The organism is uncultured Mucilaginibacter sp. (genome assembly GCF_913773635.1).
In the GTDB taxonomy this organism is placed as follows: domain Bacteria; phylum Bacteroidota; class Bacteroidia; order Sphingobacteriales; family Sphingobacteriaceae; genus Mucilaginibacter.
The window spans coordinates 1-56,592 of the sequence record NZ_CAJYGQ010000004.1 but is presented as its reverse complement, the minus strand read 5'-3'; the positions used below and the strand labels follow the sequence as shown (position 1 = coordinate 56,592).

Below are 56,592 nucleotides of genomic sequence, written 5' to 3'. Positions count from 1 at the left end.
AGAGGATGTGCGCGAGTGGTGGGGCGCTGCCTTTACTGCTTTAACCGAACCTGGAGTTGAAGGGTTTTGGAACGATATGAACGAGCCCGCAGTGTGGAACCAGAACATGCCGTGGATAGTAAAATTTGGAGACAAATTTATGCCTGAGGTACGTAACGTATATGGCATGCAAATGGCACGTGCCACTTATGATGGTACCCGTAAAATATTAGGAAACAAAAGGCCATTTGTATTAACACGCGCTGCTTACTCAGGCACGCAGCGCTATTCGGCCGTGTGGACGGGCGATAATACGGCTACCGATGAGCACTTACTATTGGGAGCCCGGCTGGTAAATAGTTTAGGCGTAAGCGGAATGGCTTTTGTTGGTGTTGATATTGGCGGTTTCAGCGGTAACCCCACCCCCGAGATGATGGTACGTTGGAACAACTTAGGTATGTATACCCCTATGTATCGCAATCATTCTATCAAAGATTCTGACTTTAGGGAACCATGGCAATATGGTGAGGAGAACCTCAACCTCATACGCAAGTTTATTGAAGATCGTTATCGTTTGCTACCGTACCTTTATTCGGCATTTTACCAAACTACACAAAGTGGCTTACCTGTGTGCCGTACACTGGCCATTGACTACACGCATGATAAGGCCGTTTATTACGAGGATTATCAAAATCAGTTTTTATTTGGCGACGGTTTATTGGTTGCACCTGTTATAAGCACGGAATTGACAGCAACGGTATATTTACCTTGCGGCGATTGGTACAGGCTTGGCACTGATGAAAAATACACAGGCGGACGCGAGTATACAGTTGATGCACCATTAAGCGATATGCCGGTGTTTGCAAAAGCAGGTGCAATTGTGCCTATGCAAAATGTAACGCAAAGCACACAGCATTCAGTTGATGGCACGCTAATTTTGCATGTTTGGAATAGCGCAGAGGATAATTACTTTGTGTATTACGAAGATGATGGTAATACCTATGATTACGAAGCCGGAAATTATCATAAACGTTCGATAACCTTTAACCCGAATGAAAAAACTATAAAGATTTCGGCTGCTGAGGGCAATTACGAGTCGAAATATAATCTTCTTGAATTAGTGTTACATGGCTTTGATGATGCCATACACTTAAACAAGCTCGACTTTAGTAACGAAGAAATAGTTATCGAATACTAATAAAAGTCAAAAGGTGGGCAGCTCTTCTGATTCTCAGATTTAGCTGCCCACCTTTTTTATATTTATAATAATTTCTTTTATTCAAACGTTTTTATCTGAGGATCGGTAAAATGATTTTTGAACCATTCATCAAATAATTCATGCACTTCCAGTTCCGGGTGCTTGCTTCCATACTCGGCAAATGCTGTAGCAATATATTTTACATCAGCGGTGAGCAACTGGCTAAGCGTATCGGCATTTTGCTCGTCAACATTATCCTTTAATTGGCCGGTTATTTTTTCCTTAATTCTTTCTTGTAATGTCATTGTAGATGTTTTATCAATTTCGTTGCAAAACAAAAGCCAAAACTAAGGAACGTTCTAAATTATCGATGATTGGACCACCTTAACTCCACACAGCTTTTTAAGATTTAACGTGGCTTTGCTCGATGTAAGAAGTAATGTAATTTTTCACTTCTGTTTTTTTTGCCTCATCATCAATCAGGTCATATAATGGTATTAAACCCTTTGGCAAAATTTCAACAAAAACTGCTTTGTCATTAGTACAGGTTTTAACCCAATCATGAAACCATACAACTGTTCCCTTTGCCGTTTCTTTATTGACTATTGCTGCTGCATCGCCACCAATGGCCTCATAAATAAGATTTGGCTCAGAAATAGCATTCACATCAGCGGCTTTAAGATCATCCAAATAACCTGACAGGGTGGAAAACACATTATTTAAAGCATAGGTAAAGCCCACCATAGCTGAATGCAGCTTACGGCTATCAGAAGTTTTAGCCTGATAAAACACGTTGAATTTTGCTCCCAAACTTAATTGTGATAAAACATGAGTACCGTATTTTTTGACTAAATTTTTGGCAGCTAGGCCCTTTACATCATTCCGAAATTCAGCTGATAAATACCGCTTTGCAGTTTCGTCTATTAAGTAAGCTTTAATTGTTTTCGATATAACGGTGTAGTCATACTGCGCATATATATATTTATTTGCAAGGACATCATCGCCGGGATACACATTAGTAAGCGTTTTAACAAAAAGTCTGCTGGTTTGCCCTTTATCAAATCGCTGTGTCATTTGAGTAAGGAAATCATCAGCATTTTCAGCATAAAGCGTTCTGAATCCGCCTGAAGTGCTACGGCCAACATCAATGCGTTGTGGATATGCAGCTGCAAAGGCAGGCACGTTAAATACAGGTTCCATAACTGAATTAACATCAGCATACTTACCGGTTATGTCGTATCCGTAACCGACATAGTTATAATCGCCATTTCCTTGTTTAACGGGGCTGAACGCAAGTTTACTCAGGCTAAATTTGACGTCTTTTATATTTTCAGGATTGGCATTTTCAGCGTTTGATACGTTTGTTTTTTTGCAGGCAGTAAACAATGCCATTGCACCAAGGAGGAATAATGTTTTATTCATGGCTTAAGTTAAACTCGTGAACGAAACTACATAAAATCACTAATATTAACCATTGGTTTAAAAGTAAACTTTTAATTACACAGGTAGGTTACAGCTAAAAAACACAATTATATCGTCTTATAATCACCAAGCAAACATTTGATTATTGTCTATGCTTTTTCAATAAAATGGAAATTCATAACAGAACTTATTTTAAAACCCAAATGCTTATAAACATTTACAGCGCGTTCATTATCATCTCTTACATGTAAAAACGGCAGGTTACCAGCGGCAAGCATGCGGCTGACCTGGCTTAATAACAGCTTGCGTGCGTAGCTCTTGCCCAAATATTGTGGATGCGTACAAACGGCGCTTATTTCGGTGAACATGCCCGGGTTAAGGCGTTGACCAGCCATAGCAACCAATTTTTCATCCTCAAATATTCCTTCATAGTAACCAAATTCAATAGTGCGGGTTGAAAAAGGACCGGGAACAGTAAGTTGAGTAAGCTCGAGCATTTGAGGTACATGCTCATGTGTTAACGAATGTATGATGTCATCATCCAATGCTGTGTTAGCCGGCTTTTCCCAAACCATTTGATAGCCGGTCATATACCTCAGTAATTTCCAGGATGGTGGTATAACAATGTCTTCCGGAGTAAATACAACACGCGGCGTATTATCCGGAATTTGATTATACAAATCATTTAAAAGCAATTCGTTAAAATTGGCTAAACCAATAATGGGCGACACCTCTGCATCAAAGTACCTAACGTCACCATGGCCTTTAGCTAAAGCCGCATTTCCGGTGACTAAAGCGTTCCAGCCCGGATTATATAAAACATCACTCATTTGAAGCGCAAAGCTAAAACAATAAGTTTTTAACCAAAAACTACATTCAATTAAATAGGTAACTAGTTACCTACATCTTCATCATTAAATAACCACTTGCTTGATGCATTTTATTTCCCGCTTCATAATCTAACGCTACGTATAAAACGAAAAGAACCGGTGCTTACGCATCGGCTCTTCAATAATAGTTCTGTAAATATTTATTCTCCGGCAGTTTCGCTGTCGTACTTAATTTTATTAACGTGTTTGTCAATTTCCCAGCGTCCGGTACCTTCTTCACCAATAACTTCAAATAACTCCAGTGCACGGCGGGCTTTGTACTCTTCCTCGCGTTGCTCTTTCATAAACCAGTTCAAAAATTCGAACGTAACAAAGTCTTGTTCTTTCATACAAGCAGCTGCAATGTTTTTGAATGATTGGGTAATAGCAACCTCTGCGTCTAAAGCATCTTCAAATACCTCACGGAAGGTAGTGTACTCCTGCTTAATACCGTTAACATCTGGAGATACCGCGCGACCCCCCATGTCCAATACGTATTTAAAAAGTTTAAGCTGATGCTCCCGCTCCTCGCCCGACTGTTTAAAAAAGTAGTCAGATGAATAATCAAAGCCATTTTGATTACACCATGAAGCCATCGCCAGGTACATAGCTGATGAATGTGCTTCTTTCTTTATTTGTTGGTTTAAAAGCATTTCGATGTCGGCAGACAGCAAACACTTAATACGCATTATATCTTTCATGTTATATTATAGTTAGGGATTGTTGTATCCGATTGAATACATACAAAAATAGTGCTATAACAACATGTTGTACAATATAAAGGCAATATGAAATAAGTCTAAATTAGTGAAGCTCAGAGACGAGAGCCAAGAAACAGGAGCCAAGATTTTTAAAAGTTCCGGGAAAACAACTTGTTTCCTGGCTCTTGTCTCTTACTTCTTTCTTTAAATCACCATCCTGCTCAGCCTGTCGTGCAATATCTGGTTAAGTTCGAGCATGGCAAAGGTGCCTTCAAGAAGCTCTTTAAGGGCGATAATTTGCAGGATGCTGAGGAAATAGCAATGGTTGCAGGCGCAAATAAACACCATTTCTATTTCAGGCGATTTACCACTGTCTAATATCAGCTGCTCAATATCAACGCGGTAAATAGATTTTTTGAGGAGTAATAATGTGCGGTAATCAAACTTTACTAACTTACCCGCAAAGTCAATATACCAACAGCCTTCACGGTCACTTTGGTATACAGTTCCGGCTTTAGTGCCGAACACTTCGGTAAATCTATCAGTAGTTTTAGTTTTAACCCCGGTCATCATCTTACTGAGGCAAATTTAGCATTATTTAGAAGCAGTCCAAATACTATTAAGAAAAATTTTTAAATGAATCCATTGGCAAAATCAGTAAGATAACATTGCAAGGTATGTAGCAATCTGTGTTTATAAGTCAATCACGAACTTCAAAAGGGAACCGTCTTTAAGACAATTCCCTTTTATCATATAATAGATCCGCCTCAGGCGGAAGACGAGACCTTACTCGTTTAAGAACACGAACTGGTTATCAAACATGTCCAGCTTTATCTTGCTATCCTTATCAACCTTACCGGCCAGTATTTGCTTGCTCAACTCATTGAGTATTTTCTTTTGGATAACCCTTTTTAGCGGACGTGCGCCGTACTGCGGATCGTAGCCCAGCTGTGCCAGCCAGTCGAGGGCCTCGGGGGTTGCTTCAATTTGAATACCCATTTCGTTGAGGGTTTGTTGCAGCCCTTTGAATTGGAGTTTCACGATCTCCCCTATCTCATCTCTACCTAGTGGGGTAAACATGATGATCTCGTCGATACGATTTAAAAACTCCGGGCGGATGGTTTTTTGCAGCACTTCAAACAATTGGTTCTTGGTACGAGCCATTACCTCTTCCTTATCGCTATCCTCAAAATTTACAAAGTTCTCCTGTATAATGTGCGAACCAATGTTGGAGGTCATGATTACGATGGTATTCTTGAAGTTTACCACGCGGCCTTTATTATCAGTTAAGCGACCATCATCCAGCACCTGCAACAATATGTTAAATATATCGGGGTGGGCTTTTTCAATCTCATCTAACAGGATAACGCTGTATGGTTTACGGCGCACGGCTTCGGTTAACTGTCCGCCTTCATCGTAACCCACATAGCCCGGAGGCGCACCAATTAAACGGCTAACGGCGTGGCGTTCCTGGTACTCCGACATATCAATACGCACCATCGAATGCTCATCATTAAACAGGAACTCTGCCAAAGCTTTGGCCAGCTCGGTTTTACCCACGCCGGTTGTTCCTAAAAAGATAAACGAACCAATTGGCTTACGCTTATCCTGTAAACCGGCACGGCTACGGCGAATGGCATCGCTTATGGCCTCTATGGCTTCTTCCTGACCAGCCACACGTTTGTGCAGTTCCTCTTCCAAATGCAGCAGTTTTTCACGCTCGCTCTGAATCATTTTTGATACCGGGATACCTGTCCAGCGCGATACCACACCGGCGATATCATCGGCCGTAACTTCTTCCTTCAGCATACGGTGATCTTCCTGATCCTGGCGCAGAGCCTCTTTCAACTTTTCTACTTCGGCTTCGGTTTCGCGAATGCGGCCATACCGTAGCTCGGCAACCTTGCCATAGTCACCCGCACGTTCGGCCTGGTCGGCTTCCAACTTGTAAGCTTCAATAGCTTCAATTTTGGTGTTGATGCCATCAACCAAATCCTTTTCACCCTGCCATTTGGCACGTAACGAATCGCGCTGTGATGATAAATTGGCAATTTCCTCGCTCAGGTCTTTCACCTTGCGGTCGTCGCCCTCCCGTTTGATAGCCTCGCGCTCAATTTCAAGCTGCATAATACGGCGTTCCAGTTCGTCAACTGCTTCGGGCACCGAGTTCATCTCAAGGCGAAGTTTTGAAGCGGCCTCGTCCATTAAGTCAATAGCCTTATCGGGCAAAAAGCGGTCGGCAATGTATCGTTGCGACATTTCAACCGAAGCAATTATGGCTTCGTCTTTAATGCGCACTTTATGGTGTGCTTCGTAACGCTCTTTTAATCCACGTAAAATTGAAATAGCGTCGGCTGCATCAGGCTCATCAACCAGCACACGCTGAAAACGACGTTCGAGGGCCTTATCTTTTTCAATATATTTTTGATACTCATTGAGTGTAGTGGCACCTATGGCACGTAACTCGCCGCGGGCCAAGGCCGGTTTAAGAATATTTGCCGCATCCATAGCACCTTCGCCACCACCGGCACCAACCAGGGTATGTATCTCATCAATAAAGAGAATAATCTCCCCATCGCTTTTAATTACCTCGTTCACTACGGCTTTCAGGCGTTCTTCAAACTCACCTTTGTATTTTGCACCGGCAACCAACGCACCCATATCAAGCGAGAAAACCGTTTTGGTTTTCAGGTTATCTGGCGCATCGCCTTTGATAATGCGAAAAGCTATACCCTCGGCAATGGCAGTTTTACCTACGCCCGGCTCGCCTACCAGTACCGGGTTATTTTTGGTACGGCGGCTTAATATCTGTATTACGCGGCGTATCTCTTCATCGCGGCCAATAACAGGGTCCAATTTGCCTGATTCGGCATACTCGTTCAGGTTACGGGCATATTTGTTCAGGGCATTATAAGTAGCTTCGGCGTTTTGGTCTGTTACTTTGCTATCGCCACGCAAACTTATAATAGCGGTTTTGAGATCTTTTTCGTTTACGCCATAATCTTTAAGGGCGCTGCTAACCTTATCGTTTACCGATAGTATACCCAGCAGAATATGCTCCACTGATACAAACTCGTCTTTAAATTCCTTTAAGTAGCTCTGCGCTTTTTGCAGCGCTGTATTGGTGTTTGAAGACAAGTATATATTACTGCCGCTTACCTTTGGAAACGCTTCAATTTGCGTATCAAGTGTTTGGTTTAAACGGCTTATATTTACATTCAGCTTCTTTAAAAGATAGCTGATTACATTTTCGTCAACCAGTAACAAACCTTTCAGCAGGTGGGCATTCTCAATGGCCTGTTGCTGATTACCGGTTGCTATTTCGGATGCCTTTTGTACAGCCTCCTGTGCTTTGATGGTAAAGTTGTTAAAATTCATGGTAACAACTACCATTCAAACTGTTTGCCAGTATTACTTTCCTGAAAAAAAGTCAGCCTTAGTTAAATATTAAACGTCAATTTGTCTTTTAAACATAAATAAACACGTTAAAGCTAAGTTCATAACATCTGCCAATATCACTTGCAGTTTCCATAAGGTTAAAAACCAAAACACTTGGGTTAAAAATCACCCATTAGAGCTGAGCTCTTTTATCCAATTTTGATTAAAACCTTTAGTTTTGACTCAAACACTTATCAAAATTGGAAACCTACTACTTTAAAAGCATTCCAAAGCTTTACCGTGTTGGCTATCAAAAGTTTTATACGCTTCAAAACTTAAGCACGGCACAAGTTGCTGCCATAATATTCTTTGTACTTAGCGTTGCCATACGGCTGTTTATAACGCTGCTTCCACCTTCGCTAACACGCATCCATAACTTTCCAGAATTTAGCGCAGCAAACTGGGCAACTATAATTATTACGCCGTTATTTTACCTTTCTGGCGCCTTTTTAATTAAAAAAATTAAAACGTACAGAAACGGGCTGCAATTGTCACTCGCTCATATTCTATTGTTCAGTACGTATCTACTTGCCTGCGGAATTGTGTTTACGTTTATGGCCACTTCTGATCCAAGCCGCAACATCATAATTTATATGGTAGCATTAATTGCAGTTGGTGGTGTTTATACTTTTGAGTATCAGGAAAGTATTTTGCTTACGCTTGTAAACATACTGTTGTTCAGCCTTATCTTGCTTTATACCCATGCCGACCCTACTGAGATTTTATATAACGAACTGTTACTCATAGTGCTGGCCGGAATTTTCTTTTTTGTATCAAGGCATATTTACTCGTACCGGGCCAGCCAGTATATACAGTTTAAGATGATAAAGGAAAAAAACGTGGAAATTGAAAAGGCAAGTGCCTTTAAAAACGACGTTTTAGGAATGGTTGCACATGACCTCCGCAATCCTATAGGTGCAGTTGAATCAATTGCCCAACTTATTGAAATGGACGAGCTGGATGATGACATGCAGGAGAACATGAATATGATCAAGGCATCATGCCGAAAAGCATTGTCCATTATAAATGATTTACTTGAGGTTGCCCGCAATGACAACAGCAACCAAATGACCGAAGCCCTTGTTGATATGAATAGCTTTTTGCAAGGTATAGTGCAGGTTTGGCAACATGTAAGCAGCTTTACCAATGAGTTGGTACTTACCTACCCGCAACAGCCTGTACATGCACTTATTGACCAGGAGAAGTTTCATCGCGTTATAGATAACCTAATTAGTAACGCAGCTAAGTTTTCAAAAGATAAAGAGAGAATTGAAATACTATTAAGTGAAAAAGACACTTATGTGCAAATTGATGTGAGAGATTATGGAATGGGTATCCCCGAACCGCTTTTGCCAAATATATTTGATAGGTTTTCAAAGGCGGGCAGGCGCGGATTGAAAGGTGAAAAATCAACCGGCTTAGGCCTAAGCATCTCAAAACAAATAGTTGAGAAGCATCATGGGCGTATAGATGTGCAAAGTATTGAAGGCAAGGGAACCACTTTTAGTATAAGATTGCCACGGCTGAAAAATTAAAGGTTATTAACTTTAAATTAGCGCACAAGCTAGCAGGAATTATATTGTTTAAAGCCTATTAAAGAGGCTAAACGCCCTACTATATTAGTTAAAAACCTACAGGGTGTATTTTTTTTGAAACAATATAAAAATTGCTACAATTAGTCCTTTTTCAATGGTTTAGCTACTTCTTTACACATTACATTAACGATACAATCGCCTGTTGCAATTATATCAAAAGTTGAATTGTGGCTATTAAATTGTATCACCAAAGTGTACCCAAGCGTACTGATTAATTATTTACCTAATCATGTGAGAGTTATGAAAAAGGCGTTTACTTTATTTTCGGCGGTATTTACGCTGATGTGTTTACTGGTAATTATCTTATTTAAGATTAAAGAGCCGCATTATTAACCTCGTTTTTTAAACCTAACCTTTCGGGCATCTGTATAAACCTTATTTACATCGTTTATGCAGATGCTTTTTTATTATATCTCCGGTGCCGGATCACGGTAAAATTTAGAACTGAAGTTCACCAGGAATAGTTCCTTTGTTGCCCGCGTACATGCTGTGTAAAACCATCTCAAAAAATCGGTATTAAGCATTTCATCTGTCAAATACCCCTGATCTATAAAAACAGATTCCCATTGCCCACCCTGAGCCTTATGGCAGGTAACCGCATAAGCAAACTTAATTTGCAAGGCGTTGTAGTACGGGTTTTTCTTAAGCTCGTTGAGTCTGTCGCGCCGGGCGGGTATATGCTCATAATCTTTCATGGCCTCTACAAAAAATGTTCGTTGATCTTCCTGCGGTAAGGCAGGGGCATCAGTATATAACGTATTCAGCAATACTTTGCAATCAATTACAGGGTCTTCGGCGTAATCAATAAACTCAATTTGTACATCAGCAAATCTGAAACCGTACATATCCTCAATACGCCGCACCTTTTTTATACGGGCAATATCACCATTGGCTATAAAGCCGGTACTCCCCTCCTCGCGTTCCGGCAGCCAGAAATAATTATTACGAACCACCATTACCTGATCGCCGCCTGTAAGTTCTTCTTCGCGGTAAAGTATGCGGTTGCGTATTTGTTGATTATACAGGTTGGCATTTTTGTTCGACCGGCAAATTACCAGGGTACCATCATGCCCATATTTACTGTAAGCATAATTCAACCCTTCCTCAAGCCGCTCACCCGTCATACGGTAAACATCTTTAAACCCTTTAGTAATAATCTGCGGAAATACTTCCTGCTCCTGCCTAATAAGTTCGCGTACGGCGGTAACATTGCTTAAAATCCCCGAATCTTTTTGCTGCCTAAGTACATCAGTAAGTTCAAAGCCAAAAACCTGCAACGCAAATTCCTCTTTCAGTATGCGCGCATCAAGCGCCGGGCTAAAATCGGCTCCAACAGGTGGAAGCTGTGCAGTATCTCCTACCAGCATCAGTTTACAATTTTTCATGTTGTAAACGTAATTGACCAAATCATGCAGTAAGGTACTGTAACTACCGCCACTAACCTCATCAGATATCATTGACGCTTCGTCAACAATAAAAAGGGTATCTTCAGAAAGATTTGGGGCAAGCATAAACGCCTCATCCATGTTCATGGCCGACTTTTTACGGTATATACGTTTGTGAATGGTATATGCTTTGCGCCCCGAATAACTTGTGATAACCTTTGCCGCCCTGCCCGTTGGCGCCAATAAGGCCGACTTTAAACCATAGGCTTTAAGAGCTTTCACTAAAGCGCTTACAACGGTTGTTTTACCTGTACCAGCATAACCTTTAAGTAAAAAACACTCGTGGCCGTTATTGCTTAATAAAAACTCATGCAGCCGTTTAAACAGCTCCTGTTGCTGCGGAGCTGGCTGATGCGGAAATGATTTACTTAATTGCTCTGATGCTGGCATGATTCAAAAAAGGCCCTAAACCTTAACAAAGCAATGAAAAAATAGTTACTTTTGAGCGTTGCTATGAACGATTCGCTGTATCATTATATCGACCCGCAGTTTAATTATACCCAGGTTGGAAATTACACACTATTGCTGCAACTAAGCGAAACAAACTTTTCGCTGGCGGTAACGCACGGTGATAAGTTAATGGTTTGGCGGCATGATGCGCCTTTAACTGAGCTTACACAACCAGGCGAGGTGCAGGAAGTACTCAACTTTCACTATGCTAACGTAGTTACCGGCATCAAATCATCTGCTTTTACACTTGTACCGCAAGGTTTGCTTGATCAGGAAACCACCATTGATACTGCACGGCTATTAGACGTTAAGCCCGAAGACACTGTATTTTCACAGCCGCTTGATGACAGCAATGATGTTATATTTAAGGCTACACCAGCCGTAACACAAGCCATACAGCGCTTTGGCAACGAACGAGTAATATTTGGCGCAAGCGGTTGGTTACAAGCTATTGCAAGCAGCCAGCCATCGGGTTATCATTTATATATCAATATTTACCATCAGCAATTTGATGTTGCCTATTTTAGGCAGGGCAAGCTACAACTGTTTAACACCTTTGATTTTACCCACGAAGATGAATTGGCTTACTATACCGCTTTTGTTTGTCAGCAACTAAAGCTTGATATGAGTACAGTATCGGTTGTATTAAGTGGCAGTATTGCGCACAACGACATGCGATATCACAATATTCTTACCGATATTTTTAAAACGGTAGAATTAAACAACACATCGGTGGTACAACAATCGGGAACTTTGCCTGCTCATCAGTTTTTGTCTCTTACTGCACTATCGTTATGCGCATCATTGGCGGACGCTTAAAAGGATTACGCCTTAATCCGCCTAAAAACTTACCTGTAAGGCCCACAACCGACCTGGCAAAAGAAGCCCTTTTCAATATTCTGCAAAATCAAATTGAGCTGGAAGGCATTAAGGTACTTGATCTGTTCAGCGGCACGGGGAATCTTGCACTTGAATTTGCATCGCGCTACGCGCAAAACGTAGTTGCCGTTGATCGTAGTATTCATTGTGTTAACTACCTTAAGGAGGCAGCGCGACAACACGGACTTGATCAAATAAAAACCTTTAAGGCCGATGTATTTAAATACCTTGATATTGAAACTGAAGGTTACAACCTGATTTTTGCCGATCCGCCGTATGACCTTAGCCGCATACCCGAGATACCTAAAATTGTATTTGACCGGAACCTGTTACTACCAGGTGGTTTGCTTATTGTAGAACATCAATCGATGCAAAACCTGAGCAATCATTCCAATTTTGCCGAACAGCGCCGTTACGGGCATTCGTCTTTTTCATTCTTTTGGATGAAAGAGCATGAAGAGGCAACTGGCGAGGAACAGTAATTTAAGCGCTATTCATGCGTAGATAAAAAAGTATAACGCGTGCCTCATATCAACTTTGATAATATTGATTATTTAGCTAATGGCACCAGCCGGCAGCAGAGTGCCTACCGCACCTTAATTAGTCTTAATATTTTATCAATACTGCAACCATTTGAAGCCGTACTGGCCGGAACAATTCCTCTTAATATTGATATACAAGGAAGTGATTTAGACATCTTATGTCATTATACGGATAAAGATTTCTTCATGAATACGCTACTCAAAGAGTTTTCGTTTCTTGACAGATTTAAGATTTACGAAACGTCAATAGCCGGAACAGATGCAGTTGTTGCCAACTTTTTTGCTGATGATTGGGAAGTTGAGGTATTTGGCCAAAGCATACCGGTTAAACAGCAGTTTGGCTACCGTCACATGATTATTGAACATCAGTTGCTTGAATATAAAGGGGAATCTTTCAGGCAACAAATTATACAGCTTAAGCAGCAAGGCTATAAAACTGAGCCTGCTTTTGCCAAAGTTTTAAATTTAGAAGGCAACCCATATATTGCCTTGCTTGATGTAGATCCAAGCAAACATTAAATAACTTTTATTTGATGGCGCCTTAACAAGCCAATAAGGCTATCAGCAGTGAAGCTTGCCTTTTTAATAGTATTTACTTCGGGATCGATATCAAAATTTGCAGCTGTTGTAAAGTCAACCGAACTAAGATCGGTGCGGTGAAATATTGCACGGTCAAGGTCACAATGCTGAAATTTGGAACCTGTAAGATTAGTTTGTGAAAAGTTTACCTCTTTAATTGAAGATTTACTGAAGTTTGTTTTAAGCATCTTTTTCCCGCTGAAAGATGCATAGTCGAGCACACAGCTCTCAAACTCAACGCTAAACATAAAGTCGCTGCATTCGTGAAAGTTTATTCCAAGCAGTTTGCAATTCTTAAAAACAGTGCTGCTTAAAGTTGCCTGTGAAAGCTTTAACATAGATAAGTTACAACCATCAAATACACAATCAATAAACTTATTATTGCCAAAGTTGCCGTTACTCAGGTCGCATTGCTTAAACACACAGTCCTGAAATTCTTTACCGTTAATAATCTCGCCTGCGTAACTTAACTTTTCAAATGTTACGCCATCGTTGTATTGTTGTTGCATAGCTAATGTCATAGAGTAGCCAAAACAACATATTTTAATTAACAAAAGCTATATAAACCATAACCTGATACATGCGTTGTTTTAGTTATGAAAAGGAAACACCTGTTTATGATTGTACTTGTGGCACTAATTGTAAGTGCTTATGTATATACATTGGTGTATTTTTCCTCAACACCTGCCTCACTGGCTGGTGCCAGCCAAAAAAATGTTTTCTACCAGCATAAAACTATTCCAGTAGTACTTAAAACAGAAATTCTTGCCGCTTTGAAGTATTATCCCGAATTAAAAGATACGCCTATTGATTTCATATTCGATCCCAATACCAGCAAGTCGATAATGCTGTCGCAACCTGTGGTTGGCACATTTTTCAGGGGGCAAAAAAAACGAAGTTACGTGATCAAAATTAATCCTATGTTTCACATGGTTCACCGGTCAATGCCAATTGAGGACGCGCCAAATGATGTGTTGATAGGTTGGATAGGACATGAGCTGGGGCACGTTATGGACTATCACAATCGCAACAACTGGCAACTGATTGGTTTTGGCATAAGCTATTTAAGTTCCGAAAAATCATTAATGCAGGCCGAGCGTAATGCTGATAAATATGCGGTGCAGCACGGGCTTGGCAATTACATCATCAAAACCAAAAACTTTATACTCAACAATCATGATTTACCGCCCGAGTATATTGCACGCATTAAACGCTTGTACCTTTCGCCCCAGCAAATACTTGACTTAATTAAGGAGTTAAAAAAGCCAATTACCGAAAACTAGTTACGTGCCTTACTTACAAATTCTTCCCACTCCAAAAACTGATCTTCTTTCATAACGCGCGGAATTTTTACCTGCCCGCCCAGTTTTTTGTTGGTTTCGGCCCAACGGTGAAAAATCTCAACAGGTATGGTTACCACCTCAACATCCTTGAGGGCACGCGTTCGGGCAACTGCGTAGTTTTTATTGTTATTACGTAACGTTTCGTCAAGCTCTTTTGCCAAACGTGCATCATCAACTTCACTATCGGCACTTATATACCACCGGTCAATTAAATCATCGCCCCTGTGTACAGTAGCAACTATAAACTCCTCCATCGAACAGTTGTACTTGTGGCACATCTCCTGTATGGCTTTGTTCATTTGCAGAACTGATAACTGTGAACCTGCTACGTTTAAGAACTGCTTGGTACGGCCGGTTATCTTAATCTCATGGCGGCTTACATCGGTAAAGGTAACCGTATCGCCTATGGTGTAACGCCACGCACCCGATACTGTTGATATGAGCAATATGTACTCTTTGCCCTCCTCTATCTGAGCAAGCGTAAGCACTTCGGCGCCAATAGCTACGCTGCCATCTTCGGTAACGTTACCCTCCTCAAAAGGTACAAATTCAAAGTATATGCCGTTGTCTACAACCAAAGCCATTGAAGAAGTTTCGGGGCGCTTTTGCATAGCCATAAACCCTTCCGATGCCAAATAAGTATCAATGTAAATAAGCGGATGAGCCATCAGCTTTTCAAGGCTTTTACGGTAAGGTTCAAAGTCAACCCCTCCTGTTGTATACACCGCCAGATTAGGCCATATTTCGTGAATGTTATTTAGGTTATGCTCTTTAATGATGGTTTTTAGCATCAGTTCAATCCAAGCCGGAATGCCTGACAGGCTGCCTATATCCCAGTTTGGTGCCTGCCGGGCAATCTCTTTAATTTTCGCATCAAAATCACTTATTGATGCAATGTCTTTTCCAGGCTTGTAATATCCTCTAAACCAAAATGGAATATTGCTTGCACTTATACCGCTAATTTCGCCGGCCTTGTGTCCGTTGATATCTTTTAAATCGGTACTGCTGCCAAGCATTAATATTTGCTTTTCAAAAAAATCGGCGGGTAAATCAAAATTAGCAAGCGCAGCAACCTGCTGCATACCCGAGCGTTTGATAGCTGCAAGCATATCATCGGTTACGGGTATAGTTTTACTGTGACTTGTGGTACCACTGCTTAAGGCCAAATAATGTACAGCGCCAGGCCAGGTAACGTCAGTTTCATTATTAACCACCCTGTGCCACCATTCCTTTTCCATACGGTCATAATCAAAAACCGGAACTGCCCTGGCAAAGGCTTGTGCTACATCGTTGTTTTCTAATATTTCTTTAAAATGGTAATGTCTTCCAAACGCAGTGTTGGCTGCTTTCTCAAGCATTTCTTTTAAAACTTCGTTTTGTGCCTCTATGGGGTCGGGGTCCTTTATTACTTTGTCAGTAAAGTCAATTGCCGCTTTAATAAGTTCGCCTATGATTGCCATTGAGTGTATGTTGATGAAAACTGATACTCATAACAGTTGTAGGTAAGAAATGATTGTACAAACAACAAGTATTTGCCGAAAAGCTATTCACATTATCCGGTCAAAAAATTTAACTTTGCCATACTCCAAAAAGTAACTATGAAAATTGCCCTTTTCCCCGGCTCGTTTGATCCTGTTACCAAAGCACATGTTGATATTGTAAAACGCTCGGTAGGTTTATTTGATAAACTTTACATAGGCATTGGTGTAAACAGTTCAAAACAAAGCTTTTTAAGTATAGAGCAAAGGCAGGAAATGCTACGGGCAGTTTTTGAAATGGAGCCAAAAATCCACATCATTGCTTACGAAGGGCTTACTGTTGATTTTTGTAAAAGCATTAATGCAAATTACATGATACGCGGCATACGTACTGTATCAGATTTTGAGTATGAAAAGGCCATAGCGCAAATGAATCACGCTCTGGCCCCTGATATTGAGAGTATTTTTATAGTGAGCAAACCGGGTTACTCATCTATCAGTTCAACAATTGTACGCGAGGTTTTAAAGCACAATGGCGATGTAAGCCAATTTATTCCGAAAGAGGCGCTGGAACATCTGAAAGCAAATCGCGCTTAAGCAAAACATCCATAATTGAAGGGAAGGTATTATTTACTACCATATTAATGTCGCTGCGGTTCATCCAACGCACTTCGGTTATACCCTCTTCAACCTGCGGTTTTAGTTTGGCCTTGCCAAAATACTTCATTTTATACCAGTAGGTTTTCTTTAAAACTACTTCGCCGCGGCTAGTGTAAGCGTGGTAAGTGTTCACAATTTTCTTTCCACATTTATCAATGCTGATGCCGCATTCTTCTTCAACTTCACGCACGGCACCTTCTTTAGGCTTCTCACCTTTCTCAAGTTTACCTTTAGGAATATCCCATTTACCATTCCTGAAAATGAAAAGATAATCGCCTTTATCATTCTTAACTAAGCCACCTGCAGCTTCAATAAGTGTAACACTTTTCATTACTTTTTTAAGGTATGCTTTGGCGTTATTACAAAGTATGTAGTAATACAACCTGGTGTTGTCGGCAACAATTTTATGATACAAAGTTTTCATATCAAATGATTGCTGATCAAGCTGTTCGTACTGCTCAGGCTGAGCAGGTACCGTTTCTGTAATTAAAACAACCTTCTGGTTGATATAAATTCTGTATTTTTGCGCCATGTTTAATAAAAATGAGATTGAACAGCAAGTGGCCGAATTCCTGCTGCAAATTAAAGCAATTAAATTGCAACCCGATAATCCTTTTACATGGGCATCGGGATGGAAATCTCCAATTTACTGTGATAATCGCGTAACCTTGTCTTATCCGGCTATACGTACGTATATACGTCAAAAATTGAGCCTTGTAATTCAGGAAGAATTTGGCTCGGTACAGTGCATTGCCGGTGTAGCTACTGCAGGCATCCCACAGGGAGCGCTTGTAGCACAAGAATTAGGGTTACCATTTATATATGTACGCTCAAAACCCAAAGAGCACGGTACCGGATCAATGATTGAGGGCGAAATTATGCCGGGTAAACGTGTTGTGGTCATTGAAGACTTAATTTCCACAGGCAAAAGCAGCCTTCAGGCGGTTGAAGCACTACGTGAGGCAGGATGCGAAGTGGCAGGCCTGGCTGCAATTTTTAGCTATGGCTTTGATGTTGCCGAAGATAATTTCAAAAAAGCTAAATGCAGATATGTAACCCTTTCTAATTACAATGCCATGCTTAAGTTTGCCGAGGAGCAGCAGTACATTAATAAAGATAGTGTTGCGCTGCTGCAAAAATGGAGGGAAACCCCTTCTGAGTGGGGCAAATAAAAACATAAAAAAACAGGCTGCATTTAACAATGACAGCCTGTTTGCAATTTATAAGTTGATGCTATGCGGCTAATGAGCCGCAGGCTTGTAATTATAATTAAAAAGCCTTTTTGCTTTGTGAGTTATATAATGCAACTATTACATTTACAACTACCAATCCTGCGATTACTATTAACATAATATTGATTTTATTTGTTACTAATTTAACGCAATCATACATCCATAAGTTACTTTTTGGCATGTTTTTAAGCACTTTTCCGAATATTTTAGCAATCGCTGTATAGCCTTTAATAAATTAACAAAATATTTATTCTTAAGTTAAGAATATCAAATTGTTAAAACATTCTCATGGGGCGTAAAATCGCATCATAAACTCTTGTAATTGTTGAATTTGATGCCCAAAACGCGTAAGTGTGGCATTTTTACCGTATTTTTGCTCAAATTCTTTTTAAAAGAACGGCATGATTACAGTATCTAATTTATCGTTGCGCTACGGTAAGCGCACCCTGTTTGAGGATGTTAATTTAAAATTTACCCAAGGTAACTGCTACGGCATCATTGGTGCCAATGGTGCGGGTAAATCTACTTTCCTTAAAATATTATCGGGCGAAATTGATCCATCAACAGGTTCGGTAAGCTTTACACCAGGCGAGCGTATGGCGGTTTTAAAACAAAACCACTATGAGTTTGACGAGTTTCCGGTAATTGATACTGTACTTATGGGGCACAAAGAACTTTATGCCACCATGAAAGAAAAGGATGCCATTTACCTTAAAGAAGATTTTACAGATGCTGATGGTGAACGTGCCGGTGAGTTAGAAAACATTTTTGCTGAAATGGACGGCTGGAATGCTGAAAGTAACGCCGCTACCCTGTTAAGCAATCTTGGTATCAAGGAAGACCTGCACTATAAGTTGGTAAACGAGCTTGATGGCACGCAAAAAGTACGCGTGCTGTTAGCGCAGGCACTATTTGGCAAACCAGATATTTTACTGCTGGATGAGCCTACCAACGATTTGGACATCCATACCATTAACTGGCTTGAAGACTTTTTGGCCGGCTATGAGGCTATTGTTTTGGTAGTATCTCACGATCGCCACTTTTTAGATACTGTTTGTACCCACGTAGTTGATATTGATTTCGGCAAAATGACCATATTTACCGGTAACTACACCTTCTGGTATCAATCAAGCCAGCTTGCCCTTAAGCAGCGTGCCGATCAGAACAAGAAACTGGAAGATAAGGTTAAAGAGTTACAGGAATTCATTAGCCGTTTCAGCGCTAACGCATCTAAATCAAAACAAGCTACCAGCCGTAAAAAAGCACTTGATAAGATCAATCTTGATGAAATAAAGCCATCAAACCGTAAATACCCGGCTATCATGTTCAACCAGCAAAGCCGCGAGGCCGGTGACCAGATATTGCAGATTGAGAACCTGAGCAAAACGGTGAACGGAGAAGTGATGTTTGCCAACGTTAACCTTATGGTAAACAAGGGCGATAAAATTGCTATATTATCACAAAACAGCCTTGCAACATCTGCCTTTTATGATGTTTTAACCGGCCGCGACGAAGATTATACAGGCAGCTTTAAATGGGGGGTTACCATTAACCCAGCTGATATTCCTATTGATAACGCCGATTACTTCACGGGCAAAGACCTTAATTTGGTTGATTGGTTACGTGAGTATTCTACCGGTGATAAAGACGAGCAGTTCATCCGTAGTTTCCTTGGCCGTATGCTATTCTCAGGTGAGGAAGTTTTGAAAAATTGCACTGTACTTTCGGGTGGCGAAAAAATGCGTTGTATGTTTAGCCGCATGATGCTGCAACAACCTAACCTGCTTATTTTTGATGAACCAACCAATCACCTTGACTTGGAATCAATTACTGCCCTGAACAACGGCATGAAAGATTTTAAAGGCACCATATTGTTTACCTCACGAGATCATGAGCTTACCCAAACAGTTGCAACACGTGTTATTGAAATTACTCCTAACGGCGTAATTGATAAAATGATGAGCTACGATGATTATATAAGCAACGATGCGGTACAAAAACAGCGTGAAGAAATGTACGCTTAAGCTATCTAAGTTATAAATAAAAGAGGGTTTGTAAAATGCTTCACAAACCCTCTTTTATTTACTTTCAATTATAACTTGTCAAAATCTATATCCAAGATTTACATAAACAAACTTTCCTTCTTTTGAATGGCCAAGCGTTGCCTGTATCAAAAACAATTCGGCAGGCACTAAAAACAAGCCTCCTCCGTAACCATCGTGCCATTTAGATGATTTTTCGCCCGGAGTCCATACCCGGCCAATGTCATTAAAACCAATTAAACCCAAAGTTCCGGGAAATAAGAAAGAGTTGAAGTTGAGCACTCGTACACGGGCTTCAATGTTGTTGTATACCATGCTTTTACCGGTAAACCTCCAGGTGCGAAATCCTCTTAAATTATCAGATCCACCTAGCTTTAATTGCTGAAAGTACTCAGCATGACCAATTGTTGTACCACCGCCAAAACGTGTAGCCAGTACGAAGGTTGAATCGTGCCCTAAGTCGTTATAAAAGCTAATTTCTGATAGCAGCTGACCATAACGGCTATTATCCTGGTTTAACTGCTGTAAACCACGCAAAGTGGTATTCATGTAAATACCTTTGGTTGGTAATATAGCACTGTTACGGGTATCAATTTCGGCACCGGCTATTAAACCCGCATAGGTTTTGTTGCTGAAGACATTGTCGCCCGGGTTTTGAATATTGAATTGCTGTAAAAACTTATTGTTATTATCGCCTCCGTCAGCATGGTAATATTGCCCGGTTACACCTGCACTCAGTTTAACCTTACCGTAGGTATGCGCTAATCTTACATCGCCATACAAGTGATCGTACCGGTTACGGAAGTAATTAATCCACTCGCTGTCTTTCTCAAAGAATGTTTCGTTACCTACGCCAAAAAAGTTACTGATGTTATGCGGCCCCCTGGAGGTAATATGCACCATCAAATCATTTTTACCAATAAGCTGTTTAAAATCGGCATTATAACGTATAAGGAAAGATTTACGACCGAATGCATAATTAACCAGGAACTCTTGTCGCCAATCATAAGGCACTTTACGGAAACCTTGTTTGGTAAAAGCATATCCCAGCGAAAGGATTACACCGTAATCATTATTATAACGTGCATATACAATGGGTTCAGGTCGGTTATATTCAAAGTTCTTTCTTTCGTAGTAAGTAACACCCGTATCTGTTGAGGTACGTATTTTGGCAAGGCCCTTATCGGGCAGTATGTTTTGCTCGTCTTTGCGGTCGTACACATACAAGCGACCACGATTGTCAACTTCTTTATTAACGGTAAAGGTATCAACGCTGCCCTTGGCGCCAATCATACGTATTTTAATCGGAGACTTTCCGGTGCCTTTTACTTCAAATTTATCACCGCCTCCAAAGCCGTAAATACGCACTTCTTTAGTAACATCAGGCTTAAAGGTACGCTTGTAAACCTCGCGCCCCAGCGAATTGTCTTTTTTGATATTACGTATAGTCAACTTAACGTCGCCGCTGTCTTTAAGATCAATTTCAATATGCTCATTTTTTTCGCTTGCCGGTACATCAACCTGGCCCGATATAAACCGGTAATACTCCAGCCCCATCTTCATAAGGTTATCACGCCGTGCCTTTACAGTTTGGGTGATTTTTTGTCCTGATAGCTTATAAACACCCGGAGGCATGCGGTGCATAGCCTCATCAATAACTTTGTCAGTTAAGTGCGTTTGCACATAGGCTATCTGTTCTTTCCAATCCTTTTCGTTAAGTTCTCTTAAAAAGTACCTGTCGAAAAATCTGCCATTGAAATTCCAGGCGCCTATATCCCTTATCTCGTTATTGAACGGCTGGAATTTTGCCTTCAAAAACTGGTGAGCTACTATCCAGGGTAAAACGCCCGATGTTTTGTAATAAACCTGATCACGATCGCGCGGAATGGGAGTATACATGGTTTTATCTCCATCTTTCTTCTTATCCCAACGCCACTGATCGTCGTGGCGGTCCCAATCGCCAATTACCTGGTCAAATAAACGGGCTCTTAAAGTAAGCTTAGCATCAAACTCTACATCGTTATCTTCTGCCAGTTTTCGCTGTACTTTCTTTGTGTTATCTGTTTTCTCTGATTCAAGCGGCTCTCGCTCTTCAAATAAAAACACACTGTTTTTATAGTCCTTGCTGTATTTACCTAAAACCGGGTCATCACCAACATAAACTATCTCAGGGTTTGAGTGTGGTATTTTCAGGGCATCAGCCATTACAGGCACCGTTAAAGCTGCAAATGGGTTTGCGGTACTGGTTTGATCTTGTATAATGGCTTTAGTTAAACCTGATCGTAATGATGGAGGTAAAACACGCTCAGGATATTTTTGCACAGAACGCAGTACCCATTCCTGTCCCGTTTTGTCTTTTAACCGCAAAGATTTGGTTTGCATACCACCGCCCTTTTGTTCAATCTCCAGGCCGCCTTTTTCTTTACTTAGGTCAATTATGCGAACTTTTACCGGCAAGCCCCACTCTTTTCGGTAATTTTCGCCAAGTAAAATACGATGTACACCACTTACATCGTTGTAATCGGGTGCAACAGCAACAGTAATACTATCGGCCTTGCGTTGGGCCAGTACGTTAATTGCAGGAGTTATTAAACCTGCGGTTAATAGGTATGATAAGTAATGTTTTTTCAAAGGCATTTTAATAGAACGGCCGGTTGTATTTATAATAAATTAGTAATCAATAACATTAAAAGATGTTTTTTGTGACGGCCGGTTTACTCAACTACAAAATATTTATTAAAAAGTTGTTAAAGCAGGTTATTTAGTTTAAAGCGAGTGCCCTGTAAAGCTTTATAAAAGTTTATAAGCTGATTGTTTATTGTAAAAATTATATTTACCGATTGTTAAAAGCTGCCTGTAAGCTATTTTTAACTCCACCTATAAGTTCAGTATTAATGCACAATAAAAAACGAACCCTATTTTACCTGGTTGATGGCGCTCATGCCGAAATAATGCCGGAACTTATAAATCAGGGCCTTTTACCAAATATAAAACGCATCATTGACGAGGGTACCTACCGTAAAGCAACCACATGTTTTCCGTCAACCACAGGGCCTGCATACCTGCCATTTTTGACCGGGCACTTTCCGGGCACTATGGGCATTACCGGTATACGTTGGTTTGATAAAAAAGAATTTAAACGTACCCGTTGGAATAAAATGGCCATGCGCTCTTACTGCGGGCCTGAAGCGGCGTGGTTTAATACCGACATGCCAGCTGATAAGCCTACGCTTTTTGAGTTAATGGGCGAGTCATACAACCTTTATAACATGATTACCCGCAACGTACCGGATGAGTATGATTTGGGTAAGAAAGGTAAAGGGTTGTTATATACACGTGCACATTTTTGGAAACGTCACCACCCGGTTGACCTTCAGGGGCATCAGCGCATTATGGATATGCTGCAGTCGGGCAAAGATTTTGATTTTTTGTTTGCTGTGTTTCCGAGTGTTGACTGGGACTCTCATTATCACCATGTGCGTGACGCACGTACCATTGAGGCTTACAAAATAGTTGACAACAGCCTTGGTGAGGTACGCGCCCTGTTAGAGCAAAAAGGCTGGTGGGATGATACCTTATTTGTAATGACATCAGATCATGGACTTACTCCTACCGAGAAGCACCTTGACTTGGGTGATTGGATGACTAACAACGACTTAAAATCTGTTTACTACCCAACAATTTGGAAATCAAATCCAAAATCGGCAGTAATGATATCCGGTAACTCATTTGGCAGTATACACCTGCTTAATCATGATGGCGATCATCCGCTGAGCGAGAGTGAAATTAACACGGCTATGGGAACCAGTCGCTTAAACAGCCTGATTGCCGAGCAAGCGGTTGATTTTGGAATTTACCGCGGCAATACCGAGCAAACCTATGTTGTGCATAGTGCTGAGGGTAAAGCAACAGTACAGGTAAATGGCGATAAATTTATATACCGCCCCGAAAGTGCCGACCCGCTTAAACAAGGCAGAGATATTGAGGTGAACGGACATCGTGCTGCATTGGAAGCTACTTTTGAAACCGATTACCCTGACTCATTATTCCAGATACACCAATTGTTTAGAAGCCGCCGTGCGGGCGATATCGTGATTAGCGCCCGGGTAGGACATGACCTTCGTGATTTTTGGGAATACCCTGAACATTTAGGCTCACATGGATCGCTTCATAAATCGCACATACACGTGCCGCTTATTTACAACCAAAAAAACTGGCATACGCAGCCCGCACGTACAGCCGATCTTTTTAACTCCATACTTAAATGGAAAGGTATTACGCCTAAAGCATCTGAAGGCGAATCACTTTTTTAGTATCTCCAAACATCAACCCAAACGCCATCACCAACCATGTCTGATTCAGCAGAAAATTCAAGCTTAAACGTTACACCAACCCAGGAAAAGCAAATTGAAAATGAGGGTAAGCAAGAGGTAAAATCGGTATTTGATAAAAGTATTATTATTAAAGGCTCGCTTTGGTTTGCGCTGATAACCGTTTTAACCATAGCGGGTATTTTCTTTTATAATAATACTGGTCAAACGGTTGAAGCACTACAACATATTTCGTACAAATACATTGCTATTTGTTTGCTGATGCTTTTTGTTGATTTGATGCTGGGTAGCTGGCGTAATCATATTTACATACGTAAGCTTAACCCTGAGGTGTCTCACTGGGTTAGCTTCAGGGCTAATGTGGCTAATATGTTTATGGGAGCTGTTACCCCGGCGCACGGCGGCGCCGGTCCGGCTCAAATATATGTTTATACCAGTGCAGGTGTTACCTTTATAGACGCCTTTGCGGTAAGCCTGATTAACATGGGCGCAACGCTTATTTTTATGCCTTTGGCCGGCTTTGTTGCCATTATGCTAATGGATACCAGTTATGTAAGCGGCATTGTACCAGCCATGCTTAAATATGGCTTTAGCTTTTTCCTGCTGTTTTTAATTGCCTTTTTACTGGCATTTTGGAAGCCGGTTTGGGTAGGCGTAATTATAAAAAAAATAGCATCAGGTTTATCTGCAATTTTCCCGAAGCGCAAAGAAAAACTTGCAGCATGGGCCGAAAAATCATTCGTTAATATATCAAAATATCAGCAAACCTGCAGCGTAATTATCAAGCAGCATCCATTTCTGTTTCCGCTGAGTTTAGTAATAACTACGTTGCTTTACATGAATAAGTATTGCATGCAGTACGTTATTTTGCTCGGCCTGGGTGTTAATGCAAGCCTGGTACAAGTAATTTCAATACAAATATTGATACAATTTATGATTTATTTTGCGCCAAGCCCGGGCGGTAGCGGCTTTGCCGAAGTGAGCATCTCTGTACTTTTTGGTAAAATTGTGCCTGCTGCGTTATTATCTATTTTTACCCTCTTACAGCGCTCTTTCTTGTTATTTTTTCCAGCCATTATAGGAGCATATTCAGTAATTAATTTATTAAGGAAACAAACGCAACGTCAACACCGTAAACAAGTCATAAACTAGGAATTAATTTATAAGCAGCAATACAATTTATTAACCAATTTGTCGTTTGTAACTTTCAAGCAGCATAAAAATAATTTGGAACTTGCGTATTATTTATTAATTTTATAAAACAACGTCCCGATAATAGCCAAAATTTAGGACATTCTTAATTTCAGTTATCATAACCAACCTTTCATTATTTAGTAATTAGTTATAGAGAAAAGACATACTTAATAACCCCTTACTTATAAATGAAATTTAAACTGATTGTATTGGTGCTTTGTATTCAAGCATCATTTGTAAAAGCTCAAAACTGGGACGTCAATCTTTTAAACAAATTTAATCCAAACCGCGGCGATGAAAGCTCGAGTTGGAAATTTGTATCCAATCATGCCATTTACATGTCGGCGGCTACCCCGCTTACTTTAATGGCCATTGGTATTGCCAAGCATGATCAAAAGCTTAAGCAAACAGCCATGAATACCGGTATAGCCCTTTTAGGCAATACTGCTATTACCATGATGATGAAGAATACTATTCAGCGTCAGCGTCCGTTTGTTACCTGGGCCGATAAGATTGTTTTACAAGGCAATACATCCCCTACTGATTATTCTTTTCCATCAGGACATACATCCACTGCATTTTCGGTGGCAACGTCAATAAGCCTTGCTTATCCTAAATGGTATGTTATTGCGCCAAGCTTTGCTTTTGCAGGTGCAACGGCCTATTCAAGAATGTACCGCGGAGCGCACTATCCAAGCGACGTACTGGCAGGAGTGCTTGTAGGTACTGGTTCGGCTTACCTAACACATAAGCTGCAAAAAATGATGTTTAACAAAAGAATGGACCGCCGGCAAAAAGCTCTTGCCCTTGCCATGGAGCAAGAAGGTCAATACGGTATGAAATAATTTCTTATTCAAGAAGAAGTTAAAAAAGCCGCCTGGGTTACTCCAGGCGGCTTTTTTTTGCTATTCTCATAACTAATAATCATATATACATGGCTATTTAAATGGAAAAGCCCCCATAAAGTATATGGAGGCTTTTTACTGGTGACCCCGGAGAGGCTCGAACTCTCGACCCACTGATTAAGAGTCAGTTGCTCTACCAACTGAGCTACGGAGTCATATTAGCGTCGCTAATATAATATTTTGCTGCATGCCAGCTATAGTATTTACAAGCTTGATTAAAGAAACTAGTTTAAACTAAGACATTGATTAACGGTGTTTATCAGCTCAGTTAAATCAAACGGCTTTGCAATAACCGCATCACAGCCGAAACTGTAAAAATCAACGTTATTAGTGGTGTAAGCAGAAAAGATAATAACTGGCGTTTTATGTAATATCTTATGAGATTTCATACTACGACATATATCACCACCATTAGTATCCATCAATTTAAAATCAAGGATGATCAAATCAGGATTATAGTTCTCTGCTATGGTTATAATACCACTGCTGTCTGATGTTGATTTTACTTCAAATTGCTCATAAGTAAGCACTTCATGAACAATGTCAAGAATGTCCATGTTGTCGTCAAGTACCAGTATACGTTTGAGCATAATTTGCAATAGTTGTTATAAAAAACTGTAAGGGAAGTAGCAAATGCATTACAGAACTTTATCCTGAAAACGCTCGAAAGTAAAAGCTTTTGAAGTCAGATTTTTTAATTAGTACAAAAGTAATAAAAATATTTGTGAAATTTTATCAGTATTACAGCTAAGCCTGCCGTGCATCTTATTGGGTCGATATCATATTCCCTTATCAAAGGTCCAAAACAAAGCGTTATGTTTTAAAACAGCGAGTATTGTGCTTGCATTGCAGATGGCTGACTAATGTAAGTTGATACCGTAATAACGGCTTCCTGCTTAATTTGATACACCGGCGTTTCCTGGTAACGTGATGCCAAAATGATTTGAGTATCCTGGGCATGCGGCAAAAACATGTTTCTCGCAACATCAGGGCAGTTGTTATCTTTCGATAAGTGAGCTAGCAACAGGTGACTCATAAATTGCGGCCGGTGTAACTTAAAAAGCTCTAACGCCTGATGATTTGACAAATGCCCACGCCCCCCGCTAATGCGCTTTTTCAGATGATACGGATAGCTGCCACTTGCAAGCATGGCCTCATCGTAATTTGCCTCTAGAAACGCAGCATGGCATTGTTTAAAATGATTTATCAGATGCTGACAGGTAACTCCAATGTCGGTAAATACGCCAACGTTAACGTTACAGCAACTAACTAAAAAGCTGTGCGGCTCGGCTGCATCATGATATTTTGGGAAAGCGTTTACTTTTAGCCCGCCAATTAAAACCGGTTCATAAGCTTTAAAAGGAATAACCAAGTGCGGCTCTAAAAACAGCCGGCCATAAGTCATAGTTGCTGTGGTAATGTAAACAGGAATCTGATACTTCTTTGATAGTACAGTTAAGCCCCTTATATGATCTGAATGCTCGTGGGATATAAAAATAGCTTTAACTTTTTGTATGTTGAGTCCAAGTCTCAGCATTCTGCGCTCAACTTCGCGGCATGATATGCCGACATCAATTAATACAGCTTCCTGCTTATTACCAACATAATAACAATTACCGTTGCTGCCTGAATTAAGTGATGTTATATAAAGCGCCATTCAGTTACAAAGTAACGGTTTTGGCGATAAAAACTTAACAATTATTCAATATTTCCCCTTAATTATTTAGCAACGCAATTTGGGCAGGACACCCATAGCTAACGTAGTTAGTACAATCTTTGTAGTAACACTACTCGTACTTTTTACTGCATCATTAATAATCAAGCTTCAAAATTTACGCTTAACCTTAGGGCTTTTAAGCCTACTACTCCTTGCAGCTCCTCCAGTTGCAGGTGTTCAACCTCTGGCTTGACTAAGTTTTTGCCTTGCAGTTCTTTTATATACTCTAATTGTTCTTTAGCTTCTTCTTCGGTAAAGTAAACAATGGCAATTTTACCTGGTTGAGTCAGCCTTTCTGATCCATCGGCAAGCATTACTTTATCTATGCGCTTTTTGATTACTTCATACCTTATGTTATAGGCACCCTCCACGTCAAAGCGGCGTTCATCGTTCCTGAAGCATATGTCAATGGCCATGCTGTGTATGAAAATGAGCTGGGTAGTTTGCAAAACGGCCGGTAAGCGCTCAAGCAACTGGTGGGTTTGGCGGGCAACCTCCACCATTGATGTTAGTTGCCACATACGCATTTGCTTTAAGCAATCATGTGAAAATGACTGTTGCGGGGATATGGTTTGGCCAACGTAAATGTCATACTCAACACCATCGGTACGAAACTTCTCAAAATAACACGGATATATACTTTGCAAACGATGCTGAGCCTGCTCAAAATACTTATTAATGCAATGATTAATGGTTTGCATGGCATTCTCGAGGCGGTTGCGTTGCGTAAACGCCGGGCCATCATTCTCCTGCGATATCATTTCCAGGTAACGGTCAAGCAACTCGGCACTCTCCGCGTTTCCATTTTTAAACTCGCTCAATACCTTACCTGCTTCATCTTCAAGAAAAGCATTCAGAGTAACCTCTTCGCCGGCGTTGATGGGATTTTGCAGTACCTGCAACCAATTGTTGGCCTTATCTATTAAAGGTTGCCAGCGGTCGTTAGGGTATTGCTCATCAAGCGTTAGCAAAATTTTAAGTAGTAGCTTGGTAACACGGCGCATATCCTGCTGCAGGGCAATGTTGCGCTCAATGGTTGAGTTACGTATATCTATAGCACCATATAACGGAAAAACATTTTTAAAGGTGATGTCATTTTGCTCTTTCTTTTTTCTGCGCCGGTTAGGGTTCTTGATGTAATCCCACGCAACTTCGTTAAACTTCCACTGTACAGCGGGCTGAATAGAGGTGAATTTTTCCTTGATTACATCAGTGATACAATCGTTAAAGTACTCTATAGTATTTTGAAGTAATTGAGCAACCAGAGGCAAAGCAAACTCTAGACGCGACAACAGATTTTCATAAAACACAAGCTCTTTCTCTGAGTAAACTTCCATAATACCTGCTATGTGCTTATTATGGAAAACCGGGATGACGGCGTATGATTTAATACCCGACTCGCGCAATACTTTTAAAAAGAAGTACTTGTTTTCGAGTGCTTCAGTTATTGAACTAAAAAATTTTGCTTTCGGTTCTTTTTCGTAACGCGTAACCAAGGCGTGATAGGCAGCTTCGGCAACGCCATACTTTGAGGCAGATTGTATTAATATACTTTCTGAACAGGATGACTGATCAAACAAGGGCTGCCCGTTTAATTTCAAAAACGGAAGTAAACCAAATTTAACCTCTGTGTTTTCGGTTAATACTTTAAGCGAATCAATTACCTTTTGATATAATGCTTTCTGGTCTTCGGTAGACTCATTGATTGCATCACGAATATCATCAATAGCTCTACGGGCGGTAACATCCTCCAGAGTAATAACTGAAAACCCTTCTAGCTTAAATAAGCTCAAGGGAAGTATTTCGGCCAGTATGCTTACTCCCCCATTATCATCCTGAAGGTAATTTTCAATAGTTTCAAATTCCAGATCAGGAAGCGGGCCTTTTACCTGTATGTCAATAAAGCTGGTGTTAACATGTATATGATAATGCCTGCACAAGCCCGTTACAGGATGATGGTAAGTGTAATATACATTACTGCTCAATACCGACGAAAAATGATAAAGGCGCTTCAAAATGAGCCGGTATACGTACTCCAGTTGCTGACGACGCAGTTCATCGTCATTGGTGATTATTGATGATGATGCCTCCTCAATGCCCTTGCTGGTAATGAGTTTATGAAAGGCATCAGTACTATACAGTATCTCGTTGGGTACCGGCGTACTTAACGCCCAAAAGCAGTTGTCTTCACTTTGCAACACGGGAGATAATGCGCTATAAATTAGTTCAAGCGCATAGGTATCATAGCCGTTGGTTAACGCGCTGGCATCACCGTTTGCTGTACCTTTGAAGTGGTCAAGCGCAAAAGCATAAAACCTGGCCTTGATAGAATCTGCCGACTGGATATGGTGTTCAAGATGATTTACAAAAGGAGTAAATGACAAAGTAGCCTCAATAGGATTTTTACCCGCCAAATGCTCATTGATGTAATATGATACTTTTTGCATATACCCTTTGGTAATTAACTTATACAACCAATTCAACTATAAAATTGATTGCATTATTAATTACGTAATTACTTTTTACTTGGCTCCCGAATAATTAAATTTTAATACGCTACCTCTGCTAAATTCGTCGCCTTCGTTTGATATATACATGTTGCCTTTTGAATCAAAGGCCAGGCCTTCGGGTTGCAAAAAGTTTTTGTGTTCAAGTGGATAAGCAGCCGTTACTTTAAAAGATGCATCGGCAACTACAAGTAAGCCATTAACCGCCGAAACAATGTACCAGTTTTTATCAATCGGGTTGCGTGCCATTGCCGATGGACGGAATTTGATCTTATTATCTTTAATAAGCTTTGTAATTTGCTTTACTTCAATTTTAAAATTACCTGCAGGCTCAATTACGCCGCTTGGCTGTACATTAAACACATATCCAGTACTGCTTTTTGTGGTACGCTCATCATCACAGTTTTTGCATAGCACATAAAGCTTTTTTGCACTTTCATCTGCATACATACTCTCGTATTCGCCGCCCGGCAGTAAATCAACCAGTTCCTGTACATGAGTAAGCTCCTGCTCATCAATTTCGGCCATAGGGAACGTATATAACTTACCGTTACTTTTAAGCACTATCACCTTATCGCCCATTATAGCTACGTCTTCATAATCGCCATGCTTGCCAAACTTCGTGTGGCTTACGCGGGTATCGCCAAGTTTGCCGTAAAACAGCTTACCATCTTCATCTTGAATGGCATAAAACCTGTCAGCATTTCCTTTGCTAAAAGTAATTCCCGAAATTTCAAGCAAATCGTCGGGCATTTTATATTTCACGGGCTTATTTAGGTCATAACCCTTCGGACTGTTATATTTTGTTTGCTGACTTTGTGCGCACGAAAAATTCATTAATATAAATAGGGCCAGCAAGCCAATGGCTGTATAATTCTTCATTTCAAAAACTGCTTTTAGTTGCTTCACTTGGTTTATTGGTGCAGCAGATTGTAAATCATTTGCTGCGAGCTTACAGCTTCTTCTCCGTTTTGTTTAACAGGTATGTTGTTTAATTGTGTGCCTAAATGAACTGCCTGCATGTTATCCTTTAGTTGAAAATTGATCATGTCAATAACCTGATTCTTCATCTCCTCATTTTTAATAGGAAAGCAAACCTCAATACGATGATAAATATTGCGGTTCATCCAATCTGCCGATCCCATGTAAACGCTGGTAATGCCGTTATTACAAAAAATAAATATGCGGCCATGTTCAAGGTAACGGTCAACAATACGGGTTATGGTTATGTTTTCACTTTGCCCGTTAATACCCGGAATAAGCCTGCAAATGCTTCGCACTATAAGCTGCACTTTAACACCTGCATTTGAGGCTTCGTACAATTTACTAATAAGCACTTCTTCTTCAAGGTTATTCATCTTAATGGTAATGAACGCCTCTTTCCCCTGCCGCTTGTTCTCAATTTCGGCATCTATCAATTCCAAAAAACGTTCCTGCAGGTTAAACTGGGCAACTAGTAAATGCTCGAAGGGCATTACATCTGTATCGGTCGGTTTTTGCTTTTTTGCAAGGAAGATGAATACAAGTTCCATTTCGCGCAGCAAATCATGGTTACCCGTAAACAAAATATGATCGGTATAGAAACGGGCAGTATTTTCGTTAAAATTACCTGTAGCCAGCAATCCTCTGTATTGCATACGCTCGCCTGCACGCAGTTTAACCAAAGCTATTTTGGCGTGCACTTTAAGCGCCGTTACACTATATATTATTTTTGCACCGGCTGCTTTAAGTTTTTTAGCCCATTTGATGTTATTGGCCTCATCAAAGCGCGCTTTTAGTTCAACCAGTACGTTTACCTTTTTCCCGTTTTTGGCTGCGCTGATGAGTGCATTTACTATTTTAGAATCACTAGCTACACGGTACAACGAAACATAAATTTCTTCTACTTCTGCACGTATGGCAGCTTCATTGAAAAAACGCAACACCATATCATAACTTTGGTACGGCGTATTAAGCAAAAAGTCCTTGTTGCCAATGGTGTTTAAAAGCGACGGCGCGTTCGACATTTCATTCATGCGCAATGCCGGCCAGCGCTTTATTTTTAATTCCGCCCCTTCAGCAGGTAACGATGCAAGATCTTTAAGATTATGATATCGTCCGCCTTGCATTAAACTGCCTTCACGTATGCCCAGCAGTCTGCTTATTTGATGCAAGGTGCGTAACGGCAGTCCAGGCTCATGCAAAAAACGTGTAGCCAAACCATAATCACGTTTTTTAAGCTGCTTCTCCAACGCATCTGCCATATCCTCGTTGTACTCGTCTTTAAGGTCGTACTCCGCATCGCGTGTCACCTTAAAACTGTAGCAACCGTTTACTTGTTGAGTAAATACTTTATCAAGATTATACCTTATTACATCATCTAAAAATATAATGTATTGCCTGCCGTTGTACTCTACCTTATAAAAACGAGGCAAATCATCCGACGGAATATTCAATACCACCAACTCATCATCCTGGCCCAAACTTATTAAAAAATACAGCTTATTATTTTCAGGAAAGAAGGTAGTAGTTTCGGTAATGGTAAGCGGCTGCAAAAATGCCATTACCTGGCTTAAAAAGTAATCGGTAACGGGCTGCTTTATAAAATCGGGTAAATCGCAGTTGTATATAACATCAACACCTTCGTTTTTCAACTGCGGAAGTATGTCCTGAGTTAAGATTTTTCCGTAAAGTTCCTGCTGCTGCTGTATCTGCTCGCGAGCTTGCAAATATTCTTCATTTTCAATCTCAGCATCAATTTCGGTACCCTTGCGCTTACTTATTTTATGCAACGCCGCCAGTACAGGCATGCGCACCCGGTAAAATTCATCGAGGTTTGACGAATAAATTGATAAAAAATTTACCCGTTCAAGCAAAGGCAAACTTTCTCTACCGGCTTCCTGCAAAACACGCTCGTTAAAAGAAAGCCAGCTAAGATCACGATTGAAATAGCTATACATATTATTTAGTGCTTACCGTTACCGTTTATAGCTGATGCAATAATGAATGCTAAAACCGATGCAATAAGCCCGAACATGAAAATGTTATAAGAGATGCGCAGCAAACGATATTTACGACCTAAAACCACACCTTGCGAATACACATCAATAATTAAGCTGCCGTATAAAAACTCCCTGTCGGCCATTACATTGCGCATGCCTGCAATATATTCCTGCAAATTCATACGGTAAAAGTTGCCAAAAAACAGCAGGTTTACCTTTTTGTCATCAACATCCTGTGCCGTAAAGCGGCCTTCAGGAATGGACGGACGCGTAGCTAAAATGGCGAATATCATAGTGGTTAAACTTACCATCAATATGATAAACGTTGGAATAATAAGATAGCTATAATCTTCAAGCCGGCGAAGCAGCAAACTGATGATTGCAGAAAGGATGATGGAATTAACGGTAATCATGATGTGTGCCTTATTATCGGCCATATCACTCAACCTTTGATGATTGCTGGAACTTACCCTGAACATGGTTTCAATACCTTTTTCGGGCTTGTCTTTCTTTTTTACATTTTTTTCGGTGTATACCTCAGTTGGCTTGGCCGATTCGCTTGGCGTAAAAAACAGTTGTGAGTGTTCTGTTTCGGTTACTGTTGTTGTCTCGGTTACCTTGGTTACAGGTGGCTGTAGCTTATTTTTTTGATCCCAGGCCTCAACCTTTGCCTTAAGCTCCTGCAGGTTTTTAGCTTTTTGATCATCAAGCAGCAATTTTGCATAATCAGTATGGTAGTGATGCATTTCCATAAATCTTATGGTTTTTTCTCTCCACTCCTGCTTACTGTAATCATAGTTAAATGCCAGCTTGCACTCCTTACGCATTTGCTTGTTATTGTCATTAAAGGTGGCCGTACCCAAATGAAATACATCAGCGTCACAAATAATACTTTGCAATAAACCTTCCGGCTTTTGCGGCATCTTTGTAGCCATTATGCAGCCTTTTACTTCGCTAATGGTACTATCGTCAACGTAGTGAGCCTTTAAAAAATCTTCAGCCTGGCGCGCACTATGCTCTTCATGGTTGTTTTTATCTTCCATGTAACCCACATCATGAAACCATGCAGCTGCAGTTACTACAAAAAAGTCATGATCATTTAACTGGTAATGATTTGCTAATTGTATAGCGGCGTTAACTACGTTTTCGGTATGGGTACGATTATGGTAAAGCAAATCTTCGTTGTTACGAAGTTTGAAGTACTTAGTAACCTGCTGTTTAATATCTTCAAGCAGCTGCTGGTAATTGATAGATGAATTTATGGTTGCCATTTGTGAAGTTGAACTGCTGTATAATAACTTTTTTGGCTATATGGTTTTTAGATTGTTATGCTTGTAAAAACAAACGCTTGTTAAAGGTAATAAATTACGATTTTATTTGTGCAACAGTATGCCTATGTTAGCGTTTAGTTAACTGTATGCGCTTATAATTCATCGCAGTGTTAACGCCTTTTTTACCGCAACGCTTATCATCTCACTTATAATGAACAAACTAAATTTCGGTAAATATATTTTATTCTTTGCAACGGCACTGGCAACTTGTTTTTCGGCAAGTGCACAGCTATCTCAACCTACGCTTTTGCGGCAAATTGATACTGATATTATGGTCAACCTGTCTGAAAACCGTACTCCTCCGCGTACCGACTTTTACTACTTCATGTCGAAGACCAACTTGTACGGCAATGCCTTGGTACCAGCCAGTTTACTCATTGGAGGAGCTATAAGTGGAAATAAGGAAATGAGGCAAAACGCGGCTTACGTAGCAAGCAGCTCTGTACTATCATACGGCGCCGTTTTGCTAATCAAAAAGCTATTGAAACGTCCGCGTCCATTCAGAGGGAATTACAGGATTATACCTGTTTACATTGCCGGCGATTATTCCTTCCCATCCGGACACTCATCATCAGCCGTAAGTACCGCAACATCATTGTCTATTGCATACCCAAAATGGTATGTGATTGCGCCTGCTGCACTATGGGCCGGTTCAGTTGCTTACTCGCGTATGTACCTGGGCTTGCACTACCCAAGCGATGTAGCCACAGGGAGTTTAATGGGTGCAGGTACTGCCGTATATTTAAATACAATTAGAAATAGGGTTCAGTAAATAACAGGCTTCATAGTGCGTACGCAATTAGTAAGCCCACAATTACCTTACTTATGAATGATATCGATATTAGAAAAGCTGATTTTACTAATTTAAAAGCGCTGCAAGTAGTTAGTAGAGAAACTTTTATTGAAACATTTGCAGAAAGCAATTCGGACGAAAATATGGCTCAATATGTTGAAGCCAGTTTTAATGACGATAAATTAACCAACGAACTCCAAAACAAAAACTCACAATTTTACATTGCCTGGGATGAAAACATTGCGTTAGGTTACCTAAAACTGAATACAGCATTGGCCCAAACGGAAGAACAAGACACGAACGCGCTTGAAATTGAACGCATTTATGTAAAAAGCGCTTATCTCGGCAAAAAAGTTGGACAGCTACTTCTCAATAAAGCTTTAGATACTGCAGTGCAACAAGCAAATACTTACGTATGGCTGGGCGTGTGGGAAAAAAACTTGCGTGCTATCAAATTTTACGAAAAAAATGGGTTTGAAGCTTTCGATAAACACATTTTCAAAATGGGCGATGATGAACAAACCGATATTATGATGCGAAAAGAACTTTAAAATGAGAATTACACTACCCGAGCGATGTAACCACGTGCAGTTTAGTGTGTGCAGTTAAGATGGTATATTTAAATTCAATTAAATAGAATTCGGTAAGAAACTACTGAAAATGTGAGTGATAATGCTGCGTTTGGGTGTAAAAACGATTGCAACATTTGATATAGTATTAACGACTTGGGCGTTGCCTACGGCCCGTGCTATGCACTACAAGTCCTCATTTCGCTATCGCTTCATTCCGGCTTTTCGCTTCTATCCCTAACGCAAACTGCAATTATAGCTCCTTGATACTGCTAACGACTAAAGTAATCTATTGTAGTTATGCTCTGCAAAGTTTGATTTGATGACCTTTGTTTACAGCCATGTATCGCATAAGATCGAAAATGAAAAATCCCCCGAACACTCGCTGCCGGGGGATTTAGTCTCAATTTACAATAATTTTTATTACAGAGCCGATTTAACGGTTTTAATAATACGTGCAGCAACTTTATAAGGATCGGCAGCCGAGTTAGGACGACGATCTTCCAGGTAACCGCTCCAGCCTTTTTGCACAGTGTATAACGGGATACGGATTGACGCACCACGGTCAGATACACCATAGCTATAATCATGGATAGAAGCAGTTTCATGTTTACCGGTTAAACGTTGCTCATTGTCAGCACCGTAAACTTCAATGTGTTCTTTTACTACCGGACGGAAAGCCTCAAGGATTTTTTTGTAGGTCTCTTCGCTTGCAGCTGTACGCAGTACAGTGTTTGAGAAGTTAGCATGCATACCTGAACCATTCCAGTCTAACTTACCTAATGGTTTACAGTGCCAGTTGATTGATACACCGTAGCTTTCGCCAATTCTTTCTAATAAGTAACGAGCTACCCAAATTTGGTCACCAGCATCTTTAGCACCTTTTGAGAAAATTTGGAACTCCCACTGACCAGCAGCAACCTCAGCGTTGATACCTTCAACGTTTAAGCCCGCTTCTAAACATACGTCTAAGTGTTCTTCAACAATTTCGCGACCGAAAGCATTGTTAGCACCTACCGAGCAATAGTAAGGACCTTGAGGGCTTGGGTAACCATTTACAGGAAAACCTAATGGTTTGTTGGTTTCAGGATCCCAAAGGAAATATTCCTGCTCAAATCCAAACCAAAAATCGTTATCGTCATCTTCAATTAGAGCACGACCATTTGACTCGTGTGGTTTACCATCTGAAGATAGTACTTCGCACATTACCAGGAAGCCATCTTTTCTTTGTGGATCGGCACAGATAAATACCGGTTTTAAGATACAATCTGAAGAACCACCTGGTGCTTGCTCGGTTGACGAACCATCAAAGCTCCAAAGAGGACAATCTTCCAGTTTTCCCGAAAAATCTTTTTCAATTTTGGTTTTGCTACGTAAACTTTGGGTGGGTTTGTAACCATCCAGCCAAATGTACTCTAATTTTGATGCCATTTTTGTAGGTTATTAACTAATTAAGGAAAACTATATAAGTTTTATGTTTTAAGTTTTTTATTTAATTGCGAATATAAACTTTCCGCATCAAATCTTTAAAATTTTTGTTAAAATTCAAACTTTATTTTAAAATTTTTCTAAAAATTTTACCAATCTTCCAAAATTATATATGGTTTCCGTTATTTTTAAATAAACACAAATTTTATTTGCTGTTAACCTTACAAGCTATCTTTAAATTGCAAATCATTTTGCTTTTACGTTGAAGAGTCGCTTTAATTGCTGTCGTTAATATTCAAACGGCCAATAAAATATACCGACATGCATTTTTTGGTATGTTTATTTACTACATCACCACCTTTCTGCTAAATCCAGGATATTTATGCACAAAAAAAGCCCTCCAACAAATTGCTGGAAGGCTTTTTAATCGTTTATTCTGTAAACTTACTTTACTTCTTCAAAATCTACGTCGGTTACTGTGTCACCGCCGTTTTGAGGGTTTGAACCAGCATCACCTGCTCCAGGCTGTTCACCTTGTTGAGCTTCGGCAGATGCTTTGTACATATCTTCAGAAGCAGCGCTCCACGCAGTATTTAATTCTGTTTGGGCAACTTCGATGCTTGCCAGGTCTTTAGATGCGTAAGCAGTTTTCAATTTCTCTAAAGCCGATTCAATAGGTGCCTTTTTATCAGCAGGGATTTTATCGCCATATTCTTTCAGCTGTTTTTCAGTTGAGAAGATCAGTGCATCTGCACCGTTCAGCTTTTCAATCTCTTCTTTTGCCTTTTTGTCGGCATCAGCATTAGCTTCCGCTTCTTCTTTCATTTTCTTGATTTCAGCATCAGTTAAGCCAGATGAAGCCTCAATACGGATTTTTTGCTCTTTACCGGTAGCTTTATCTTTAGCAGATACATGCAGAATACCGTTAGCATCAATATCAAAAGTTACTTCAATTTGAGGCACACCACGAGGAGCAGGCGGAATGCTGTCTAAGTGGAAACGGCCAAGTGTACGGTTTTGTGATGCCATAGGGCGCTCACCTTGTAAAATGTGTATCTCTACCGATGGCTGGTTATCAGAAGCGGTTGAGAAAACTTCTGACTTTTTGCTTGGAATAGTAGTGTTTGACTCAATTAACTTGGTCATTACACCGCCCATAGTTTCAATACCTAATGAAAGTGGGGTTACGTCTAACAATAACACGTCTTTAACCTCACCGGTTAATACACCACCTTGAATAGCAGCACCGATAGCTACAACCTCGTCAGGGTTTACACCTTTTGAAGGCGCTTTACCAAAAAATTTCTGAACAGCATCCTGAATAGCAGGAATACGTGTAGAACCACCTACCAAGATAATTTCATCAATATCTGAAGTGCTGTAACCGGCATTTTTCAACGCTGTACGGCAAGGTTCAATTGTACGTTTTATTAAGCTATCAGCCAATTGCTCAAATTTAGCACGGGTTAATTGCTTAACCAAGTGTTTAGGCATACCGTCAACTGCAGTAATGTATGGCAGGTTAATTTCGGTAGTAGTTGAGCTTGATAGTTCGATTTTAGCTTTTTCAGCAGCTTCTTTTAAGCGCTGTAGTGCCATTGGGTCACGACGCAAGTCAAAGCCTTCATCATTCTTAAACTCATCGGCTAACCAATCAATTATAACCTGGTCAAAATCATCACCACCTAAGTGAGTATCACCATCAGTAGCTTTTACTTCAAATACGCCGTCACCTAACTCTAGTACTGATACGTCATGTGTACCACCACCACAGTCAAATACTGCAATTTTCATATCCTTGTGCGCTTTATCAAGGCCATAAGCCAAGGCAGCAGCAGTAGGCTCGTTGATAATACGACGCACTTTTAAACCTGCAATTTCGCCGGCTTCTTTAGTAGCCTGACGCTGAGCATCGTTAAAGTAAGCCGGTACGGTAATAACCGCTTCGGTTACTTCGGTCCCAAGAAAATCTTCAGCAGTTTTCTTCATTTTTTGAAGAATCATTGCAGAAATTTCTTGCGGAGTGTATTTACGGTCGTCTATTTCAACACGTGGAGTATTGTTATCACCTTTAACAACCGAGTAAGGTACACGCTCAGCTTCTTTAGTAACCTCATTAAACTGGTTACCCATAAAGCGTTTTACTGAGTATACAGTTTTTTTAGGGTTGGTAATTGATTGACGTTTTGCAGGGTCACCTACTTTACGCTCGCCGTTGTCAACAAAAGCAACTACCGATGGCGTAGTGCGTTTACCCTCGCTGTTGGCAATAACTACCGGCTCGTTACCTTCCATTACTGCAACGCAGGAGTTTGTTGTTCCTAAGTCGATTCCAATGATTTTAGACATATGATTGATATTTCCTGTTATTATTTTTTAATCTTAACATGCACTATTTATCAATGCTTGTGCCAATGTTATTTGTCAGTATTATTTATAATTTGATGGCAGAAACTTCTACATTTAGTCAGCTCATACTTACATTTTAGTGACATGTTGACATTGCTAAAGCATATATGTAATTTTAATGCATTAACAGCATTAGTGCCAAACAGACATGGAAACTTAAGGTAGGTTTATTCCAAAAGTTGAATAGATCATTGATGTATAATATACAATCCACAAGATTAAAGCTTATCCCTCTTACTCATCATCAGCTTTTATTATCGGTAAATAACTGGAGCAAGTTTGAGCAAAACCTTGATCTCAACCCTTCAACACCGTTAGTAGATAAAGCCTTCAAAATTGAAATGATTGAGGCTATGCACAAATACTGGTTACCCAATACTTTGGCCTACCCCGATTTGTATTGCTGGTACACTAACTGGCAAATTGTATTGAAAAGTACTAACAGCATAATTGGCACAATTGGGTTGGGCGGCTACCCTGATGATTACGGCAGTACATCAATTGGATATATGATATACAAGGACAAACAAGGAAACGGTTATGCTACCGAAGCTTTAACTACTGTACTTAATTGGGGCTTTGCCTTTAGCATACTTAAAAAAGTAAATGCCGATACACAGTCAAGCAACAAAGCATCACAAAGGGTACTACTTAAAACAGGCTTTAAGTATACCCATACAGAGGGCGGTGCACTTTATTACGAAGTCACTAAAGATAGAATTGCTCAAAACAACGTTAGTTTGACCTACTAATTTGGCATGAACGAATGCACATATTGTTAAGTGTTGTATTATATAAAATAACATGTTTGAACCACTGCTAAACCACATAGATAAATTCATTAACTTAACTGATGAGGAACGGCAATTGGTGGTGAACTATTTGAAGTACCGGGAAATTGGCAAAAAGAACTATCTGCTAAGTGAAGGCGATAAGTGCAACGCCCAGTACTTTGTAGTTGATGGCTGTATAAGGATGTATTACATTAAAGGAAACGGCATTGAGCAAATTGTACAATTTGGTATAGATAACTGGTGGCTGGCCGATTATACAAGCCTTACGCTGCATACTCCATCACAGTTTTACATACAAGCGGTTCAAAATAGTAAGGTAATCATACTGAGCCAGGAAAAGCAGGACGAATTACTTGACAAAGTACCTAAGCTCGAAAAGTATTTCAGGCGGGTTTACCAAAGGGCTTATGCCGCTTTACAAACACGCCAGGTATTTCAGTCTGATTTGTCGGGCGAAGAAAAGTACCATCATTTTGCCAGCCGCTTTCCTGAGTTCATTCAGCGTATTCCCCAATATATGCTGGCATCTTACCTTGGTTTCACACCCGAATTTTTAAGCAGAGTACGAGCAAAAGAACACTAATTTGATTTCTTGATCATGGTCAAGATTTTGGTTGGAGGCGGTGTGCACCTTTGTACTGTCAGTAATGACAAAACAAATAACACATACCTTTAAAATAGAAATCATGAAACCAAGATTTGCACAAAATCAAATTGACCCCGAAGCTTACAAGGCCATGTTGGGGTTGGAAACCTACGTACAAAAATGTGGTATTGATAAAAAGTTGCATGAACTAATAAAGATCCGTGCTTCACAAATTAACGGCTGTTCATACTGCCTTGACATGCATACCCGCGACGCCCGTAAGGCAGGCGAAACCGAGCAACGCATTTACGTACTCCCTGCCTGGCGCGAAACAAACTTTTTTACACAAGAAGAGCAGGCAGTATTAGCCTTGACCGAAGAGATTACCAACATACAAGGGCATGTTAGCGACGCAACGTATGATAATGCGGTTGCCGTATTAGGCGAGACCATGGTACAGAAGGTTCTTATTGCCGCACTGACTATAAATGCCTGGAACCGATTAGCAATTACAAATCACTTTTTACCGGACTTGCAGAAGTAACTACCCTCATAACACTATTAAAAAACACGGAACTATTATAAAACAAAAGCGGCCTGTTCAAGTGAACAGGCCGCTTTGCGTATAAATGATAATTTAAAATTATTCGCCTTTTTCTGCATTCTCTTCGTTTGCAGCAGGTGCTTCCGGAGCAGCAGTTTCTTCAGCAGCAGGTGCTTCAGCAACAGTTTCCTCAGCAGCAACAGGAGCAGCTTCAGCAGCTTTAGCTTTTGAGCCAGCACCACGACGACGTGTAGCTTTCTTAGCAGGAGCAGCTTCTTTAGCACCATATACTGTGTTGTAATCAACAAGCTCGATAATTGCCATTTCGGCGTTATCACCTAAACGGTTTTCTAACTTGATGATACGAGTATAACCACCCGGACGGTTAGCAACTTTCTCAGCAATTTCGCGGAACAAGATAGTAGCCGCTTCTTTGTTTTGTAGGTAGCTAAATACAGTACGACGTGAGTGTGTAGTATCGCTTTTTGATTTGGTTACCAATGGCTCAAAATACACGCGAAGTGCTTTTGCTTTTGCCAAAGTGGTAGTAATACGTTTGTGCAGAATTAGTGATGAAGCCATGTTGCTCATCATTGCCACGCGGTGGCTTTTGGTACGACCTAAGTGGTTGTGTTTTTTACCGTGTCTCATTTTTGTTTGTTTGCTGGCACGTGCATACCGTTGGGCGGCGTTACCGTCAAGCCCTCGGAATTATGCCGGGTTTATTGATAAGTGAGTAGTTAATGGTAAATAGTGAGTGGTTAACAAATCAACCATTCACTACTCACCGCTCACTAGATTATTCTTCGTCTAATTTGTATTTAGACAGGTTCATACCAAAAGATAGGCCTTTTGATTTAACTAAGTCCTGAATCTCGGTCAATGATTTTTTACCGAAGTTTCTGAATTTTAACATATCAGCAACGTCATAAGAAACCAAATCAGCCAGGCTACGGATATCAGCTGCTTTTAGGCAGTTCAATGCACGTACTGAAAGGTCAAGATCAACCAATTCAGTTTTAAGGATTTTACGCATGTGTAAAATTTCCTCATCAACTTCTTTAGTCTCTTCTTTAGCCTGAGCTTCTAACATCATATTCTCATCAGAGAACAACATAAAGTGCTGTATTAAAATTTTAGCAGCTTCTTTAAGTGCATCCTCCGGATGAATTGAACCGTCGGTAGCAATATCCAAAACTAATTTCTCATAGTCGGTTTTTTGCTCTACACGATAGTTCTCTATAGTGTATTTAACGTTCTTAATTGGAGTATAAATCGAGTCGATAGCAATTACACCAACCGCAGCGTCAGGATTTTTGTTCTCATCGCTTGGAATGTAACCACGACCTTTATTTACAGTTAACTCTACTTCTAAAGTTACCGATGAATCCATGTTGCAAATAACAAGATCAGGATTCAGGATAGTAAAATTATTAGAGAACTGAGTAATATCGCCGGCTTTGAAAGAATCCTGGCCATTGATGATCACAAAGATCTTTTCCGTATCACCAGACTCACCAGTTTTTTTCAACCTAACCTGTTTAAGGTTCAGGATAATCTCGGTAACGTCTTCAACTACACCTTTGATGGTTGAAAACTCATGCGTTACACCTGAGAAACGTACCGAGGTGACAGCATAACCTTCCAGTGATGAAAGTAAGATACGACGTAAAGCATTACCAATGGTTACACCGAAGCCTGGTTCTAACGGACGGAATTCAAACGTACCTTCAAAGTCGGTAGACTTCTGCATGATAACCTTATCAGGTTTTTGAAATGCTAAAATTGCCATTTATATGCTTTGTTTATTGTTTACTGATGGATGATATGTAACCACGAAAATGACTGACATAATATGCCAATCATTTCGCAGTTCAATATCATTAATTATTTTGAATAAAGCTCGACGATTAAGTTCTCTTTGATATTCTCAGGAATCTCGTCGCGGTTAGGGTAGTTTAAAAGCTTACCGCTTAACGCAGCAGCATCCCACTCAAACCAGCTATATTTATTGATCTTGCGGCCAGCTACCGAATTGGTAATAGCTTCAAGAGATTTTGATTTTTCACGTACCGCAATTACATCACCCGGACGTAAAGTATATGAAGCAATGTTCACAACTTCGCCATTAACAGTAATGTGTTTGTGACCCACCAACTGGCGTGCACCAGAACGGGTTGGGGCAATACCTAAACGGTATACCGCGTTGTCTAAACGAGCCTCTAATAACTGAAGCAAGTTAGTACCGGTGATACCTTCACGTGCAGAAGCACGGTGAAATAAGTTTTCGAAGTAGCGCTCTAATACACCGTAAGTGTATTTAACTTTTTGCTTCTCCATTAACTGTACAGCGTACTCAGATTGTTTACCTCTACGTTTTGACACGCCGTGCATGCCAGGAGGGTAATTTTTTCTTTCTAATACTTTATCAGGACCGAAGATCGGCTCTCTGAACTTACGCGCAATTTTTGACTTGGGTCCGGTGTATCTTGCCATTTTTGTTTGACTTTTAAAGTATCATGCAGCCTGTAGCTGCAGAATCTTAGCTTTAAAAAATATATAAATTAAACTCTTCTTCTTTTTGATGGACGACAGCCGTTGTGTGGCAGTGGAGTGATGTCCTTAATAGTAGTAACCTCGATACCTGAAGTTTGCAGTGTACGGATAGCAGACTCACGTCCAGCACCCGGACCTTTTACAAATACTTCAACTTTACGTAAACCTAAATCATAAGCAACTTTACCGCAATCGGCAGCAGCTTGTGATGCAGCGTATGGAGTGTTCTTTTTAGAACCTTTGAAACCCATTTTACCTGCAGAAGACCAAGATATAGCCTGACCGCTGCTGTTGGTTAAGGTAATAATGATGTTGTTGAAAGTAGCGTTAACGTGTGCCTGACCTACCGGCTCAACGATTACAATACGCTTTTTGGTTACTTTTTTAGCTTTAGCCATTTTCCTTTAATTATAAAACCGATGAATTACTGAGTTAACGCGTAACCGGACTCTTCGGCTGTTTGATAATCGTATATTCCTAAAGGCCCGTTACCGGGCCCTTAATCGTTATTTACTATTTAGTAGCTTTCTTTTTGTTAGCAACTGTTTTACGTTTACCTTTACGGGTACGAGAGTTGTTTTTAGTACGCTGACCACGTAGAGGTAAACCTTTACGGTGACGTGTACCACGGTAACAACCAATATCCATTAAACGCTTAATATTCAGCTGAACTTCTGAACGTAGAGCACCTTCAACTTTAATCTGATCGTTAATAATTCCACGAATTGCAGCTAACTGATCATCGGTCCACTCCTGTACTTTAGTATCATATGAAATACCAGCCTGATCCAAAATTGCTTGCGCAGTTGAACGGCCGATGCCATAGATGTAAGTAAGTCCGATCTCTCCTCTTTTGTTTCTTGGTAAATCAATACCTGATATCCTTGCCATATTTGTTTGTTTTAATAAATGACCGAACGGCGGGCCACCGTTGTACGAATCATTCCAATGTTTTTAATTACCCTTGACGTTGTTTGTACTTAGGGTTCTTTTTGTTGATAACAAAAAGCTTTCCTTTACGACGGATGATTTTGCAATCAGCGCTACGTTTTTTGATGGATGCTCTAACTTTCATTTTAATTATTTATATCTGTAGGTTATTCTGCCTTTAGTTAAATCATATGGACTCATCTCCAGTTTAACCCTGTCGCCAGGTAAAATTTTGATGTAGTGCATGCGCATTTTTCCTGATATATGAGCAATGATCTCATGACCGTTCTCCAGTTCAACTCTAAACATTGCGTTTGATAATGCTTCCCTGATAGTACCGTCTTGCTCAATCGAGGATTGTTTGGCCATATTTTACTGATTATTACTTTTTTATACCGATGCAAATCGGGATGCAAAAATAAAAATAATTTTTTAAATATTTTTATTTTTTGCTAAAACTTCTTCAACGAATTCAAATGAGGATAAAATCTCGGCTTTTCCCTTGTGCACAGCCACCGTATGCTCAAAATGAGCAGATGGCTTACCGTCAACGGTTGATACCGTCCATCCATCCTTCCAAAACTTAACACCAGCCTTGCCGGCGTTAATCATAGGCTCAATGGCAATCACCATTCCTTCCTCTAATTTAGCGCCAGAACCACGTTTACCATAGTTTGGAACCTCAGGCTTCTCATGCAGCTTAACGCCAACACCATGTCCTACCAGCTCTTTCACTACGCCAAAACCATGCTTCTCAGCGTGCTCCTGCACTGCAAAACCAATATCGCCGGTACGCATACCAACAACAGCTTTTTCAATGCCTTTAGCTAAGCACTCTTGTGTAACACGTAAAAGCGTTTTGGCTTCCTCACTAACCTCACCAACAGCAAAGGTGTAGGCAGAATCGCCGTAAAAGCCATTTAGAACAACGCCGCAATCAACAGAGATAATATCACCGTCTTTTAGCTCTTGTTGCCCCGGAAAACCGTGTACAACCTGATCGTTGGGAGAAATACAGAGAGAATAAGGAAACCCGTGAAAATTAAGAAAAGCCGGCACGCCCCCGTTGTCACGGATGTAGGCTTCGGCCAGCTTGTCTAGTTCAATGGTTTTTACACCAGGCTTTATAATCTTGGCAATTTCGCCCAGTGATTTTGCAACCAACTGGGCGCTTTGCCGTATGAGCGTTATTTCTTCAGCAGTCTTGAATATAATCTTTGACATGCTTGAATTAAATAGCCGGAGGTACCGTTCCGGCAGCTGCTGGAACAGCAGTGCGGCCTTTAACACGTCCGGTTTTCATTAATCCATCATAATGACGCATTAACAAATGACTTTCAATTTGCTGTAATGTATCTAATACTACACCTACAAGGATGATCAATGAAGTACCGCCAAAGAAGCGTGCAAACTGACTGTTAATATGCAGAATGTTAGCTAAGGCCGGGATAATAGCAATTATTGCTAAAAATATTGAACCCGGAAGTGTAATACGTGATATAACGGCGTCAATGTACTCAGCAGTAGCATTACCCGGAGCAACTCCAGGAATGAAACCACCATTTTTCTTCATATCATCTGACATTTGCTTCGGATTTACCGTGATAGCAGTATAGAAGTAAGTAAACAGGATGATAAGAATTGCAAAGACTAGGTTATGTAACCAAGAGGTGTAGTTTGACAATGCCATCAATACACTGTTTGACTGAATGTCGGGAAAGAAAGAAGAAATGGTTGCTGGTATAAACATTAATGCCTGAGCAAAAATGATTGGCATAACACCTGCAGCATTTACTTTTAAAGGAATGTACTGGCGTACACCACCATATTGCTTGTTACCTACAATACGTTTTGCATACTGAACTGCAATTTTGCGTGTACCCTGAACTACCAGGATAGTAAACATAACTACTGCAACCAAGGCAAGTATTTCCACAATAAACAGTAACGGACCACCTGTAGCGTTAGTACCACTAACACGTGAGCTGAACTCATCAATTATAGCCGCAGGCAATTGAGCAATAATACCCACCATAATAATAAGCGAGATACCATTACCAATACCTTTGTCAGTAATTTTTTCACCTAACCACATCACAAACAAGGTGCCTGCAGTTAAAACGAAAATTGAACTCAGGGTAAATAAGCCCGAACCTAAAGCCGGATTAATGGCTGCAGGTGTAATTTGCGAGCGTACGTAACCAACTGCCTGTGCCATAGTAATAATGATGGTCAGGTAACGGGTCCATTGATTGATTTTGCTGCGGCCGCTTTCGCCTTCCTTCTGCAGCTTTGCAAAGTAAGGAACAGCAATACCTAATAACTGCACCACAATTGAGGCAGAGATGTAAGGCATAACGCCCAGGGCAAAGATAGAAGCACGGGAAAAAGATCCGCCGGCAAACATATTAAGTAAGCCCAGCAAACCTTCTTTGGCTGCCTGGTTGTTCAAAACATTGGCATCTACACCTGGTAGAGCAATGTATGAACCTACACGGTATATTAAAAGAAATAAGAGTGTGTTTAAAATACGCACTCTTAAGTCCTCAATTTTCCAGATATTGGATAATGTGGTGAAAAAATTTTTCATTGAGAATTACAACTTTACAATTGAACCGCCCGCTGCTTCTATAGCTTTTTGCGCAGTGGCAGAAAATGCATGGGCCTGAACTTCAACTTTAGCAGTCAGGGTACCACGACCAAGAATTTTCACAAGGTCATTTTTTGAAGCTAACCCGTGCTCTTTCAAGGTATCAAAGTTAATAGAAGATACTGAATAAGTATCAGCTAATTGTTGTAAAGTATCTAAATTGATACCGTTATACTCAACGCGGTTAGGATTTTTAAAACCAACCTTAGGTAAACGGCGTTGTAATGGCATCTGGCCACCTTCAAAACCAACCTTGGTTGAAGTACCTGAACGTGAACCGGCACCTTTATGGCCACGGGTTGACGTACCGCCACGGCCCGAACCGGTACCACGGCCTATTCTTTTTCTATTTTTAGTAGAACCTTCTGCAGGCTTAAGATTACTTAAATTCATAACATTAAATGTTTTCTACTGCTACCAAATGATTAACTTTTCTAATCATGCCAATGATAGCAGGATTAGCTTCAACTTCAACGCTATGGTTAATTTTCTTTAAACCTAAAGCCTCAACAGTTTTTTTCTGGCGCTCACTTCTATCGATCACGCTTTTAATCTGAGTTATTTTGATTTTTGCCATGATGATTATCCGTTAAATACTTTACCTAAACTAACACCACGATGTTGAGCTACAGTATAAGCATCGCGCAATTGCGCCAGAGCCGATACAGTGGCTTTAACCACGTTGTGAGGATTTGATGAACCTTTTGATTTTGCAAGTACGTTATGTACACCGGCACTTTCTAATACAGCACGCATCGCACCACCAGCAATTACACCGGTACCATTAGCAGCAGGCTTCAAGAAAACGAAACCACCTGAAAATTTACCAATTTGCTCGTGAGGAATGGTGTTGTTGATGATTGGAACTTTAACCAGGTTCTTTTTTGCATCATCAATACCTTTGGCAATTGCCTCAGTAACCTCTTTTGCTTTACCTAAACCGTAACCAACTACACCGTTTTCATCACCTACAACCACAATGGCCGAGAAGCTGAAAGTACGGCCACCCTTAGTTACTTTGGCAACGCGTTGTATGCTTACCAGGCGGTCTTTTAATTCGATCTCGCTGGTTTTTACTCTCTTAATATTTATTGTTGACATTACTCGTTACGGTTAAAAGTTTAATCCACCTTCACGTGCACCTTCAGCCAGTTGTTTAATACGGCCATGATACAAGTATCCATTTCTATCAAACACCACTGATTCAATACCAGCAGCTTTTGCTTTCTCGGCAATCAGCTTACCTACGGCAACTGATTGTTCGCCTTTACTGCCGTCAGATGAAAAATCTTTTGACAATGATGAAGCTGATACAAGTGTTTTGCCGGCAACATCGTCAATAATCTGTGCGTAGATGCCTTTATTGCTTCTGAACACTGACAAGCGCGGACGTTCTGCAGAACCTGAAATACGTTTTCTGATTCCTTTTTTAATTCTGTCTCTTCTTGATAATTTACCTGTCATGACGATTATTTTTTAGATGCTGATTTACCTGCTTTTCTTCTTAACACTTCGCCAACAAATTTAACACCTTTACCTTTGTAAGGCTCCGGAGCACGTAACGAACGGATTTTGGCAGCAACCTGACCGATTAACTGTTTGTCGATTGACTCCAGGATGATGGTTGGGTTTTTACCTTTTTCAGCAGTAGTGGATACTTTAATTTCTGAAGGCAATTCAAATACATAGTGGTGAGAGAAACCTAACACTAAGTCTAATGTATTACCTGAATTGGTAGCACGGTAACCTACACCAACCAACTCTTGTTCTACTTTGTAACCATTGGTTACACCTACAACCATGTTGTTGATTAATGCACGATACAAACCGTGTAATGCTTTGTGACGTTTTTGGTCAGTTGGACGTACTACTGTTAATACGCCGTCTTCTTGTGATACAGTAATATCACTGTCTAACGCCTGCTCGAGCTGACCTTTAGGGCCTTTTACGGTTACTACGTTAGCATCGCTAACGGTAACAGTTACGCCCGAAGGGATAGTAATGGGGGCTTTTCCTACTCTTGACATTTCTTTAATTGCTTTTGTACGATTAATAAACGAAGCATAATACTTCGCCACCGATGTTTTGCTGACGGGCTTCTTTATCAGTCATTACTCCTTTTGAAGTTGACAGGATAGCGATACCCAAACCATTTAATACTCTTGGCATAGTGTCCATGCCTGCATATTTTCTCAAACCTGGTTTACTCACACGGGTAAGCGTACGGATAGCCGAAACTTTGGTTACAGGGTGATACTTTAACGCTACTTTAATGGTGCCTTGAGGACCATTGTCTTCAAATTTGAAGTTAGCGATGTAACCTTTGTCGAAAAGCACTTTAGTGATTTCCTTTTTCAGATTTGATGCAGGAATTTCAACAACCCTATGGTTGGCTTTAATAGCATTCCTTACTCTGGTAAGATAATCTGCGATTGGATCTGTATTCATTTATGTTAAAATATGACGGCGGTTTCCTTCGTTTTCACAACGACGACCTTCCATCGGTTAATAATTCAATATAGAAAGGCACAATAGTTTAGTGGCAAGTATCACTACTTTCCAAACCCACTACTCGCCTGCAAACAGGCATATGTTACAAATTGCCGGCCGCAAAGGTAAGAATTTAATTCTCAACCTGCAACCGGCAATTTTGTTACCTGTATTGCTGTTACCAGCTTGCTTTCTTAACGCCGGGGATTTTACCAGCTAAGGCCATTTCACGGAAAGTTACACGTGAAATACCAAACTGACGCATATAACCACGTGGGCGGCCGGTAAGCTTGCAACGGTTATGCAATTTAACCGGTGATGATGCTTTAGGTAATTTATCTAATGCTTCGTAATCACCAGCGGCTTTAAGGGCTGCGCGTTTCTCAGCATATCTTGCTACTAATTTAGCACGTTTTACTTCGCGTGCTTTTACACCTTCTTTAGCCATTGTTTACTGGAGTTTGATTTTTAAATGGTAAACCAAATTGTTTAAGCAATTCTAACGCTTCAACATCGTTAGTTGCCGAAGTTACAAAGGTAATATCCATACCCTGAATTTTGTTGATTTTATCAATGTTAATTTCAGGGAAAATGATTTGCTCGGTAATACCTAAGGTATAGTTGCCTTTACCGTCAAAACCTTTATCGTTGATACCTTTGAAGTCACGGATACGTGGCAATGCAACGGCAATTAAACGATCTAAGAACTCGTACATGTTGTTATCACGTAAAGTTACACGTACACCTACCGGCATACCTTTACGTAATTTAAAGTTAGAGATATCTTTTTTAGATTTTGATGCAACAGCTTTCTGACCGGTAATGGTAGATAGCTCGGTAATAGTAGTATCGATAAGTTTTTTATCGGTAGTAGCACCACCAACACCTTGGTTGATAGCAATTTTCTCCAGTTTAGGAACCTGCATTACGCTTTTGTACTGAAATTTGTCTTTCAGTGCAGTGCGGATCTCCTCTTTGTATTTGGATTTTAATCTTGGAACGTAAGACATTATTTAATTTCCTCCCCTGATTTTTTTGCTACTCTAACTAATTTACCTGCGTCATTCTTTTTACGGCCTACGCGGGTGGTTTCACCTGTTTTTGGATCAACCAGTGCAAGGTTTGAAATATGAATTGCGGCTTCCTTTTTAACGATACCACCGTTAGGATTAGCTGCATTTGGTTTGGTGTGCTTTGAAATTAAGTTTACGCCTTCAACCACTGCGCGGTTTTTCTCGGCAATAATCTCAGTTATTTTACCTTGCTGACCTTTAGAGTCGCCGGCAATAACTTTCACCAGGTCACCTTTACGGATCTTTAATTTAATTTTCTTTTCCATGGTTATAATACCTCCGGTGCTAATGAAACGATTTTCATGAATTGTTTTTCACGTAACTCTCTTGCCACCGGACCGAAGATACGTGTACCTCTTGGCTCGTCCTGGTTATTTAACAAAACAGCTGCGTTGTCGTCGAAACGGATGTAAGAACCATCTTTGCGGCGAACCTCTTTTTTAGTTCTTACTACTACGGCTTTAGATACAGTACCTTTTTTTACGTTACCTGATGGGATAGCGCTTTTTACAGTTACTACAATTTTATCGCCTACAGAGGCATAGCGCTTTGCTGTGCCACCTAATACGCGGATAACCAGTACTTCTTTAGCACCGCTGTTATCAGCTACGGTTAATCTTGATTCCTGTTGTACCATCTTATTTAGCCCTTTCTAAAATTTCAACTAATCTCCAGTTTTTATTTTTGCTCAACGGGCGGGTTTCCATAATCAATACGGTATCGCCAATACCACAGGTATTAGTTTCATCATGAGCCATGAACTTGGCAGTTTTGTTTACGAACTTACCATAGATCGGGTGTTTCACTTTCCGCTCAACAGCAACTACGATAGATTTATCCATCTTATTGCTTACTACCAGACCGGTACGTGTTTTTCTTAAATTTCTTTCCATTTTGTTTCGACGCTTTAATTATTGCTGTTCAGAAGCTGACGCCGCTTTACGCTTGGTTAATTCAGTATTTAAACGAGCAACTTCCTTACGTATAACTTTGATACGGTTAGGGTTCTCAATAGCCGAAACTGCATGTGCAAATTTCAGTTTGGTAAGATTAGTTTTCTCCTCGCCAATTCTTGCAACCAACTCCTCGGTTGACAGCGCTGATATTTCTGAGCTTTTCATTTTTTGTGAGTTTTTCTCTGGTGAACGGTGAGAGGTAAGTTGGATGCTTACATCACGCGTTGCTTCTGTTTGTTAACTTATAAATCAGGTTACGGGTTGTGAGCTTTAATATCAACTCACAACTCACAACCCGTAACACTTATTATGCTTCTACGTAATCCCTACGTACAATAAATTTGGTTTGAACCGGCAGTTTTTGTGCAGCCAGGCGAAGAGCTTCTTTAGCTACTTCTAATGGCACACCTTCTGCTTCGAAGATGATCCTTCCGGGGCGTACTACCGCTACCCAGTATTCAGGAGCACCTTTACCTTTACCCATACGTACCTCTGCAGGTTTTTTAGTTACAGGTTTGTCAGGGAAAATCCTGATCCATACCTGGCCTTCACGTTTCATAAAACGTGTTACAGCGATACGTGCGGCCTCGATTTGACGGCTGGTAATCCAGGCCGGCTCGAGTGATTTTATACCGAAAGATCCGAATGAAAGTTCAGCACCGCGGGTAGCGGCACCTTTCATTCTGCCTTTTTGCATCTTTCTGAACTTCGTTCTTTTTGGCTGTAGCATTTTATTAGCTTTTTATATCTAAACGATGTTATCTCAACTTTGATTAATTATCTGTTTCCGCTCGGACGGTTACCACCCTGACGATTTTGGCCACCTGGACGGTTGTTACCTCCGCCACGTTGGTTGTTGTTACCGCCTCTGCGGTCACCACCACCCTGACGGCGATCATTACCACCACGACGGTCATTACCACCACGCTCGTTGCCATAAGCTGCTGCGCCTTCAGGGCGACCACCACGACCACTTGAACTGCTGGTTGAACCAATGTTTGGAGAAAGATCACGTTTACCGTAAACCTCACCTTTACAAATCCAAACTTTAATACCTATTTTACCATAAGTAGTTAAAGCTTCACCCAGTGCGTAATCAATATCAGCACGGAAAGTGTGCAGAGGAATTCTGCCTTCTTTGTATTGCTCGGTACGTGCCATCTCAGCACCGCCTAAACGGCCAGATGTCATAACTTTGATACCTTCTGCACCCATACGCATGGTTGATGCGATAGTGGTTTTCATGGCACGACGGAAAGATATACGAGCCTCTAATTGTTTAGCTATGCCTTCAGCTACTAATTGAGCATCAAGCTCAGGACGTTTAATTTCAAAGATGTTGATTTGAACGTCTTTCTTAGTAAGCTTTTTAAGCTCTTCTTTAATTTTATCAACCTCCTGGCCGCCTTTACCGATAACGATACCCGGACGGGCAGTGTGGATTGTTACAGTGATGCGTTTCAAGGTACGCTCAATAACTACTTTTGATACGCCGCCTTTAGCAATACGTACTGATAAGTATTTGCGGATTTTTTCGTCCTCAACTAATTTATCAGAGTAGTTGTTGCCACCGAACCAGTTAGAATCCCAACCACGGATGATTCCTAAACGGTTACCTATTGGATGTGCTTTTTGTCCCATTTCTAATTAGTTGATTTCGGTTTTACTATCCACAATTAAAGTTACGTGGTTTGAGCGTTTACGGATACGGTATCCGCGGCCCTGAGGAGCCGGACGCAGTCTTTTTAACTGACGGCCACCACCAACTGAAACTTCTTTTACATATAAGTTGCTATCATCGATGCTTTTACCTTCGTTTTTTGCTTCCCAGTTTTTGATAGCTGAAAGCAATAATTTTTCAACGCGGATAGCAGCTTCTTTGTTAGTGAACTTTAAAATGCTAAGTGCTTTAACTACGTTTTCGCCACGGATAAGATCCACTACCAAACGCATCTTACGAGGCGAAGTTGGGCAGTTCTGTAATTTGGCAACCGAAGCTCCTCCTTGCTGAGCTTTCTCTTGCTCTTTACGCTGTCTGATTAGTACAGACTTTTTGATTTTTGTTGTTGCTTCCATTACCTAATTATTTTTTCTTTTCTGCGTGACCACGGAATGTACGGGTTGGGGCAAACTCTCCCAGTTTATGACCAACCATGTTTTCTGTTACATACACAGGGATAAACTTGTTACCATTGTGTACTGCAAATGTATGACCAACGAAATCTGGAGAGATCATGGAACGACGTGACCATGTTTTTACAACAGATTTCTTATTTGATTCATTCAAAACCTGAACTTTTTTGTCCAGATTATGATCAATATAAGGACCTTTTTTAATCGAACGTGCCATTATTTCTTCCTTCTTTCTATGATATAACGATCAGATGTTTTCTTTTTGTCGCGGGTTTTGTAGCCTTTAGCCAGTAAACCTTTGCGTGAACGTGGGTGACCACCAGATGAACGGCCTTCACCACCACCCATAGGGTGATCAACAGGGTTCATAGCTACACCACGTACTCTCGGACGTACACCTAACCAACGCTTACGACCAGCTTTACCTAATACCTCATTCGCTTTCTCAGCGTTTGATACAGTACCGATAGTTGCTAAACAGGTTGACAGGATCATGCGGGTTTCGCCTGAAGGCAACTTGATGATAGCATATTTGCCATCACGTGCCGACAACTGAGCGTATGTACCGGCCGAACGAGCGATAGTACCACCCTGACCAGGATTAAGTTCGATGTTGTGGATGATAGAACCTAAAGGGATGTTTTTTAATGGTAAGGTATTTCCAACTTCAGGAGGAGAACCTGCACCAGAAAGAACAGTTTGACCTACAGTCAGGCCTTCAGGAGCGATCATATATCTTTTCTCGCCATCTGCATAATGTAGCAGGGCGATACGAGCTGAACGGTTTGGATCATACTCAATAGTAGCAACTACTGCAGGGATCTCAAATTTATCACGTTTGAAGTCAATCAAGCGGTATGACTTTTTGTGACCACCACCGATATAACGCATAGTCATTTTACCGGTATTGTTACGTCCGCCCGATTTTTTGTGCGATACAACCAATGATTTTTCAGGAACGTTGGTAGTTACATCAGAGTAGTCAGCGCCTACCCGGAAGCGGGTACCCGGGGTTACCGGTTTAAATCTTTTAACTGCCATGTCTCTTTAAATTGTGCTATAAAAATCTATTGTTTCACCATCCTTTAAAGTGATGATCGCTTTCTTGAAAGCAGCTGGCCTCCCGGTTACAGTACCTGCTTTAGTGTAGCGGCTCTTCAATTTGCCGGCATATTTCATGGTATTTACTGCGGTAACAGTAACACCATACATTGCTTCTACTGCTGATTTGATTTGAATTTTATTCGCTCTGGTATCAACTTTAAAAGCGTAACGATTAAGTTTCTCTGTTAGCAGAGATACTTTTTCAGTAAGTAAGGGTTTTTTTAAAATTTCCATAATTACTTAGCGAATGCTTCCTCCAGAGTTTTAACAGAACCTGCAGTTAATAAAAGCTTGCCTGCGTTTAACACATCATAAGTGCTTAACTGGTCGGCAGTGATAACTTTAGCTTTCTTCAAGTTTCTGCTTGATAAATAAATATTGTTGTTGGCAGCAGGCAACACCAAAAGAGTTTTCTCATTGGCGATGTTTAAATCAGCAACCAGCTTAGTATAGTTTTTAGTTTTGATAGTATCGAAGGTGAAGTCTTCTAATACTACAATGCTATTATCCTGAGCTTTGTAAGTAAGTGCTGATTTACGTGCTAATTGCTTAAGCTTTTTGTTCAGCTTAAAGCTATAATCACGCGGTTGCGGACCGAATACACGGCCACCACCGTTAAACAAAGGTGATTTGATGCTACCCGCACGGGCGCCACCAGTACCTTTTTGTTTATGTAATTTGCGGGTTGAACCTGCAATTTCGTTACGTTGTTTTGATTTGTGTGTACCCTGACGTTGGTTAGCTAAAAACTGTTTAACA

At 40.5% G+C, this 56,592-nt stretch carries 64 protein-coding genes and 1 tRNA gene (1 of these 65 only partly in view); 17 read left to right on the top strand and 48 right to left on the bottom strand.

What is annotated here, in order from left to right; all coding sequences use genetic code 11:
• Positions 1–1,177 carry the 3' portion of a glycoside hydrolase family 31 protein gene (locus QZ407_RS03520; protein WP_295767727.1) on the top strand. Its footprint begins 1,085 nt before the window's first position, so the window shows 1,177 of its 2,262 coding nt (coding positions 1,086–2,262); its start codon lies off the left edge, out of view; it ends in the stop codon at positions 1,175–1,177.
• Between the two features lie 77 nt (positions 1,178–1,254).
• On the opposite strand, the gene QZ407_RS03515 is transcribed toward QZ407_RS03520, so the two are convergent.
• The 6 genes from QZ407_RS03515 to clpB form a co-directional block, all read right to left on the bottom strand.
• Positions 1,255–1,482, bottom strand: coding sequence for a hypothetical protein (locus tag QZ407_RS03515; RefSeq protein WP_295767726.1), 228 nt, complete (start codon positions 1,480–1,482; stop codon positions 1,255–1,257).
• 97 nt (positions 1,483–1,579) lie between these two features.
• A complete protein-coding gene (locus QZ407_RS03510; protein ID WP_295767725.1) occupies positions 1,580–2,599 on the bottom strand; it encodes an MAC/perforin domain-containing protein in 1,020 nt (339 codons plus the stop codon).
• Positions 2,600–2,748: 149 nt separating this feature from the next.
• Complete coding sequence (locus QZ407_RS03505; protein ID WP_295767723.1) at positions 2,749–3,429, bottom strand: GNAT family N-acetyltransferase; 681 nt, start codon at positions 3,427–3,429, stop codon at positions 2,749–2,751.
• A 200-nt stretch (positions 3,430–3,629) separates the two neighbouring features.
• Entirely contained in the window at positions 3,630–4,169 is a 540-nt protein-coding gene (locus QZ407_RS03500) for a ferritin (protein ID WP_295767721.1), read from the bottom strand.
• Positions 4,170–4,373: 204 nt separating this feature from the next.
• On the bottom strand, positions 4,374–4,742 hold the full coding sequence (locus QZ407_RS03495) for a hypothetical protein (protein ID WP_295767719.1): 369 nt from the start codon (positions 4,740–4,742) through the stop codon (positions 4,374–4,376).
• 213 nt (positions 4,743–4,955) lie between these two features.
• Complete coding sequence (clpB, locus tag QZ407_RS03490) at positions 4,956–7,547, bottom strand: ATP-dependent chaperone ClpB (protein WP_295767717.1); 2,592 nt, start codon at positions 7,545–7,547, stop codon at positions 4,956–4,958.
• 260 nt (positions 7,548–7,807) lie between these two features.
• Between clpB and QZ407_RS03485 the strand changes: the two genes are divergently transcribed.
• Positions 7,808–9,142, top strand: coding sequence for a HAMP domain-containing sensor histidine kinase (locus QZ407_RS03485; RefSeq protein ID WP_295767715.1), 1,335 nt, complete (start codon positions 7,808–7,810; stop codon positions 9,140–9,142).
• A gap of 467 nt (positions 9,143–9,609) precedes the next feature.
• Here the strand turns inward: QZ407_RS03485 and QZ407_RS03480 are convergent, their stop codons facing one another.
• Positions 9,610–11,037: an AAA family ATPase gene (locus tag QZ407_RS03480; protein WP_295767713.1), complete on the bottom strand. Its 1,428-nt coding sequence runs from the start codon at positions 11,035–11,037 to the stop codon at positions 9,610–9,612.
• Between the two features lie 63 nt (positions 11,038–11,100).
• Between QZ407_RS03480 and QZ407_RS03475 the strand changes: the two genes are divergently transcribed.
• Genes QZ407_RS03475 through QZ407_RS03465 form a run of 3 tightly spaced genes read left to right on the top strand, consistent with a single transcriptional unit; the run spans position 11,101 to position 13,037 of the window.
• A complete protein-coding gene (locus QZ407_RS03475; protein ID WP_295767711.1) occupies positions 11,101–11,916 on the top strand; it encodes a DUF3822 family protein in 816 nt (271 codons plus the stop codon).
• Positions 11,892–12,458, top strand: coding sequence for a 16S rRNA (guanine(966)-N(2))-methyltransferase RsmD (gene rsmD / locus QZ407_RS03470; protein ID WP_295767710.1), 567 nt, complete (start codon positions 11,892–11,894; stop codon positions 12,456–12,458). The genes QZ407_RS03475 and rsmD overlap by 25 nt, the downstream gene beginning before the upstream one ends.
• Before the next feature lie 39 nt (positions 12,459–12,497).
• Positions 12,498–13,037, top strand: coding sequence for a DUF4269 domain-containing protein (locus tag QZ407_RS03465; protein ID WP_295767709.1), 540 nt, complete (start codon positions 12,498–12,500; stop codon positions 13,035–13,037).
• On the opposite strand, the gene QZ407_RS03460 is transcribed toward QZ407_RS03465, so the two are convergent.
• Positions 13,034–13,606, bottom strand: coding sequence for a pentapeptide repeat-containing protein (locus QZ407_RS03460; RefSeq protein ID WP_295767707.1), 573 nt, complete (start codon positions 13,604–13,606; stop codon positions 13,034–13,036). The two genes, QZ407_RS03465 and QZ407_RS03460, sit on opposite strands and share 4 nt — an antisense overlap.
• Positions 13,607–13,693: 87 nt before the next feature.
• Between QZ407_RS03460 and QZ407_RS03455 the strand changes: the two genes are divergently transcribed.
• A complete protein-coding gene (locus QZ407_RS03455; RefSeq protein WP_295767705.1) occupies positions 13,694–14,380 on the top strand; it encodes a hypothetical protein in 687 nt (228 codons plus the stop codon).
• Here the strand turns inward: QZ407_RS03455 and QZ407_RS03450 are convergent.
• A complete protein-coding gene (locus QZ407_RS03450) occupies positions 14,377–15,900 on the bottom strand; it encodes a GH3 auxin-responsive promoter family protein (protein WP_295767703.1) in 1,524 nt (507 codons plus the stop codon). The genes QZ407_RS03455 and QZ407_RS03450 overlap by 4 nt on opposite strands.
• Positions 15,901–16,038: 138 nt before the next feature.
• Between QZ407_RS03450 and coaD the strand changes: the two genes are divergently transcribed.
• Entirely contained in the window at positions 16,039–16,515 is a 477-nt protein-coding gene (gene coaD, locus QZ407_RS03445; protein WP_157539755.1) for a pantetheine-phosphate adenylyltransferase, read from the top strand.
• Here the strand turns inward: coaD and QZ407_RS03440 are convergent.
• The gene (locus QZ407_RS03440; RefSeq protein WP_157539756.1) at positions 16,469–17,110 is read right to left on the bottom strand and encodes an NUDIX domain-containing protein; all 642 of its coding nucleotides are present in this window, start codon (positions 17,108–17,110) and stop codon (positions 16,469–16,471) included. The two genes, coaD and QZ407_RS03440, sit on opposite strands and share 47 nt — an antisense overlap.
• Here QZ407_RS03440 and pyrE point away from each other — a divergent pair.
• Both pyrE and QZ407_RS03430 read left to right on the top strand, forming a co-directional pair.
• A complete protein-coding gene (gene pyrE, locus QZ407_RS03435; RefSeq protein ID WP_157539757.1) occupies positions 17,109–17,750 on the top strand; it encodes an orotate phosphoribosyltransferase in 642 nt (213 codons plus the stop codon). The genes QZ407_RS03440 and pyrE overlap by 2 nt on opposite strands.
• A 461-nt stretch (positions 17,751–18,211) precedes the next feature.
• Positions 18,212–19,834 carry an ATP-binding cassette domain-containing protein gene (locus tag QZ407_RS03430; protein ID WP_157539758.1) on the top strand — a complete coding sequence of 541 codons (1,623 nt, stop codon included), beginning with the start codon at positions 18,212–18,214 and terminating at the stop codon, positions 19,832–19,834.
• Between the two features lie 78 nt (positions 19,835–19,912).
• Here the strand turns inward: QZ407_RS03430 and QZ407_RS03425 are convergent, their stop codons facing one another.
• Positions 19,913–22,489 (bottom strand): BamA/TamA family outer membrane protein, encoded by a 2,577-nt coding sequence (locus QZ407_RS03425; protein WP_295767699.1) that lies wholly within the window; start codon positions 22,487–22,489, stop codon positions 19,913–19,915.
• Positions 22,490–22,746: 257 nt separating this feature from the next.
• On the opposite strand from QZ407_RS03425, the gene QZ407_RS03420 reads away from it, so the two are divergent.
• The 3 genes from QZ407_RS03420 to QZ407_RS03410 all read left to right on the top strand — a co-directional run bounded on the left by QZ407_RS03420 (position 22,747) and on the right by QZ407_RS03410 (position 26,222).
• On the top strand, positions 22,747–24,165 hold the full coding sequence (locus QZ407_RS03420) for an alkaline phosphatase family protein (protein ID WP_295767697.1): 1,419 nt from the start codon (positions 22,747–22,749) through the stop codon (positions 24,163–24,165).
• Positions 24,166–24,201: 36 nt separating this feature from the next.
• Complete coding sequence (locus QZ407_RS03415) at positions 24,202–25,335, top strand: lysylphosphatidylglycerol synthase transmembrane domain-containing protein (protein WP_295767695.1); 1,134 nt, start codon at positions 24,202–24,204, stop codon at positions 25,333–25,335.
• 230 nt (positions 25,336–25,565) lie between these two features.
• Positions 25,566–26,222, top strand: coding sequence for a phosphatase PAP2 family protein (locus QZ407_RS03410; RefSeq protein WP_157539762.1), 657 nt, complete (start codon positions 25,566–25,568; stop codon positions 26,220–26,222).
• Between the two features lie 139 nt (positions 26,223–26,361).
• Here the strand turns inward: QZ407_RS03410 and QZ407_RS03405 are convergent.
• From QZ407_RS03405 to QZ407_RS03375, 7 genes are all read right to left on the bottom strand, one after another.
• A tRNA-Lys gene (locus QZ407_RS03405) sits at positions 26,362–26,437 on the bottom strand.
• Between the two features lie 69 nt (positions 26,438–26,506).
• Positions 26,507–26,872: a response regulator gene (locus QZ407_RS03400; protein WP_157539764.1), complete on the bottom strand. Its 366-nt coding sequence runs from the start codon at positions 26,870–26,872 to the stop codon at positions 26,507–26,509.
• Positions 26,873–27,102: 230 nt separating this feature from the next.
• On the bottom strand, positions 27,103–27,939 hold the full coding sequence (locus tag QZ407_RS03395) for an MBL fold metallo-hydrolase (protein WP_295767691.1): 837 nt from the start codon (positions 27,937–27,939) through the stop codon (positions 27,103–27,105).
• A 161-nt stretch (positions 27,940–28,100) separates the two neighbouring features.
• Entirely contained in the window at positions 28,101–30,446 is a 2,346-nt protein-coding gene (locus QZ407_RS03390) for a hypothetical protein (protein ID WP_295767689.1), read from the bottom strand.
• Between the two features lie 75 nt (positions 30,447–30,521).
• Entirely contained in the window at positions 30,522–31,388 is an 867-nt protein-coding gene (locus tag QZ407_RS03385; protein WP_295767687.1) for an SdiA-regulated family protein, read from the bottom strand.
• A gap of 32 nt (positions 31,389–31,420) precedes the next feature.
• On the bottom strand, positions 31,421–33,445 hold the full coding sequence (gene ppk1, locus QZ407_RS03380; protein WP_295767685.1) for a polyphosphate kinase 1: 2,025 nt from the start codon (positions 33,443–33,445) through the stop codon (positions 31,421–31,423).
• Between the two features lie 5 nt (positions 33,446–33,450).
• Positions 33,451–34,758, bottom strand: a complete 1,308-nt coding sequence (locus QZ407_RS03375) for a Pycsar system effector family protein (protein ID WP_295767683.1) — start codon at positions 34,756–34,758, stop codon at positions 33,451–33,453.
• A gap of 211 nt (positions 34,759–34,969) precedes the next feature.
• On the opposite strand from QZ407_RS03375, the gene QZ407_RS03370 reads away from it, so the two are divergent.
• Together QZ407_RS03370 and QZ407_RS03365 are read left to right on the top strand one after the other, a co-directional pair.
• Complete coding sequence (locus tag QZ407_RS03370; protein ID WP_295767682.1) at positions 34,970–35,590, top strand: phosphatase PAP2 family protein; 621 nt, start codon at positions 34,970–34,972, stop codon at positions 35,588–35,590.
• Between the two features lie 53 nt (positions 35,591–35,643).
• Positions 35,644–36,162: a GNAT family N-acetyltransferase gene (locus QZ407_RS03365; protein WP_295767681.1), complete on the top strand. Its 519-nt coding sequence runs from the start codon at positions 35,644–35,646 to the stop codon at positions 36,160–36,162.
• Between the two features lie 441 nt (positions 36,163–36,603).
• Here the strand turns inward: QZ407_RS03365 and QZ407_RS03360 are convergent, their stop codons facing one another.
• Complete coding sequence (locus QZ407_RS03360) at positions 36,604–37,611, bottom strand: glutamine synthetase beta-grasp domain-containing protein (RefSeq protein WP_157539771.1); 1,008 nt, start codon at positions 37,609–37,611, stop codon at positions 36,604–36,606.
• Between the two features lie 441 nt (positions 37,612–38,052).
• On the bottom strand, positions 38,053–39,957 hold the full coding sequence (gene dnaK / locus QZ407_RS03355) for a molecular chaperone DnaK (protein WP_295767679.1): 1,905 nt from the start codon (positions 39,955–39,957) through the stop codon (positions 38,053–38,055).
• 254 nt (positions 39,958–40,211) lie between these two features.
• On the opposite strand from dnaK, the gene QZ407_RS03350 reads away from it, so the two are divergent.
• The 3 genes from QZ407_RS03350 (at position 40,212) to QZ407_RS03340 (ending at position 41,941) form a co-directional block, all read left to right on the top strand.
• On the top strand, positions 40,212–40,769 hold the full coding sequence (locus QZ407_RS03350) for a GNAT family N-acetyltransferase (protein WP_295767678.1): 558 nt from the start codon (positions 40,212–40,214) through the stop codon (positions 40,767–40,769).
• A 52-nt stretch (positions 40,770–40,821) separates the two neighbouring features.
• A complete protein-coding gene (locus QZ407_RS03345; RefSeq protein ID WP_295767677.1) occupies positions 40,822–41,394 on the top strand; it encodes a Crp/Fnr family transcriptional regulator in 573 nt (190 codons plus the stop codon).
• Between the two features lie 103 nt (positions 41,395–41,497).
• Complete coding sequence (locus QZ407_RS03340; RefSeq protein WP_295767676.1) at positions 41,498–41,941, top strand: carboxymuconolactone decarboxylase family protein; 444 nt, start codon at positions 41,498–41,500, stop codon at positions 41,939–41,941.
• A 99-nt stretch (positions 41,942–42,040) separates the two neighbouring features.
• Here the strand turns inward: QZ407_RS03340 and rplQ are convergent, their stop codons facing one another.
• The 28 genes from rplQ to rplD form a co-directional block, all read right to left on the bottom strand.
• Positions 42,041–42,592: a 50S ribosomal protein L17 gene (gene rplQ, locus QZ407_RS03335; protein WP_157539775.1), complete on the bottom strand. Its 552-nt coding sequence runs from the start codon at positions 42,590–42,592 to the stop codon at positions 42,041–42,043.
• 148 nt (positions 42,593–42,740) lie between these two features.
• The gene (locus QZ407_RS03330) at positions 42,741–43,733 is read right to left on the bottom strand and encodes a DNA-directed RNA polymerase subunit alpha (RefSeq protein WP_295767674.1); all 993 of its coding nucleotides are present in this window, start codon (positions 43,731–43,733) and stop codon (positions 42,741–42,743) included.
• Positions 43,734–43,828: 95 nt separating this feature from the next.
• Positions 43,829–44,437 carry a 30S ribosomal protein S4 gene (gene rpsD, locus QZ407_RS03325; RefSeq protein WP_157539777.1) on the bottom strand — a complete coding sequence of 203 codons (609 nt, stop codon included), beginning with the start codon at positions 44,435–44,437 and terminating at the stop codon, positions 43,829–43,831.
• Between the two features lie 68 nt (positions 44,438–44,505).
• The gene (gene rpsK, locus QZ407_RS03320) at positions 44,506–44,895 is read right to left on the bottom strand and encodes a 30S ribosomal protein S11 (RefSeq protein ID WP_295767671.1); all 390 of its coding nucleotides are present in this window, start codon (positions 44,893–44,895) and stop codon (positions 44,506–44,508) included.
• Between the two features lie 115 nt (positions 44,896–45,010).
• Positions 45,011–45,388, bottom strand: a complete 378-nt coding sequence (gene rpsM / locus QZ407_RS03315) for a 30S ribosomal protein S13 (RefSeq protein ID WP_157539779.1) — start codon at positions 45,386–45,388, stop codon at positions 45,011–45,013.
• Positions 45,389–45,455: 67 nt separating this feature from the next.
• The gene (gene rpmJ, locus QZ407_RS03310; protein ID WP_157539780.1) at positions 45,456–45,572 is read right to left on the bottom strand and encodes a 50S ribosomal protein L36; all 117 of its coding nucleotides are present in this window, start codon (positions 45,570–45,572) and stop codon (positions 45,456–45,458) included.
• A gap of 5 nt (positions 45,573–45,577) precedes the next feature.
• Positions 45,578–45,796, bottom strand: a complete 219-nt coding sequence (gene infA / locus QZ407_RS03305) for a translation initiation factor IF-1 (RefSeq protein ID WP_022833270.1) — start codon at positions 45,794–45,796, stop codon at positions 45,578–45,580.
• 63 nt (positions 45,797–45,859) lie between these two features.
• Positions 45,860–46,651, bottom strand: coding sequence for a type I methionyl aminopeptidase (gene map, locus QZ407_RS03300; protein ID WP_295767667.1), 792 nt, complete (start codon positions 46,649–46,651; stop codon positions 45,860–45,862).
• Between the two features lie 7 nt (positions 46,652–46,658).
• The gene (gene secY / locus QZ407_RS03295; RefSeq protein WP_157539782.1) at positions 46,659–48,017 is read right to left on the bottom strand and encodes a preprotein translocase subunit SecY; all 1,359 of its coding nucleotides are present in this window, start codon (positions 48,015–48,017) and stop codon (positions 46,659–46,661) included.
• 6 nt (positions 48,018–48,023) lie between these two features.
• The gene (gene rplO / locus QZ407_RS03290) at positions 48,024–48,470 is read right to left on the bottom strand and encodes a 50S ribosomal protein L15 (protein WP_157539783.1); all 447 of its coding nucleotides are present in this window, start codon (positions 48,468–48,470) and stop codon (positions 48,024–48,026) included.
• 4 nt (positions 48,471–48,474) lie between these two features.
• Positions 48,475–48,654, bottom strand: coding sequence for a 50S ribosomal protein L30 (rpmD, locus tag QZ407_RS03285; RefSeq protein WP_157539784.1), 180 nt, complete (start codon positions 48,652–48,654; stop codon positions 48,475–48,477).
• A 5-nt stretch (positions 48,655–48,659) separates the two neighbouring features.
• A complete protein-coding gene (gene rpsE, locus QZ407_RS03280; RefSeq protein WP_157539785.1) occupies positions 48,660–49,178 on the bottom strand; it encodes a 30S ribosomal protein S5 in 519 nt (172 codons plus the stop codon).
• A 12-nt stretch (positions 49,179–49,190) separates the two neighbouring features.
• Positions 49,191–49,541: a 50S ribosomal protein L18 gene (gene rplR / locus QZ407_RS03275; RefSeq protein WP_295767663.1), complete on the bottom strand. Its 351-nt coding sequence runs from the start codon at positions 49,539–49,541 to the stop codon at positions 49,191–49,193.
• Positions 49,542–49,546: 5 nt separating this feature from the next.
• A complete protein-coding gene (gene rplF, locus QZ407_RS03270; RefSeq protein WP_295767661.1) occupies positions 49,547–50,104 on the bottom strand; it encodes a 50S ribosomal protein L6 in 558 nt (185 codons plus the stop codon).
• A 22-nt stretch (positions 50,105–50,126) separates the two neighbouring features.
• On the bottom strand, positions 50,127–50,525 hold the full coding sequence (rpsH, locus tag QZ407_RS03265; RefSeq protein ID WP_157539788.1) for a 30S ribosomal protein S8: 399 nt from the start codon (positions 50,523–50,525) through the stop codon (positions 50,127–50,129).
• Positions 50,526–50,745: 220 nt separating this feature from the next.
• Positions 50,746–51,015, bottom strand: a complete 270-nt coding sequence (gene rpsN, locus QZ407_RS03260; RefSeq protein ID WP_157539789.1) for a 30S ribosomal protein S14 — start codon at positions 51,013–51,015, stop codon at positions 50,746–50,748.
• Positions 51,008–51,577, bottom strand: coding sequence for a 50S ribosomal protein L5 (rplE, locus tag QZ407_RS03255; protein WP_157539790.1), 570 nt, complete (start codon positions 51,575–51,577; stop codon positions 51,008–51,010). Before rplE ends, rpsN begins: the two co-directional genes overlap by 8 nt.
• A complete protein-coding gene (rplX, locus tag QZ407_RS03250; protein WP_295767658.1) occupies positions 51,577–51,906 on the bottom strand; it encodes a 50S ribosomal protein L24 in 330 nt (109 codons plus the stop codon). The genes rplE and rplX overlap by 1 nt, the downstream gene beginning before the upstream one ends.
• A 2-nt stretch (positions 51,907–51,908) precedes the next feature.
• Positions 51,909–52,277 (bottom strand): 50S ribosomal protein L14, encoded by a 369-nt coding sequence (gene rplN, locus QZ407_RS03245; protein ID WP_157539792.1) that lies wholly within the window; start codon positions 52,275–52,277, stop codon positions 51,909–51,911.
• A 1-nt stretch (position 52,278) separates the two neighbouring features.
• The gene (gene rpsQ / locus QZ407_RS03240) at positions 52,279–52,533 is read right to left on the bottom strand and encodes a 30S ribosomal protein S17 (protein WP_157539793.1); all 255 of its coding nucleotides are present in this window, start codon (positions 52,531–52,533) and stop codon (positions 52,279–52,281) included.
• An 18-nt stretch (positions 52,534–52,551) separates the two neighbouring features.
• A complete protein-coding gene (gene rpmC / locus QZ407_RS03235) occupies positions 52,552–52,761 on the bottom strand; it encodes a 50S ribosomal protein L29 (RefSeq protein ID WP_157539794.1) in 210 nt (69 codons plus the stop codon).
• Between the two features lie 142 nt (positions 52,762–52,903).
• On the bottom strand, positions 52,904–53,326 hold the full coding sequence (gene rplP / locus QZ407_RS03230) for a 50S ribosomal protein L16 (RefSeq protein ID WP_157539795.1): 423 nt from the start codon (positions 53,324–53,326) through the stop codon (positions 52,904–52,906).
• A gap of 47 nt (positions 53,327–53,373) precedes the next feature.
• A complete protein-coding gene (rpsC, locus tag QZ407_RS03225) occupies positions 53,374–54,237 on the bottom strand; it encodes a 30S ribosomal protein S3 (protein WP_295767656.1) in 864 nt (287 codons plus the stop codon).
• Positions 54,238–54,243: 6 nt separating this feature from the next.
• Positions 54,244–54,672, bottom strand: coding sequence for a 50S ribosomal protein L22 (gene rplV / locus QZ407_RS03220; protein WP_157539797.1), 429 nt, complete (start codon positions 54,670–54,672; stop codon positions 54,244–54,246).
• Positions 54,673–54,679: 7 nt separating this feature from the next.
• Complete coding sequence (gene rpsS, locus QZ407_RS03215) at positions 54,680–54,946, bottom strand: 30S ribosomal protein S19 (protein ID WP_157539798.1); 267 nt, start codon at positions 54,944–54,946, stop codon at positions 54,680–54,682.
• The gene (gene rplB, locus QZ407_RS03210) at positions 54,946–55,770 is read right to left on the bottom strand and encodes a 50S ribosomal protein L2 (protein ID WP_295767654.1); all 825 of its coding nucleotides are present in this window, start codon (positions 55,768–55,770) and stop codon (positions 54,946–54,948) included. The genes rpsS and rplB overlap by 1 nt, the downstream gene beginning before the upstream one ends.
• A gap of 6 nt (positions 55,771–55,776) precedes the next feature.
• Positions 55,777–56,067, bottom strand: a complete 291-nt coding sequence (gene rplW / locus QZ407_RS03205) for a 50S ribosomal protein L23 (protein WP_295767653.1) — start codon at positions 56,065–56,067, stop codon at positions 55,777–55,779.
• A gap of 2 nt (positions 56,068–56,069) precedes the next feature.
• Positions 56,070–56,592, bottom strand: a 523-nt coding sequence (gene rplD / locus QZ407_RS03200) for a 50S ribosomal protein L4 (protein ID WP_295767652.1), incomplete at its 5' end; no start/stop codon positions are given.

Coding starts and splice junctions, on each gene's coding strand:
- QZ407_RS03430 (WP_157539758.1), top strand. CDS start 18,212: ATGATTACAGTATCTAATTTATCGTTGCGCTACGGTAAGCGCACCCTG.
- secY (WP_157539782.1), bottom strand. CDS start 48,017: ATGAAAAATTTTTTCACCACATTATCCAATATCTGGAAAATTGAGGAC.
- rplF (WP_295767661.1), bottom strand. CDS start 50,104: ATGTCAAGAGTAGGAAAAGCCCCCATTACTATCCCTTCGGGCGTAACT.
- QZ407_RS03385 (WP_295767687.1), bottom strand. CDS start 31,388: ATGAAGAATTATACAGCCATTGGCTTGCTGGCCCTATTTATATTAATG.
- rplE (WP_157539790.1), bottom strand. CDS start 51,577: ATGTCTTACGTTCCAAGATTAAAATCCAAATACAAAGAGGAGATCCGC.
- rpsS (WP_157539798.1), bottom strand. CDS start 54,946: ATGGCACGTTCGATTAAAAAAGGTCCTTATATTGATCATAATCTGGAC.
- QZ407_RS03415 (WP_295767695.1), top strand. CDS start 24,202: ATGTCTGATTCAGCAGAAAATTCAAGCTTAAACGTTACACCAACCCAG.
- coaD (WP_157539755.1), top strand. CDS start 16,039: ATGAAAATTGCCCTTTTCCCCGGCTCGTTTGATCCTGTTACCAAAGCA.
- rplR (WP_295767663.1), bottom strand. CDS start 49,541: ATGACAGGTAAATTATCAAGAAGAGACAGAATTAAAAAAGGAATCAGA.
- rsmD (WP_295767710.1), top strand. CDS start 11,892: ATGCGCATCATTGGCGGACGCTTAAAAGGATTACGCCTTAATCCGCCT.
- rpsN (WP_157539789.1), bottom strand. CDS start 51,015: ATGGCTAAAGAAGGTGTAAAAGCACGCGAAGTAAAACGTGCTAAATTA.
- QZ407_RS03420 (WP_295767697.1), top strand. CDS start 22,747: ATGCACAATAAAAAACGAACCCTATTTTACCTGGTTGATGGCGCTCAT.
- rpmJ (WP_157539780.1), bottom strand. CDS start 45,572: ATGAAAGTTAGAGCATCCATCAAAAAACGTAGCGCTGATTGCAAAATC.
- rplO (WP_157539783.1), bottom strand. CDS start 48,470: ATGAATTTAAGTAATCTTAAGCCTGCAGAAGGTTCTACTAAAAATAGA.
- QZ407_RS03400 (WP_157539764.1), bottom strand. CDS start 26,872: ATGCTCAAACGTATACTGGTACTTGACGACAACATGGACATTCTTGAC.
- infA (WP_022833270.1), bottom strand. CDS start 45,796: ATGGCCAAACAATCCTCGATTGAGCAAGACGGTACTATCAGGGAAGCA.
- rplQ (WP_157539775.1), bottom strand. CDS start 42,592: ATGAGACACGGTAAAAAACACAACCACTTAGGTCGTACCAAAAGCCAC.
- QZ407_RS03375 (WP_295767683.1), bottom strand. CDS start 34,758: ATGGCAACCATAAATTCATCTATCAATTACCAGCAGCTGCTTGAAGAT.
- rpsC (WP_295767656.1), bottom strand. CDS start 54,237: ATGGGACAAAAAGCACATCCAATAGGTAACCGTTTAGGAATCATCCGT.
- QZ407_RS03345 (WP_295767677.1), top strand. CDS start 40,822: ATGTTTGAACCACTGCTAAACCACATAGATAAATTCATTAACTTAACT.
- QZ407_RS03480 (WP_295767713.1), bottom strand. CDS start 11,037: ATGCCAGCATCAGAGCAATTAAGTAAATCATTTCCGCATCAGCCAGCT.
- rpsK (WP_295767671.1), bottom strand. CDS start 44,895: ATGGCTAAAGCTAAAAAAGTAACCAAAAAGCGTATTGTAATCGTTGAG.
- rplN (WP_157539792.1), bottom strand. CDS start 52,277: ATGGTACAACAGGAATCAAGATTAACCGTAGCTGATAACAGCGGTGCT.
- QZ407_RS03450 (WP_295767703.1), bottom strand. CDS start 15,900: ATGGCAATCATAGGCGAACTTATTAAAGCGGCAATTGACTTTACTGAC.
- QZ407_RS03455 (WP_295767705.1), top strand. CDS start 13,694: ATGAAAAGGAAACACCTGTTTATGATTGTACTTGTGGCACTAATTGTA.
- clpB (WP_295767717.1), bottom strand. CDS start 7,547: ATGAATTTTAACAACTTTACCATCAAAGCACAGGAGGCTGTACAAAAG.
- dnaK (WP_295767679.1), bottom strand. CDS start 39,957: ATGTCTAAAATCATTGGAATCGACTTAGGAACAACAAACTCCTGCGTT.
- rplB (WP_295767654.1), bottom strand. CDS start 55,770: ATGGCAGTTAAAAGATTTAAACCGGTAACCCCGGGTACCCGCTTCCGG.
- QZ407_RS03475 (WP_295767711.1), top strand. CDS start 11,101: ATGAACGATTCGCTGTATCATTATATCGACCCGCAGTTTAATTATACC.
- rplV (WP_157539797.1), bottom strand. CDS start 54,672: ATGGAAGCAACAACAAAAATCAAAAAGTCTGTACTAATCAGACAGCGT.
- QZ407_RS03505 (WP_295767723.1), bottom strand. CDS start 3,429: ATGAGTGATGTTTTATATAATCCGGGCTGGAACGCTTTAGTCACCGGA.
- QZ407_RS03510 (WP_295767725.1), bottom strand. CDS start 2,599: ATGAATAAAACATTATTCCTCCTTGGTGCAATGGCATTGTTTACTGCC.
- map (WP_295767667.1), bottom strand. CDS start 46,651: ATGTCAAAGATTATATTCAAGACTGCTGAAGAAATAACGCTCATACGG.
- ppk1 (WP_295767685.1), bottom strand. CDS start 33,445: ATGTATAGCTATTTCAATCGTGATCTTAGCTGGCTTTCTTTTAACGAG.
- rpmD (WP_157539784.1), bottom strand. CDS start 48,654: ATGGCAAAAATCAAAATAACTCAGATTAAAAGCGTGATCGATAGAAGT.
- rpsQ (WP_157539793.1), bottom strand. CDS start 52,533: ATGGAAAGAAATTTAAGAAAAACACGTACCGGTCTGGTAGTAAGCAAT.
- QZ407_RS03330 (WP_295767674.1), bottom strand. CDS start 43,733: ATGGCAATTTTAGCATTTCAAAAACCTGATAAGGTTATCATGCAGAAG.
- rplP (WP_157539795.1), bottom strand. CDS start 53,326: ATGCTACAGCCAAAAAGAACGAAGTTCAGAAAGATGCAAAAAGGCAGA.
- rpmC (WP_157539794.1), bottom strand. CDS start 52,761: ATGAAAAGCTCAGAAATATCAGCGCTGTCAACCGAGGAGTTGGTTGCA.
- rpsE (WP_157539785.1), bottom strand. CDS start 49,178: ATGTCAACAATAAATATTAAGAGAGTAAAAACCAGCGAGATCGAATTA.
- rpsD (WP_157539777.1), bottom strand. CDS start 44,437: ATGGCAAGATACACCGGACCCAAGTCAAAAATTGCGCGTAAGTTCAGA.
- rplX (WP_295767658.1), bottom strand. CDS start 51,906: ATGGAAAAGAAAATTAAATTAAAGATCCGTAAAGGTGACCTGGTGAAA.
- QZ407_RS03410 (WP_157539762.1), top strand. CDS start 25,566: ATGAAATTTAAACTGATTGTATTGGTGCTTTGTATTCAAGCATCATTT.
- QZ407_RS03365 (WP_295767681.1), top strand. CDS start 35,644: ATGAATGATATCGATATTAGAAAAGCTGATTTTACTAATTTAAAAGCG.
- QZ407_RS03425 (WP_295767699.1), bottom strand. CDS start 22,489: ATGCCTTTGAAAAAACATTACTTATCATACCTATTAACCGCAGGTTTA.
- rplW (WP_295767653.1), bottom strand. CDS start 56,067: ATGGAAATTTTAAAAAAACCCTTACTTACTGAAAAAGTATCTCTGCTA.
- QZ407_RS03500 (WP_295767721.1), bottom strand. CDS start 4,169: ATGAAAGATATAATGCGTATTAAGTGTTTGCTGTCTGCCGACATCGAA.
- rpsM (WP_157539779.1), bottom strand. CDS start 45,388: ATGGCAAGGATATCAGGTATTGATTTACCAAGAAACAAAAGAGGAGAG.
- QZ407_RS03440 (WP_157539756.1), bottom strand. CDS start 17,110: ATGGCGCAAAAATACAGAATTTATATCAACCAGAAGGTTGTTTTAATT.
- QZ407_RS03340 (WP_295767676.1), top strand. CDS start 41,498: ATGAAACCAAGATTTGCACAAAATCAAATTGACCCCGAAGCTTACAAG.
- QZ407_RS03395 (WP_295767691.1), bottom strand. CDS start 27,939: ATGGCGCTTTATATAACATCACTTAATTCAGGCAGCAACGGTAATTGT.
- QZ407_RS03390 (WP_295767689.1), bottom strand. CDS start 30,446: ATGCAAAAAGTATCATATTACATCAATGAGCATTTGGCGGGTAAAAAT.
- pyrE (WP_157539757.1), top strand. CDS start 17,109: ATGTTTAATAAAAATGAGATTGAACAGCAAGTGGCCGAATTCCTGCTG.
- QZ407_RS03515 (WP_295767726.1), bottom strand. CDS start 1,482: ATGACATTACAAGAAAGAATTAAGGAAAAAATAACCGGCCAATTAAAG.
- QZ407_RS03495 (WP_295767719.1), bottom strand. CDS start 4,742: ATGATGACCGGGGTTAAAACTAAAACTACTGATAGATTTACCGAAGTG.
- QZ407_RS03360 (WP_157539771.1), bottom strand. CDS start 37,611: ATGGCATCAAAATTAGAGTACATTTGGCTGGATGGTTACAAACCCACC.
- QZ407_RS03370 (WP_295767682.1), top strand. CDS start 34,970: ATGAACAAACTAAATTTCGGTAAATATATTTTATTCTTTGCAACGGCA.
- QZ407_RS03350 (WP_295767678.1), top strand. CDS start 40,212: ATGTATAATATACAATCCACAAGATTAAAGCTTATCCCTCTTACTCAT.
- QZ407_RS03460 (WP_295767707.1), bottom strand. CDS start 13,606: ATGCAACAACAATACAACGATGGCGTAACATTTGAAAAGTTAAGTTAC.
- rpsH (WP_157539788.1), bottom strand. CDS start 50,525: ATGAATACAGATCCAATCGCAGATTATCTTACCAGAGTAAGGAATGCT.